The 40,508-nt window shown below is 72.5% G+C and carries 33 protein-coding genes; 7 read left to right on the top strand and 26 right to left on the bottom strand.

The window, feature by feature from the left end:
- Positions 1 to 134: 134 nt before the first annotated feature.
- From serA to ACFWI4_RS36285, 6 genes are all read right to left on the bottom strand, one after another.
- Positions 135 to 1,724 carry a phosphoglycerate dehydrogenase gene (serA, locus tag ACFWI4_RS36310; RefSeq protein ID WP_385405704.1) on the bottom strand — a complete coding sequence of 530 codons (1,590 nt, stop codon included), beginning with the start codon at positions 1,722 to 1,724 and terminating at the stop codon, positions 135 to 137.
- A gap of 308 nt (positions 1,725 to 2,032) precedes the next feature.
- The gene (gene ilvC / locus ACFWI4_RS36305; protein ID WP_387205304.1) at positions 2,033 to 3,034 is read right to left on the bottom strand and encodes a ketol-acid reductoisomerase; all 1,002 of its coding nucleotides are present in this window, start codon (positions 3,032 to 3,034) and stop codon (positions 2,033 to 2,035) included.
- Between the two features lie 133 nt (positions 3,035 to 3,167).
- The gene (ilvN, locus tag ACFWI4_RS36300; protein WP_037622651.1) at positions 3,168 to 3,695 is read right to left on the bottom strand and encodes an acetolactate synthase small subunit; all 528 of its coding nucleotides are present in this window, start codon (positions 3,693 to 3,695) and stop codon (positions 3,168 to 3,170) included.
- A 20-nt stretch (positions 3,696 to 3,715) separates the two neighbouring features.
- Positions 3,716 to 5,572: an acetolactate synthase large subunit gene (locus tag ACFWI4_RS36295; RefSeq protein WP_385405710.1), complete on the bottom strand. Its 1,857-nt coding sequence runs from the start codon at positions 5,570 to 5,572 to the stop codon at positions 3,716 to 3,718.
- Between the two features lie 227 nt (positions 5,573 to 5,799).
- A complete protein-coding gene (locus tag ACFWI4_RS36290; RefSeq protein ID WP_387205301.1) occupies positions 5,800 to 8,970 on the bottom strand; it encodes an EAL domain-containing protein in 3,171 nt (1,056 codons plus the stop codon).
- A 388-nt stretch (positions 8,971 to 9,358) separates the two neighbouring features.
- Positions 9,359 to 10,300, bottom strand: a complete 942-nt coding sequence (locus ACFWI4_RS36285; protein WP_387205299.1) for a 2-hydroxyacid dehydrogenase — start codon at positions 10,298 to 10,300, stop codon at positions 9,359 to 9,361.
- 75 nt (positions 10,301 to 10,375) lie between these two features.
- Here ACFWI4_RS36285 and ACFWI4_RS36280 point away from each other — a divergent pair, with 75 nt between their 5' ends.
- Both ACFWI4_RS36280 and ACFWI4_RS36275 read left to right on the top strand, forming a co-directional pair.
- Positions 10,376 to 11,383 carry an aldo/keto reductase gene (locus ACFWI4_RS36280; protein WP_387205297.1) on the top strand — a complete coding sequence of 336 codons (1,008 nt, stop codon included), beginning with the start codon at positions 10,376 to 10,378 and terminating at the stop codon, positions 11,381 to 11,383.
- 104 nt (positions 11,384 to 11,487) lie between these two features.
- A complete protein-coding gene (locus ACFWI4_RS36275) occupies positions 11,488 to 12,657 on the top strand; it encodes a PQQ-dependent sugar dehydrogenase (RefSeq protein WP_387205295.1) in 1,170 nt (389 codons plus the stop codon).
- Between the two features lie 26 nt (positions 12,658 to 12,683).
- Here ACFWI4_RS36275 and ACFWI4_RS36270 read toward each other — a convergent pair whose 3' ends face one another.
- From ACFWI4_RS36270 to ACFWI4_RS36205, 14 genes are all read right to left on the bottom strand, one after another.
- Positions 12,684 to 15,908, bottom strand: a complete 3,225-nt coding sequence (locus ACFWI4_RS36270; protein WP_387205293.1) for an AAA family ATPase — start codon at positions 15,906 to 15,908, stop codon at positions 12,684 to 12,686.
- Between the two features lie 622 nt (positions 15,909 to 16,530).
- On the bottom strand, positions 16,531 to 17,169 hold the full coding sequence (locus ACFWI4_RS36265) for a hypothetical protein (protein WP_387205291.1): 639 nt from the start codon (positions 17,167 to 17,169) through the stop codon (positions 16,531 to 16,533).
- A gap of 34 nt (positions 17,170 to 17,203) precedes the next feature.
- Positions 17,204 to 17,779, bottom strand: a complete 576-nt coding sequence (locus tag ACFWI4_RS36260) for a GNAT family N-acetyltransferase (protein ID WP_387205289.1) — start codon at positions 17,777 to 17,779, stop codon at positions 17,204 to 17,206.
- A 4-nt stretch (positions 17,780 to 17,783) separates the two neighbouring features.
- Positions 17,784 to 20,144 (bottom strand): MMPL family transporter, encoded by a 2,361-nt coding sequence (locus ACFWI4_RS36255; protein ID WP_387205287.1) that lies wholly within the window; start codon positions 20,142 to 20,144, stop codon positions 17,784 to 17,786.
- A gap of 183 nt (positions 20,145 to 20,327) precedes the next feature.
- A complete protein-coding gene (locus tag ACFWI4_RS36250) occupies positions 20,328 to 20,849 on the bottom strand; it encodes a hypothetical protein (protein ID WP_387205285.1) in 522 nt (173 codons plus the stop codon).
- A gap of 99 nt (positions 20,850 to 20,948) precedes the next feature.
- On the bottom strand, positions 20,949 to 22,463 hold the full coding sequence (gene gatB, locus ACFWI4_RS36245) for an Asp-tRNA(Asn)/Glu-tRNA(Gln) amidotransferase subunit GatB (protein ID WP_385400180.1): 1,515 nt from the start codon (positions 22,461 to 22,463) through the stop codon (positions 20,949 to 20,951).
- Between the two features lie 16 nt (positions 22,464 to 22,479).
- Positions 22,480 to 22,710, bottom strand: coding sequence for a hypothetical protein (locus ACFWI4_RS36240; protein ID WP_385400359.1), 231 nt, complete (start codon positions 22,708 to 22,710; stop codon positions 22,480 to 22,482).
- Between the two features lie 8 nt (positions 22,711 to 22,718).
- The gene (gatA, locus tag ACFWI4_RS36235; protein WP_385400183.1) at positions 22,719 to 24,224 is read right to left on the bottom strand and encodes an Asp-tRNA(Asn)/Glu-tRNA(Gln) amidotransferase subunit GatA; all 1,506 of its coding nucleotides are present in this window, start codon (positions 24,222 to 24,224) and stop codon (positions 22,719 to 22,721) included.
- A gap of 5 nt (positions 24,225 to 24,229) precedes the next feature.
- On the bottom strand, positions 24,230 to 24,526 hold the full coding sequence (gatC, locus tag ACFWI4_RS36230) for an Asp-tRNA(Asn)/Glu-tRNA(Gln) amidotransferase subunit GatC (RefSeq protein ID WP_037622623.1): 297 nt from the start codon (positions 24,524 to 24,526) through the stop codon (positions 24,230 to 24,232).
- Positions 24,527 to 25,175: 649 nt separating this feature from the next.
- Complete coding sequence (locus tag ACFWI4_RS36225; protein WP_387205283.1) at positions 25,176 to 27,413, bottom strand: putative bifunctional diguanylate cyclase/phosphodiesterase; 2,238 nt, start codon at positions 27,411 to 27,413, stop codon at positions 25,176 to 25,178.
- 261 nt (positions 27,414 to 27,674) lie between these two features.
- Positions 27,675 to 29,870 carry an NAD-dependent DNA ligase LigA gene (gene ligA / locus ACFWI4_RS36220; protein ID WP_387205281.1) on the bottom strand — a complete coding sequence of 732 codons (2,196 nt, stop codon included), beginning with the start codon at positions 29,868 to 29,870 and terminating at the stop codon, positions 27,675 to 27,677.
- Between the two features lie 15 nt (positions 29,871 to 29,885).
- On the bottom strand, positions 29,886 to 30,893 hold the full coding sequence (locus ACFWI4_RS36215) for a methionine synthase (protein ID WP_387205279.1): 1,008 nt from the start codon (positions 30,891 to 30,893) through the stop codon (positions 29,886 to 29,888).
- Positions 30,894 to 30,923: 30 nt separating this feature from the next.
- Positions 30,924 to 31,622: an SDR family oxidoreductase gene (locus tag ACFWI4_RS36210; protein WP_387205277.1), complete on the bottom strand. Its 699-nt coding sequence runs from the start codon at positions 31,620 to 31,622 to the stop codon at positions 30,924 to 30,926.
- Between the two features lie 43 nt (positions 31,623 to 31,665).
- Positions 31,666 to 32,205 carry a TIGR00730 family Rossman fold protein gene (locus tag ACFWI4_RS36205; RefSeq protein WP_387205275.1) on the bottom strand — a complete coding sequence of 180 codons (540 nt, stop codon included), beginning with the start codon at positions 32,203 to 32,205 and terminating at the stop codon, positions 31,666 to 31,668.
- 50 nt (positions 32,206 to 32,255) lie between these two features.
- On the opposite strand from ACFWI4_RS36205, the gene ACFWI4_RS36200 reads away from it, so the two are divergent.
- Entirely contained in the window at positions 32,256 to 32,579 is a 324-nt protein-coding gene (locus ACFWI4_RS36200; RefSeq protein ID WP_387205273.1) for a DUF427 domain-containing protein, read from the top strand.
- Between the two features lie 64 nt (positions 32,580 to 32,643).
- Positions 32,644 to 33,429: an alpha/beta fold hydrolase gene (locus ACFWI4_RS36195; protein ID WP_387205271.1), complete on the top strand. Its 786-nt coding sequence runs from the start codon at positions 32,644 to 32,646 to the stop codon at positions 33,427 to 33,429.
- A 37-nt stretch (positions 33,430 to 33,466) separates the two neighbouring features.
- On the opposite strand, the gene mnmA is transcribed toward ACFWI4_RS36195, so the two are convergent.
- Positions 33,467 to 34,588, bottom strand: coding sequence for a tRNA 2-thiouridine(34) synthase MnmA (mnmA, locus tag ACFWI4_RS36190; protein ID WP_387205269.1), 1,122 nt, complete (start codon positions 34,586 to 34,588; stop codon positions 33,467 to 33,469).
- A gap of 60 nt (positions 34,589 to 34,648) precedes the next feature.
- On the opposite strand from mnmA, the gene ACFWI4_RS36185 reads away from it, so the two are divergent.
- Positions 34,649 to 35,353 (top strand): N-acetylmuramoyl-L-alanine amidase, encoded by a 705-nt coding sequence (locus tag ACFWI4_RS36185; RefSeq protein ID WP_385400209.1) that lies wholly within the window; start codon positions 34,649 to 34,651, stop codon positions 35,351 to 35,353.
- Positions 35,354 to 35,425: 72 nt separating this feature from the next.
- On the opposite strand, the gene ACFWI4_RS36180 is transcribed toward ACFWI4_RS36185, so the two are convergent.
- The 3 genes from ACFWI4_RS36180 to ACFWI4_RS36170 all read right to left on the bottom strand — a co-directional run bounded on the left by ACFWI4_RS36180 (position 35,426) and on the right by ACFWI4_RS36170 (position 37,347).
- The gene (locus ACFWI4_RS36180) at positions 35,426 to 36,595 is read right to left on the bottom strand and encodes a cysteine desulfurase family protein (protein ID WP_387205267.1); all 1,170 of its coding nucleotides are present in this window, start codon (positions 36,593 to 36,595) and stop codon (positions 35,426 to 35,428) included.
- 96 nt (positions 36,596 to 36,691) lie between these two features.
- Entirely contained in the window at positions 36,692 to 36,904 is a 213-nt protein-coding gene (locus tag ACFWI4_RS36175; RefSeq protein WP_385400362.1) for a DUF4190 domain-containing protein, read from the bottom strand.
- Positions 36,905 to 37,179: 275 nt separating this feature from the next.
- On the bottom strand, positions 37,180 to 37,347 hold the full coding sequence (locus ACFWI4_RS36170) for a hypothetical protein (protein ID WP_339131743.1): 168 nt from the start codon (positions 37,345 to 37,347) through the stop codon (positions 37,180 to 37,182).
- 185 nt (positions 37,348 to 37,532) lie between these two features.
- Here ACFWI4_RS36170 and ACFWI4_RS36165 point away from each other — a divergent pair, with 185 nt between their 5' ends.
- The gene (locus ACFWI4_RS36165; protein ID WP_387205265.1) at positions 37,533 to 38,159 is read left to right on the top strand and encodes a TetR family transcriptional regulator; all 627 of its coding nucleotides are present in this window, start codon (positions 37,533 to 37,535) and stop codon (positions 38,157 to 38,159) included.
- Positions 38,160 to 38,299: 140 nt separating this feature from the next.
- On the opposite strand, the gene ACFWI4_RS36160 is transcribed toward ACFWI4_RS36165, so the two are convergent.
- Positions 38,300 to 38,653 carry a hypothetical protein gene (locus ACFWI4_RS36160; RefSeq protein WP_387205263.1) on the bottom strand — a complete coding sequence of 118 codons (354 nt, stop codon included), beginning with the start codon at positions 38,651 to 38,653 and terminating at the stop codon, positions 38,300 to 38,302.
- Between the two features lie 135 nt (positions 38,654 to 38,788).
- Entirely contained in the window at positions 38,789 to 39,751 is a 963-nt protein-coding gene (locus tag ACFWI4_RS36155; RefSeq protein WP_387205261.1) for a helix-turn-helix transcriptional regulator, read from the bottom strand.
- Between the two features lie 103 nt (positions 39,752 to 39,854).
- On the opposite strand from ACFWI4_RS36155, the gene ACFWI4_RS36150 reads away from it, so the two are divergent.
- The gene (locus ACFWI4_RS36150) at positions 39,855 to 40,445 is read left to right on the top strand and encodes a TIGR03086 family metal-binding protein (protein ID WP_387205259.1); all 591 of its coding nucleotides are present in this window, start codon (positions 39,855 to 39,857) and stop codon (positions 40,443 to 40,445) included.
- The last annotated feature ends 63 nt before the right edge of the window (positions 40,446 to 40,508 follow it).

Raw genomic sequence — 40,508 nt, 5'->3', positions numbered from 1 at the left:
AACGCCCTCCCGCGGGGTTCTGACCCCCCGCGACACCCCAGCGCGGGGTGGGGGGTGTAAACCGCCCGCGGGGGGGCACCCGGGGGGGGCCCCGCCCCCGCGCCCGTCGTGCGGTGAGCCGTCGTGGACGGTTCTCAGACCAGGTTGACCGACCGCGCCGAGGTCGCGCCGATCTCGGCGGAGAGCTCGGTGATGACGCTCGGCGGCACCGTGTCGTCGACGGTGAGGACCGCGAGGGCCTCGCCGCCGGCGTTGGCGCGGGCGACCTGCATGCCGGCGATGTTGATGCCGGACTCGCCGAGGATGCGGCCGACGGTGCCGACGACACCGGGACGGTCCTCGTAGCGCAGGACGAGCATGTGGTCGGCGAGCGCCAGGTCCACGTCGTACTCGCCGACGGCGACGATCTTCTGGAGGTGCTTCGGGCCGGCCAGCGTGCCGGAGACCGCGACCTCCTGGCCGTCGCTCAGCGTGCCGCGCACGGTGACCACGTTGCGGTGGTCGGGGGACTCCGAGCTCGTGGTCAGCCGGACCTCGACGCCGCGCTCCTGCGCGAACAGCGGGGCGTTGACGTAGCTCACGGTCTCGTCGACGACGTCCTCGAACACGCCCTTGAGCGCGGAGAGTTCGAGCACCTTGACGTCGTGCTGGGTGATCTCGCCGTACACCTCGACGTCGAGGCGGACCGCGACCTCGCCCGCGAGGGCGGTGAAGATGCGGCCGAGCTTCTCGGCGAGCGGCAGACCCGGCTTGACGTCCTCGGCGATCACGCCGCCCTGGACGTTGACCGCGTCGGGGACGAGCTCACCGGCGAGGGCCAGGCGCACGGAGCGGGCGACGGAGATGCCGGCCTTCTCCTGGGCCTCGTCCGTGGAGGCGCCGAGGTGCGGGGTGCAGACGACCTCGTCGAGCTCGAACAGCGGGGAGTCCGTGCAGGGCTCCTTCGCGTACACGTCGAGGCCGGCGCCGGCGACGCGGCCCTCCTTGAGCGCCGAGTACAGCGCCTCCTCGTCGACGATCCCGCCGCGGGCGGCGTTGACGATGCGCACGGTCGGCTTGACCTTGTGCAGGGCCTCGTCGCCGATGAGACCGAGGGTCTCGGGGGTCTTGGGCAGGTGCACGGTGATGAAGTCCGCGACCTCGAGCAGCTCGTCGAGGGTGAGGACCTTCACGCCCATCTGCGCGGCCCGCGCGGGCTGGACGTAGGGGTCGTAGGCGACGACCTTCATGCCGAACGCCGACATGCGCTGCGCGACGAGCGCGCCGATGCGGCCGAGGCCGACGACACCGAGGGTCTTCTCGGCGAGCTCGACACCGGTGTACTTGCTGCGCTTCCACTCGCCGTTCTTCAGGGCCGTGTTGGCCTGCGGGATGTGGCGCGCGGTGGCGAGGAGGAGACCGCAGGCCAGTTCGGCCGCGGTCACGATGTTCGAGGTGGGGGCGTTGACGACCATCACGCCGGCCTTGGTGGCGGCGGAGACGTCGACGTTGTCCAGGCCGACGCCGGCTCGTGCGACGACCTTCAGCTTGCGGGCGGCGGCGACGGCCTCGGCGTCGACCTTGGTGGCCGAGCGGATGAGGATGGCGTCGACGTCGGCGATGGCGGGCAGCAGCTCGGCGCGGTCGGCGCCGTTGCAGTGCCGGATCTCGAAGTCCGGGCCCAGGGCGTCTACGGTCGCGGGCGACAGCTCTTCAGCGATGAGTACGACAGGTTTCGAGCTCACGTGAGTCCTCACAAGTCCAATGCGGACGGCCGTCCCGACGGCCGCAGGCGGTGGAGGGTTTTAGCGGCCCCGGAATGTACCTGCACTTCTGGGGGGGGTCGCTCGAGCCGCGTGGAAGACGCACGACGCTGTGGGCCTGACGCGTTGGTGATGTGGAGCAGTGTAGTGGCGCCGCGGGGGTCGTCCTTCGCCTCTGCGGAAGGATCACCCGTCCGTGGCTGGACGGGATGTCCAACACCGTGGCCAAGGGGGTTACCCAGGGTTCGACGAAGGGCCGGAGCATGCCGCTCCGGCCCTCGTCGTACGGCTTACGCCTCGTCGTCGTTGACCCACGACATGAGCTTGCGCAGCTCCTTGCCGGTGGTCTCCAGGAGGTGGTTCTCGTCCTGGGTCTTGTACTCGTTGTACTTCTTCAGGCCCGAGTGGTACTCGTCCATCCAGTTGCGGGCGAACGTGCCGTCCTGGATCTCGGCGAGGACCTGCTTCATCTCGGCCTTGGTGGCGTCCGTGATGATGCGCGGGCCGGTGATGTAGTCGCCCCACTCGGCGGTCTCGGAGACCGACCAGCGCATCTTCTCCAGGCCGCCCTCGTACATGAGGTCGACGATGAGCTTCAGCTCGTGGAGGCACTCGAAGTACGCGATCTCCGGCTGGTAACCGGCCTCGGTCAGCGTCTCGAAGCCCGCCTTGACCAGAGCGGCGGTACCACCGCAGAGGACGGCCTGCTCACCGAACAGGTCGGTCTCGGTCTCCTCGGTGAAGGTCGTCTTGATGACGCCGGCGCGGGTGCCGCCGATGCCCTTGGCGTACGAGAGGGCGAGCGCCAGGCCGTTGCCCGTCGGGTCCTGCTCGACGGCGACGATGCACGGAACGCCGCGGCCCTCCTCGTACTGGCGGCGGACCAGGTGACCGGGGCCCTTGGGGGCGACCATGCAGACGTCGACGTTGGCCGGCGGCTTGATGAAGTCGAAGCGGATGTTCAGGCCGTGGCCGAAGAACAGCGCGTCGCCGTCCTTGAGGTTGTCCTTGATGGACTCCTCGTAGACCTGGGCCTGGATCGGGTCCGGCACCAGGATCATGATGACGTCGGCCTCGGCGGCGGCCTCCGCCGGGGTCACCACGCGCAGGCCCTGCTCCTCGGCCTTCGCCTTGGACTTGGATCCCTCGTGCAGACCGACGCGGACGTCGACACCCGAGTCGCGCAGGGACAGCGCGTGGGCGTGACCCTGGCTGCCGTAGCCGATGACCGCGACCTTGCGGCCCTGGATGATGGACAGGTCGGCGTCGTCGTCGTAGAACAGCTCGGCCACTGGGGTTCTCCTTGTTATCCGGTATTTCCGGTGTTGCGTCCCACCGTACGGCGGGCGGGGGAAGTGAAGTTCTCGGGTCTCGGCATACGGGCGGGCCGGGTGGGCGGCCCGCCCGTGGACCGGGGCTTGCTGCTTAGGCCGACCGGTCCAGTGCGCGCAGCGACCGGTCGGTGATCGAGCGCGCCCCGCGTCCGATCGCGATCGTGCCGGACTGGACGAGCTCCTTGATGCCGAAGGGCTCCAGCATCTTCAGCATGGCCTCCAGCTTGTCGGCGCCGCCGGTGGCCTCGATGGTGACGGCCTCCGGAGAGACGTCGACGGTCTTGGCACGGAACAGCTGCACGATCTCGACGATCTGGGAGCGTGTCTCGTTGTCGGCGCGCACCTTCACCAGAACGAGTTCCCGCTGAACGGCCGAACCGGGTTCCAGTTCGACGATCTTCAGGACGTTGACGAGCTTGTTGAGCTGCTTGGTGACCTGTTCGAGCGGGAGTTCCTCGATCACGTTCACCACGATGGTGATGCGGGAGATCTCGGGGTGCTCGGTCACACCGACGGCGAGGGAGTCGATGTTGAAGCCGCGCCGGGAGAACAGGGCGGTGATCCGGGCGAGGACACCGGGCTTGTTCTCGACGAGGACGGAGAGGGTGTGCTTGCTCATGGGTCTGACTCGGCTCTCTCTCAGTCGTCTTCGTTGTCGCCGAAGTCGGGGCGGACGTCCCGGGCGAACATGACCTCGTCGTTGGAGGTGCCGGCGGCGACCATCGGCCACACCATCGCGTCCTCGTGGACGATGAAGTCGACCACGACCGGGCGGTCGTTGATCGAGTTCGCCTCCTCGATCACCTTGTCGAGGTCGTCCGGGGACTCGCAGCGGATGGCGTGGCAGCCCATCGCCTCCGACAGCTTGACGAAGTCGGGCACGCGGGTGCCGGCGCTCGGCTGCTTGCCGTCCGCGTCCGGGCCGCTGTGCAGCACGGTGTTGGAGTAGCGCTGGTTGTAGAAGAGGGTCTGCCACTGGCGGACCATCCCGAGGGCGCCGTTGTTGATGATGGCGACCTTGATCGGGATGTTGTTCAGGGCGCAGGTGGTGAGTTCCTGGTTGGTCATCTGGAAGCAGCCGTCGCCGTCGACCGCCCAGACCGTGCGGTCCGGCTGTCCGGCCTTGGCGCCCATCGCGGCCGGGACCGCGTAGCCCATCGTTCCGGCGCCGCCCGAGTTCAGCCAGGTCGAGGGCTGCTCGTACTGGATGTAGTGCGCGGCCCACATCTGGTGCTGGCCGACGCCGGCGGCGAAGATCGTGCCCTCCGGGGCGAGCTGGCCGATGCGCTCGATGACCTGCTGCGGGGACAGCTGGCCGTTGTCGGGCTGCTCGTAGCCGAGCGGGTAGGTCTCGCGCCAGCGGTTGAGGTCGCTCCACCAGGCGGTGTAGTCGCCGGCGTTGCCCTCGCTGTGCTCCTTCTGGACCGCCTGGACCAGGTCGGCGATGACCTCGCGGGCGTCTCCGACGATCGGCACGTCGGCGGCGCGGTTCTTGCCGATCTCGGCCGGGTCGATGTCGGCGTGGACGATCTTGGCGAAGGGGGCGAAGCTGTCCAGCTTGCCGGTGACGCGGTCGTCGAAGCGGGCGCCGAGGGCGACGATCAGGTCGGCCTTCTGGAGCGCGGTGACGGCGGTGACCGAACCGTGCATGCCCGGCATTCCCACGTGCAGCGGGTGGCTGTCGGGGAAGGCGCCCAGTGCCATGAGGGTGGTGGTGACGGGCGCTCCGGTGAGTTCCGCGAGGACCTTCAGCTCGGCGGTGGCGTGTGCCTTGAGGACACCGCCGCCGACGTACAGCACGGGCCGCTTGGCCTGGGACAGCAGCTTGGCGGCCTCGCGGATCTGCTTGGCGTGCGGCTTGGTCACCGGGCGGTAGCCGGGCAGGTCCTGGGTGGGCGGCCACTGGAAGGTGGTCCTGGCCTGGAGGGCGTCCTTGGCGATGTCGACGAGGACCGGGCCCGGGCGGCCGGTGGAGGCGATGTGGAAGGCCTCCGCGATCGTCCGCGGGATGTCCTCCGCCTTGGTGACCAGGAAGTTGTGCTTGGTGACCGGCATCGTGATGCCGACGATGTCCGCCTCCTGGAAGGCGTCCGTGCCGATCGCCTTGGACGCGACCTGCCCGGTGATCGCCACGAGCGGCACCGAGTCCATGTGGGCGTCGGCGATCGGGGTGACCAGGTTGGTCGCGCCGGGGCCGCTGGTCGCCATGCAGACGCCGACCTTGCCGGTGGCCTGCGCGTAGCCGGTGGCCGCGTGGCCGGCGCCCTGCTCGTGGCGCACGAGCACGTGCCGCACCCTGCGGGAGTCCATCAGCGGGTCGTACGCCGGAAGGATCGCACCTCCGGGAATGCCGAATACGGTCTCGGCCCCGACCTCCTCGAGCGAGCGGATGAGGGACTGCGCACCCGTGACGTGCTCGGGGGCGGACTGCTGTCCTCCGGAACGGGGCCGCGGCTGCGGATGGTGGGCCCCGGTGGCCTGCTCGGTCATCGGCATTCTCTTCTCGATGCTGAGGGTTTTTGCGACTTTTGTGCGGTGTACGACTGATGCCTGTGCAACAAAAAACCCCTCGTGCCGTGAGGCAAGCGAGGGGAGCGCGCCGGGTGCGGTCGCCGGGTGTTCCGGATCGTTCCGGTGTCCACCTGGCTTCAGCCGACGCGCTTTCCAAGTACGAGAATTCGGGTGCGCATGGCATTGACCCTCCCCCCGGCACACACCGACTGTCAAGTGGGTGGGACGGGCGTCTCATTATGTGAGCGGAGGGCCGTTCCGCCCGCGAGGACGATGGGCACACCACCCGTATACACCCCCGCGCCGCCTCCGCCCGCGAACGCGGGCTCGGCCGGGCCGTTCGGCACCGGATAGTGGCCGGAAGACAGCGCTCTGCGCAGCCGGTACTCGTCCAGCGGCCCGGAGAACGCCATGCCCTGCCCATGGGTGCAGCCCATCGCGCGCAGGGCGACCACCTGCTCGGGAAGATCCACCCCGTCGGCGACGGACTGCATCCCCAGATCGGCGGCGATCCGCAGCAGCCCGCTGGTGATCTTGTGCAGCCGGGCGGACTCGACGACCCCCTCGACCAGGCTCCGGTCGAGGCGCAGGACGTCGACGGGAAGCCGCCGCAGTGCCGTGATCGCCGCGTAGCCGCTGCCGAAGCCGTCCAGGGCGATCCGGACGCCGAGGCGCCGCAGGGCGTTCAGCCGGCGCTCCAGCTCGTCCAGGGGGACCCTCGGGTCGGTGTCGGACAGCTCGATGATCAGACCGCCGGAGGCGAGCCCGTGCCGGGTGAGCAGGGACTCCACGGAGCCCAGGGGCATCGAGCGGTCCACCAGGCGCCGGGCGGTCATCCGGACCGCGACGGGCACGGCGACCCCCGCGGCGGTGCGCTCGGCGGCCTGCTCGACGGCCTCGTCGAGCATCCAGCGGCCGAGTTCGGCGGTCCGCTCGCTGTCCTCGGCGACCCGCAGGAACTCGGCGGGAGTGAAGAGCACCCCTTGGGACGAACGCCAGCGCGCCTGCGCGGTGACCGACGCGATCCGGCCGTTCTCCAGCGACACCACGGGCTGGTGCAGCAGGGCGAACTCGCCGTCCTGGAGGGCGGAGCGCAGCCGGGTCGCCAGTTCCGCCCGGCGCACGACGTCCTGCTGCATCTGGGGCGCGTACAGCTCGACGCGGCCCTTGCCCGCCGCCTTCGCCCGGTACATGGCGAGGTCGGCGTTGCGCAGCAGCTCACCGGCGCCGAGGCCCGGTTCGGCGAAGCCGACGCCGATGGAGGCGGCGACCCGGACATCGTTGCCGTCGATGCAGTAGGGCTGGGAGAGCCTGATCCGCAGACGGTCGGCGAGTTCCCGTACCTGCTGCTCACGGGCGGTGCGGTCGCGGCCTCCGTCGCCGACGATGAGGGCCGCGAACTCGTCCCCGCCGAGCCGGGCTGCGGTGTCGCCGTGCCGGACGGAGTCCTGGAGCCTGCGGGCGGCCTGGACGAGCAGTTCGTCCCCGGCCTGGTGTCCGATGGTGTCGTTGACGGCCTTGAAGCCGTCGAGGTCGATGAACAGGACGGCGGTGCCCCGGTCGCTGGAGCGGCGCCCGGACAGGGCCTGCTGGACGCGCCGGGTGAACAGCGCGCGGTTGGGCAGGTCGGTGAGCGGGTCGTGCTCGGCGTTGTGCTGCAACTGGGCCTGGAGCCGCACGCGTTCGGTGACGTCCCGGCTGTTGAAGATGAGGCCGCCGTGGTGCCGGTTGACGGTGGACTCCACGTTGAGCCAGCCGCCGTCGCCGGAGCGGAAGCGGCACTCGATCCGGGTGGTGGGTTCCTCGGCGTGGCTGGCGGCCAGGAAGCGCCGTACCTCGTGGACCACGCAGCCGAGGTCCTCGGGATGGATGAGGGAGGCGAGCTCGGAGCCGACGAGTTCCTCGGCGTCCCGGCCGTAGACCCCGGCGGCGGCCGGGCTGACGTATCTCAGGATGCCGTTCGGGGCGGCGATCATGATGACGTCGCTGGAGCCCTGCACCAGGGAGCGGAAGTGGTTCTCCTTCTGGGCCAGTTCCTGGGTGAGGGTGATGTTGTCGAGCAGCATGATGCCCTGGCGCACCACGAGGGCCAGGACGACCAGGCCTGCGGTCACGAGGACCACGCGGTCCACACGGCGGCCGTTCAGGATGTTGTAGAGGATCCCCAGCGTGCAGACGGCGGCGGCCAGATAGGGCGTGAGCGCGGCCAGTGATCCGGTGATCGGCCGGGCGGCCGGGGGGCGGCCGGATCCGGGTTCCGGGGAGTCCTCGTGCGACGGTCCGTCCCGCCGCGGTCCGCGGGGGGCGTCGGGCTCCGCCTGCCGCCCCGGCGCTTCGTGGGACCCGGGGCCCTGCCGCGGCGCACCGTCCGCGTACGGGGGACGGGTCTCCCGGGGGCCGGGCACGGCGTGGCTTCCGGGCGGGCCGTGCTGGCCCTCCCGGCGCTGTCCGGGGATGCCCTCGTGCGCCAGGCGCGCGTGCTCCTCCGAGGCCGGCCCGTCCGGTACGCGCGGGTCGGGTGCGTGCGGTGCGGGGCCGTACGCCTCGATGCCGTACTCCCCGGTGCCGTGCTCCTCGCTCTCGCCGCCGTGCCGGGTGACGACCCAGGGGGCGTACGCGAGGAGCAGCGAGCCGGCGAACCAGCCCGCGTCCAGGAGCTGGCCCGAGTGATAGCTGTTGTGCAGGAGGGGCGAGGTGAACAGCGCGTCGCACATCACGGTCAGGGCGAGCGCCCCGATCGCGGTGTTCACCGCCGACCTGTTCACCGACGAGCGCCTGAAGTGCAGCGCGAGCACCATGCTGACCAGCGCGATGTCCAGCAGGGGGTACGCGAGCGACAGCGCGGTGTGCGCGACGCTCGGCCCGTCGAACCTGGCCGCCTGGGCCAGCGCCAGACTCCAGGACAGGGTGAGCAGCGATCCGCCGATCAGCCAGGCGTCGAGCGCGAGACACACCCAGCCCGCCTTGGTGACGGGCCGCTTGGCGAGCACCAGCAGTCCCACGATGGCGGGCGGGGCGAAGCAGAGGAAGAAGAGGTCGGCGTAACTCGGTGTGGGCACCGGGCGGTCGAGGACCACCTCGTACCACCCCCAGACCAGGTTTCCGAGCGAGGCCATCGCCGAGGAGAGCGCGAACAGCAGCCACGCGGGCCGAAAGCGGCTGCGGCGGCCACGGGCGTAGAGGAGGCAGGAGACCGCCGCGGTGGCCGCGGCGACGCTCAGCCCGAAGTCGCCCATGACCAGCGCGAGACTCGTGGAACCCCAGCCGAGCGCGGAACCGACGGCGTAGGCCGCGCACACCAGGGCCAGCACGAGTTGCGAGAACAGGCCCGTCCCGCCGTCGAAGACCGTCCGACGGGTCAGCAGCACCCCTGGGGAGCTCACCGGGCCCACCCGGTCCGCGCCCCGGGATCCCGCTGGTCCCGGCTCGCCGGATGCCCGTGCCTGCGGCGGCCCGGATGCCTGCGCTGGTGATGGCCGGCGTGACCGCGGCTGTGCGTGGCCGCGCGCCAGGGTCGTCGGCGGCGGCCCCGCCGCGTCGGATCGTTGGTCCATAGGCCGTGCATCGCCCGTCGCCCCCCTCGCAGTCTCATGTCCGTCCCCGGCGCCGAACGGTGCGCGGCGCAGCCCCTGTCGGGACGATACACCAGTCTCGTCACTCAGGGACATAGTTCCTCTACGCTCCGTGACGACCAGGGACTATGCCGGCACTGCCCGCATCCGGGGAACTGCGGAGGGTGTCCGAGGGCGGACGCGGGCGGACGGCGGTCGCTCAGGTGCCGGTGGTAAGGACCACGTTGCGCAGGGGCTCCCGGTTCACGAAACGGGTGAGCTGATCCGCGAGGAGCCGCTTGGCGCGCGGCCAGAACGCCGAGGTCGGCCCGCCGACGTGGGGGCTGAGGAGCAGCCCGGGCGCGTGCCACAACGGGTGGCCCGTGGGCAGCGGTTCGGGGTCGGTGACGTCGAGGGCCGCGGTGATGCGCCCGCTCGTCAGCTCCCGGAGCAGCGCGTCCGTGTCGACCACGGGACCGCGGGCCACGTTCACCAGGAGCGCCCCGTCCTTCATCCGCGACAGGAACCCGGCGTCGACCAGGCCGTGGGTGGCGTCCGTGAGCGGCACGGACAGGATGACCACGTCGAACTCGGGCAGCAGGGACGGCAGTTCGGCCAGGGGGCGCACGGGACCGCGCGCCGTGACACGGGCGGAGCGCGCGACCCGCTCGAGCCGCGCGAGCTCGAACGGCGCGAGCCTGTCCTCGATGGCGGACCCGATCGACCCGTAGCCCACGATCAGCACGGACTTGTCGGCGAGCGAGGGGCGGAAGCCCGAGCGCCACTCCTGCCGGTCCTGGCCCCGGACGAAGTCGGGGATCCCGCGCAGCGAGGCGAGGACCAGGGCGAGGGTGAGTTCCGCGGTGCTGGCCTCGTGCACCCCGCGGGCGTTGCACAACACCACTCCGGACGGAAGGGACTTGAGCGCCGGCAGGACGTGGTCGACGCCGGCGGACAGCGTCTGCACGGTCCGCAGCGACGTCATTTCGGCCAGCGGCCGCTGCGAGACGGCGGAGGGCTTCATGTACGGCACGACGTAGAACGCGCAGTCGGCGGGATCCGCGGGGAACTCCTGCCCGCCGTCCCAGAAACGGTAGTCGGGGCCCTCGGGCAGGCCGTCGATCTCGTCCGCGTGGAAGGGGAGCCAGACATCGGAAGTCATGGTCAGGAGGTTATGCCAGGAGCCCATGCGCGCAGAGGTTAGGTTGGGGGCCGGCAGAAGGAGGATCACGGCCAGGTGGAGCGCAGAACGATCGGGGCCGCGGCGCTCGATGTGGGGGCGGTCGGACTCGGATGCATGCCGATGAGCTGGGCCTACACCGGGTCTCAACAGCGGGGCGAGGAGTCGCTGCGCGCGGTGAACGCGGCACTGGACCGGGGCTCGACCCTGCTCGACACGGCCGACATGTACGGGCCCTTCACCAATGAGCTGCTCCTCGGACGCGTACTGAAGGAGCGGCGCTCCGAGGCGTTCGTGTCGACCAAGGTCGGGCTGCTGGTGGGTGATCAGCATCTGGTGGCCAACGGCCGCCCCGCCTACGTGAGACGGGCCTGCGACGCGTCGCTGCGCCGGCTCCAGACGGATGTGATCGACCTCTACCAGCTGCACCGGGCCGATCCGGAAGTGCCGGTCGAGGAGACCTGGGGCGCGATGGCCGAGCTCGTCGCGGCCGGAAAGGTCCGCTCGCTCGGGCTGTGCGCGGTGGGCGCGGGGCCGGGCCGCCGGGCCGGGGCGCGGCCGCACGACGGAACGATCCGCCTGCTGGAGCGGGTGCAGCAGGTCTTCCCGGTGAGCACGGTGCAGGCCGAGCTGTCGGTGTGGTCGGCGGAGGCGCTGGACGCGCTGCTGCCGTGGTGCGCGGCGCGCGGTGTCGGGTTCCTGGCCGCGATGCCGCTCGGCAACGGCTTCCTGACCGGCACCCTGACCCCGGGCGAGGGCTTCGAGCCCGACGACCCGCGGGCCCGCCATCCCCGTTTCACCGCCGAGATGATGGCGGCGAACCAGCCCATCGTCGTGGGTCTGCGGCGGATCGCGCGGCGGCACGGGGGCGACGGCCCGCCCGTCACGCCCGCGCAGGTGGCGCTGGCCTGGGTGCTGGCGCAGGGGCCGCACGTCGTCCCGGTGCCGGGAGCCAAGCGGGAGCGGTGGGTCACCGAGAACGCGGGGGCGGCCGGACTGCGGCTGACGGCCGAGGACCTCTCCGAGGTGGCGCGGCTGCCGGGGGCCCTGGGATCCTGGGACTGAACAGCCCTTTCCGGTTCCCGGCGCGGATCGCGTGCCCGGGACCGGGAACCCGTGGAACGCGAGCGGTGTATGAACAGGAGGACCGCCGCGTCGAAGGGACACTGATGGTGCAAGTCCGAACAGCGACAGTCGTGTTGGCCGCGAGCGCGCTTCTGCTGACGGCCGGATGCTCCTCCGGCGGGACGGGCCCGGCGGGCCCGGGCGCGTCCGCCGCCACCGCGAGCGTCTCGTCGCCCGCGGCGTCCGCCGGGAGCGCGTCCCCGCGGGAGACACCGCCGGCCAAGGGCTCGGTGAAGGTCCTGCGCACCGTCACCGAGGACCTCGACACCCCCTGGGGCCTGGCGCCGCTGCCCGGCGGCGGTCTGCTGGTGTCCTCACGGGACAAGGGGACGATCACCCGGATCGACGAGGGGACCGGGCGCAAGACGCTGCTGGGCGACGTTCCCGGGGTGGCCGCCGCGGGCGAGGGCGGCCTCCTGGGCATCGCCCTGTCGCCGGACTACGCCTCCGACCACATGATCTACGCGTATCTCACGACGGCCTCCGACAACCGCATCGTGCGCATGCTGTACGACGAGCGGAAGCCGGCCGGGGAGCAGCTGGGCGCGCCGGACACGATCCTCAGGGGCATCCCCAAGGGCGTGATCCACAACGGCGGCCGGATCGCCTTCGGGCCCGACCGGATGCTGTACGCGGGCACGGGCGAGACGGGCGACCGTGGTCTGGCCCAGGACCGCGGGTCCCTCGGCGGGAAGATCCTGCGGATGACCCCGGACGGCGAGCCCGCGCCGGGCAATCCGTTCCCCGACTCGGTCGTGTACTCGTACGGGCACCGCAACGTCCAGGGGCTGGCCTGGGACGACCGGCAGCGGCTGTGGGCCTCGGAGTTCGGCCAGGACACCTGGGACGAGCTGAACCAGATCAAGCCGGGCGACAACTACGGCTGGCCCGTGGTGGAGGGCATCGGCCACAACCCCGAGTACCACGACCCCGTGGTCCAGTGGCACACCGACGAGGCCTCCCCGAGCGGGATCGCCTACGCCGGGGGGTCCATCTGGATGGCGGCGCTCAAGGGGCAGCGCCTGTGGCGGATCCCGCTCGACGGCACCAAGGCGTCCGCGTCGCCCGAGGCCTTCCTGACGGACAAGTACGGCCGGCTCCGCACGGTCGTCTCCGCGGGCGGCGACAGGCTCTGGCTGACCACGAGCAACACCGACGGCCGCGGCAACCCGGTGAAGGGCGACGACCGGATCCTCGAGCTCGAAGTGACCTAGGGCAGGCCTGTCCGACGCGGCCGTTCTCAGCCGGCCGCGCGGGCGGGCGGGCTTCCGGGGGTCTCCGAGGCGTCCGGGGCGGTGGCGGCGACCGGGTCGACCGGCGTGACCTGGGCGTCCGGGGCTTCCGGGCCCTCCGGGCCTTCCGGGCCTTCCGGCGGGAAGAGCCGGAGCCGGTGGGCCAGGGCCGCCGCCTCCCCCCGTCCCGAGACGTCCAGCTTGGCCAGGATGTTCGAGACGTGGACGCTGGCCGTCTTCGGGGAGATGAACAGTTCCTCGGCGATCCCGCGGTTGCTGCGGCCCGCGGCGACCAGACGCAGGACGTCGCGCTCGCGGCTGGTGAGCCCGAACGCGTCCGCCGGGCCGGCGGGCGCGGTACGGGAACGGGCCGGGGCCCGCTCCAGGGTGAGGCGGGCGCGCTGGGCGAGCAGGGCGACGGCCCCGGCGAGCGGGCGGGCGCCGAGGTGGTCGGCGACGGCACCGGCGAGGCGCAGGAGTTCCGCGGCGCGGGCGCGCTCGTCGTCGTCCGCGCCGGTGAGCAGCAGGGCCTCGGCCAGCCGGAGCCGGACCCGGGCGAGGTCGTGGGGGCGCTCCAGCGGTTCGACGGCCTCGACCACCTCGGACCACTGTTCCGGGCTGCTCGCGCCGTCGGCCCGCCGGAGTTCGGCGCGCAGCCATTCGGCGTGGGCGAGCCAGACGGGCGCTCCGGTGGCCAGGTTCCGCGCGGCCGCGCGGATGCGTGCCAGGGTCGGGGCGCGGCCGGGTCCGGCGACGGGCAGCCCGCGGGCGTCGGCCTCGGCGGTGACGGCGGCCAGCAGCAGGGGCCAGGCGTAGCGCTGGGTGCCGGGCGGGAAGCCGGCGGCGAGCGCCTCCTCCAGGGCCGTACGGGCGTCGAGGAAGCGTCCCTCCCCCGCGGCGATGCCGATGGTGGTGCACAGCAGCGGCAGGGAGTGCTGGGGCATCGGGTCGTGGGTGCCGAAGTGGCCGCGGGCGGCGGCCAGTTGGCGTCCGGCCTCGGCGAGGTCGCCGCGGGCCAGGGCGATCGGCGCGAGACGGGAGGCGCCCACGCCCGAGGCCTTGCCGCCGAGTCCGATGGCCAGGGCGCCGCGCGCGGCCTCTTCGGCCTCGTCCCAGCGGCCGAGCGCGTACAGCGATTCGGAGAGATTGCCGCAGACCCAGGCCTGGGTGTCCAACAGCCCTTTCCTGCGGGCCAGTTCGATGCCCTCGCCCAGGATGGCGACGGCCTCGCGGGAGCGGCCGACGGACTCCAGGTGGGAGGGCAGGTTGATGTGCAGCCGTCCCACGACGTACGCGGCACCCTGGCGGTTGGCCGATTCCCTGACCCGGTACATCTCCGCGAGCCCGGCCTCGACCTGCCCCGCGTCGACCATCAGACCGCCGAGGGTGAGCCGGGCGTTCAGCTCGGTGTCGCGGGCACCCACCATGCGCGCGTACTCCACGGCGCGTTCGGCCGCGGACAGGGCGCCGTGACCCGGCTGGTGCACCATGCACCAGGCGGCGACCATGGACAGGACCTCGGCGTGCACCTCGGAGGGCGGCAGACCGCGCACCAGGTCCTGGGCGATGGCGAGTTCCTTCCAGCCGTCGCCGCGGACCTGTGCCTGGACGAGCCGGGAGCGCTGGACCCAGAACCAGGCGGCGCGCAGCGGATCGCCCTCGTCCTCCAGGAGGTGCAGCGCGCGCCGGGTCGTCCTCAGGGCGCGTTCGCGTTCCCCGCACAGCCGGCCGGCGACGGCGGCCTCGGCCATGAGGTCGAGGTAACGCAGCGGCTGGGCCGGTGAGTCGTGGCCGGCGTCCGCACCGCGTTCCCGCGACGGCGCGGGCGGGGCCGGGGGCGGGGGCGGATAGGCCTCCACGTAGTCGATGGGGCGCAGTCCGGCCCGTACGGTGTCGGGGACCGCCTCCCAGAGTTCCATCGCCCTTTCCAGGAGCCGCAGTTGCTCGGCGTGGGCGTGCCGGCGGCGGGCCTCGACCGAGGCGTCGAGGACGGCGGGCAGGGCCTTGGCGGCGTCGTGGGCGTGGTACCAGTAGCTGGCCAGCCGGGTGACGCGCTCGTCGGCCGGCACGAGCGCCGGGTCGGCCTCCAGGGCCTCGGCGTAGCGGCGGTTGAAGCGGGAGCGCTCGCCGGGCAGCAGGTCGTCGCTGACGGCCTCGCGGACCAGGGAGTGGCGGAAGCGGTAGCCGTCGCCGTCGGGCGTGGCGGTCAGGATGTTGGCGCCGACGCAGGCGCGCAGGGCCTCGATGAGGTCGTCCTCGGCGAGCCGTGCCACGGCGGCGAGCAGGGAGTACTCGACGGTGCTGCCGCCCTCGGCGACGGTCCTGGCGACCCGCTGGGCGCTCTCGGGCAGCCCTTCGACGCGGACGAGGAGCAGGTCGCGCAGGGTGTCCGTGAGTCCGGTGGGGCAGCCCTCGCGGGCGGCGACGGCCAGTTCCTCGACGAAGAAGGCGTTGCCGTCGGAGCGGGCGAAGATCTCGTCGGCGTGGGCGGTGTCGGGTTCGCGGGCGAGGATCCCGGCGATCTGCCGGCCGACCTCGGCGCGGTTGAGGCGGCCCAGTTCGATGCGGCGGACCGTGCGGAGGCGGTCGAGTTCGGCGAGCAGGGGGCGCAGCGGGTGGCGGCGGTGGATGTCGTCGGCGCGGTAGGTGGCGATCACGACGAGTCGGCCGCCGCGCAGCGTGCGGAAGAGGTAGGCGAGGAGGTGGCGGGTCGAGGCGTCGGCCCAGTGCAGGTCCTCCAGCACGACGACGACCGTGCGGTCGGCCGCGATCCGTTCCAGCAGACGGGCGGTGAGCTCGAAGAGGCGGGCCGTGCCGTCCTCCTCGTACTGCCGTCCCCTGCTGGTCTGCGCGAGTTCGGGGAGCAGCCGGGCGAGTTCCTCCTCCTGTCCGGCGGCCGCGGCGGCGAACTCCTCGGGCAGGGTGCGGCGCAGGGCGCGCAGGGCGGTGGAGAAGGGGGCGAAGGGCAGGCCGTCGGCGCCGATCTCGACGCAGCCGCCGCAGGCGACCACGGCGCCCTCGCGGGTGGCGGAGGCGGCGAACTCCTCCAGGAAGCGGGTCTTGCCGACACCGGCCTCGCCGCCGAGCAGGAACGCCTGGGGCCCTCCCCCGGTGCCGGTCGCCTCGGGGCCGCTCCCGGCGGCGCGGGCGAGCGCGTCGTTCAACACCTCCAGTTCGTCGGCGCGACCGACGAACACCGGGCTGACGGACCTGGTCTCCACGGGCCCGAGCATGGCACAGGGGTCCGGCGGGACGGCAGCGGTTATCGGGACGACGGGCGGCGCCCCTGCGGCGGCCGGAGCGCCGACGCGGCGGTCCCCGCCCTTCGGCACGCCGGCACGGCGGCCTCCGGCCGTCGGGTCGCTCGTGCGGATCCCGGCGGGCGGGAGGCGGGCGGTCGCCCGGGGGCCGCCGTCCCGCACGCCCGGTGGGGGGCCGGACGGTGTCCGGCCCCCCACCGGCGCCCCGGCGCTCACGCGGTTCGGGCGAACCGGTGCCGGCGGGGGCGGTCGCTATGGGCTCGTTCCTCCGTGTCCGCCTGTGCGGCCCCGCGGGCTGCGGCGCGGCGGGCGGCCCGTCGGCCGGAAGCGGCCTCCCTGGCGAGCCGGTGGGTCTGGGCCTCCCGGATCAGTTCCGCGGACCGGATGCGGTGGAGCTCGTACTCGAACATCTCGTACCCCTTGGTGAAGAGTCGGTCTCGGTCTCGCTGTTCGCGATGCCTCAACCCTCGTCTCCCAGGGGGGTGCGCCACATCGGGAGAGTGCCGCATCTTGGGAACGCGAAGGGCCTTAGGACGGCGGCCGGTTTCCCGTGCCGGCCCTAAGGCCCCTCAGAGTGGTCCCGGTTCTCCGGGGGTCAGCCGGCGGACGGCAGTCCGAGGATGACGTCCGCGTACTTGGCGACCGCGAGCACCAGTCCCACGACGCCGAGCGACACGCCCGCCCAGGCGACCGACTTGATCCAGGCGGCCTGCGGCTTGCCGGGGGCTCCGAACGCGGGCCTGGCCAGCACGACCACGCCGACGATCAGCGCGGCCAGTGCGAAGAGGCCGCCGATCAGCGCGGTGGTCGCCCAGGCGTCGCCGTAGACCGCCTTGACCTGCGTGGCGACGCTCGCGGTCGAGGAGGTCCTGAGCTGGCCGATCAGGGTCTCGCGGGCGGCGGCCACGGTGGCGACCCAGCTGCCGGTCAGCGACACCACACCGAGTCCGGCGGACACGACGGCCGCGGCACCCTGGCCGACACCGGTGTCCCCGCCCGCGGCGGCGGTGTCGTCGCCCGCGGGCTCCTCGTCCGCCTCGTCGTCCTCGTCGAGGTCCGTGCCGTCCGCGGTCTCGTCCGCGGTCTGGTGCGGCTCCTCGGCGGCGGCCGCCGCCTTGGCCTGCTCGTCGGTGGTGGTCGCGGCCGCGGCCTCGGTGACGTCCACGGTCTGCTCGTCGCGCTGCGCCTCGGTACCGGTCTCGGCGCCGGTCTCGTCAGCTGTCTTGGTTCCCATGCGCGCACCGTACGGACGCTGTCTGAGAGGTTCCTTAATGATCCTCGGGGGCGGTGTCCCCGCGTGCGGCCCGCCACTCGTGGGCGAGCAGGGACCACACCTCCAGGTCGTGCCGCACGCCCTGGTGGAGATGCTTGCCGCGGAGCACGCCGTCCCGGCTCATGCCGAGCCGCCGGGCCACGTTCAGGCTCGGGACGTTGCCCGCCGCGGCGACCCACTCCACGCGCTGGATCCCGCGTTCCCCGACCGCCCAGTCGATGAGGATCCGCATCGCGCGGGTCACCAGACCGCGCCCGGAGGCGGCGGGTTCCAGCCAGCAGCCGACCTCGCAGGTGCCCTGGTCGGCGTCGAAGTTCAGGAAGAGCACACCGCCCACGAGCTTCCCGTCGAGCCACAGGCCGTGCAGGGAGCCGGTGCCGGCGGCACGCATGTCGGCGTACCGCTGGAGCTGTGCCCGCGCGGACGGCACGTCCGTGGACCGGGCCCCGAAGGGGATGAACCGCCCGATGAACTCGCGTCCGCGGTCCAGGTGGGCGAGGAACTCCTCGGCGTGCCAGGGCTCCAGGGGCCGCAGCTCCGCTCCGTCGTCGCCCAGGGATATGGCGTACATCCCGTCACCGCTCCTTCGTCGTCACATCCGTCGCCCCGGCGTCGGTCGTCCCGAGGTCCGGCGTCCCGAGATCCGGCGTCCCGGCGTCCGGCGCCTTGCGGCCGCCCGGTACGACCGTCGCTCCGGCCTCCGTCACCGCGCGGGCCAGTACGTCGGCCGCCTCGGCGTCCGTGGCCTCGGCCAGCCTCTCATGCGCCGCCCGGCACTCGGGCGGCTCGATGCTGATGCGCGGAAGCCTCTTGTCCAGGGCGCGGGGCAGCCACCAGTTGGCGTCGCCGAGCAGGTGCATCAGGGCCGGGACGAGGAGCGTGCGCAGGACGAAGGCGTCCAGGGCGACGGCCGAGGCGAGGGCGATGCCGAACATCGCGATGACGCGGTCGCCGCTGAGCACGAAGGCCAGGAAGACCGAGATCATGATGACGGCGGCGGAGTTGATCACCCGGCTGGTCTCGGCGAGCCCGACGCGTACGGCCCGACGGTTGTCGCCGGTCTCCAGCCACTCCTCGTACATCCTGCTGACCAGGAAGACCTGGTAGTCCATGGAGAGCCCGAAGAGCACCGACACCATGATCACGGGCAGGAACGGCTCGATCGGGCCGGCGCGGCCGAGGCCGAGCAGCTCGCTGCCCCAGCCCCACTGGAAGATCGCGACGACGACTCCGAAGGCGGCGGCGACGGCGGCGATGTTCATGGCCGCCGCCTTGAGCGGGATGCCGATCGAACGGAAGGCGAGCAGCAGCAGGACACAGCCGAGGCTGATCACCACGCCCACGAAGAGCGGGAGCTTGCCGATGATGACGCCCGCGAAGTCGTCGTAGCTCGCCGTCACACCGCCGACCTGGACGTCGAGCGAGGTGCCCGACTCGGCGCGCGGCAGGACGTCGGTGCGCAGCCGGTCGACGAGGTCGCTGGTCTTCTGGGACTGCGGGGCGGAGGCCGGGACGACGGTGAGGAAGGCGGTGTCACCAGCGCCGTTGTACGTCACCGGGGTCGCCGAGGCGACACCCTGGGTGGCCCTCAGCGTGGTGTCCAGGTTGTCCAGGGCGAGCCGGTCCTCGGCGCCGCCGACCTTGGTGACGAGGGTCAGGGGACCGTTCAGGCCGGGGCCGAAGCCCTCCGAGATCCGGTCGTAGGCCTGCCGGGTGGTCGTGCTCTTCGGGTCGTTGCCCTGGTCGGAGGTGCCCAGGTGGAGGGAGAACGTGGGCAGGGCGAGCACGGCCATCACGACGACGGCCACGACACCGAGCAGCTTGGGGTGGCGCTCGACGAAGGCGGACCAGCGGGCGGCGAAGCCGGTGGCCATCTCGGGCTCGGGCCCGACCTCCTCCAGCCGCCTGCGCTCACGGCGGCTGAGCGCGCGCGGCCCGATGAAGGACAGCAGCGCGGGCAGCAGGGTCACGGAGGCCGCGACGGTGAGGACGACGGTCAGGGAGGCGGCGATCGCCACACCGTTGAGGAAGCTGAGCCGGAGGATGAGCATGCCCAGCAGGGCGATGCAGACGGTGGCTCCGGCGAAGACGACCGCGCGGCCGGTGGTGGCCACGGCGTTCTGCGCCGCCTCGGCCACCGACAGCCCGCGTTTGAGGCCGCGCCGGTGTCTGGTCACGATGAACAGCGCGTAGTCGATGCCGACGCCGAGGCCGACCAGCATGCCGAGCATGGGGGCGAAGTCCGCGACGGTCATGGCGTGTCCGAGGAGCACGATGCCGAAGTACGCCGTGCCGACGCCGACCAGGGCGGTGGCGATGGGCAGCATGGAGGCGGCGAGCGAGCCGAAGGCGAGGAAGAGGACCACGGCGGCAACGGCCACGCCCACGATCTCGGCCGTGTGCCCGCCGGAGGGCTTGGTCAGCGCGATGGCCGTACCGCCGAGCTCGACGTCCAGCCCCTTGGTCTCGGCCGCCTTCGCGGTGCTGACGACGGCCTGGACCTCGCCCTTGTCGAGGTTCTCGGCCCGGTCGGCGAAGGTGATGGTCGCGTAGGCCGTCCTGCCGTCCCGGCTGATCCGGCCGGCCGAGTCGGCCCCGCCCGCTCCCTGGTGGGTGTACGGGCTGTCGACCGAGGCCACTCCGGGAAGCTTCTCGATCTTGTCGAGGGTCCCGTTCATGGTCTGTTCGACGTCGGCCGAACGCACGGTGCCCGGGTCGGTGTGCCAGACGATCGTGTCGCTGTCACCGCCGAAGCCGGGGAATCCCTTGTTCAGGAGCTGCGTCGCGTGGCCCGACTCGGTCCCGGGGACCTCGTAGTCGTTGGAGTACGCGGAGCCCGTCACCGCGGCGGCCGCGGTCACACCGCCGAACGCCAGAAGCCAGAGCAGAACGGCGACTAGGCGATGCTGAACACACCACCGTGCAAGGGCTGCCACGAGCGAGCTCCCTGGGGGATTTGTGGATCTTTATCGGGAACTGCCCGCAAAGAACACATGACTAATGCGTCATCACTCTTGCAGCCTGTACTGATCCTTTGTCGCATTCGTGGCCTTACTCACAGGACTGCGACCGAGGTCACAGTGGGTTCGCGTGGCCCCTGTCACCCCTTCGGCCCCACCTCAGTCCAGCTGGTCACCCACGGCCATGACCATCACACCGGCGATCATCAGCCACAGCGCCCGCCGGGTACGGCCCCTGGCCCCGAGTGCCGACGCTCCGGCGCACAGGACGGCGCCCGAGGCGTAGGACAGGGGTATCAGCGCGGTTCCGGACACGGAGGTGCGCAGCACCGAGGCGGCGAGTCCGGCGAGGGTCAGCAGCGCGCCCGTCCCGACGGCGGTCCAGCGCGCCCGGCGCGCCTCCGGATCCTGATCGTCGTCGTCCGGGTCCTCGGCGTCCGGGTCCTGGTCGCCCGTTCCCTCGTCGTCCGAGGCGTCCGAGGTGTCCGAGTCGCCCGAGGCGTCCGAGTCGTCGGTGTCGGGGGCCGTGGCCCGATCCGCCGGGCTCGGGTCCCCGGCCCCGGAATCGGCCGGGTCCGGCGTTCCGGCGTCGGGGTCCGCCGGGTCCCGGACCTCGCTGTCGCGGGTCTCACGGTCCGGCGTCGTACGGTCGTGCGTCTCGGAGTCGGTGCTTCCACTCATGCCGCGGGAGCGTATCGCGTTGACCTGAGCACGCCGACACAGACCCCGGGGGGCGCACCGCTCGCGGCGCACCCCCCGGGGTGTGGGAAAACTCGGACCTCAGCCCTCGGAGACGCCCAGCTTCTCCAGGATGAGCTCCTTGACGCGGGCCGCGTCGGCCTGGCCACGGGTGGCCTTCATGACCGCGCCGACGAGCGCGCCGACGGCCTGGACCTTGCCGCCGCGGATCTTGTCGGCGATGCCGGCGTTCCCCGCGATGGCCTCGTCGACGGCGGCGGTGAGCGCGCCCTCGTCCGAGACGACCTTCAGACCGCGCTTGTCGACGACCTCGTCCGGGGTGCCCTCGCCGGCGAGGACGCCCTCGATGACCTGACGGGCCAGCTTGTCGTTCAGGTCACCGGCGGTGACCAGCTCGGACACCCGGGCGACCTGGGCCGGGGTGATCGGCAGGTCCTCCAGGGCCTTGCCCGACTCGTTGGCGCTGCGGGCCAGCTCGCCCATCCACCACTTGCGGGCGGAGGCCGAGTCGGCACCGGCCTCGATCGTCGCGACGATCGAGTCGATCGCGCCGGCGTTGAGCATCGACTGCATGTCGTGGGCGTTGACGTCCCACTCCTCGCGCAGCCGGTTGCGGCGGGCCAGCGGCTGCTCGGGCAGTCCGGCGCGCAGCTCCTCGACCCACTCGCGGGACGGGGCGACGGGCACCAGGTCGGGCTCCGGGAAGTACCGGTAGTCCTCCGCCTCCTCCTTCACGCGGCCCGAGGTCGTCGACCCGGTGTCCTCGTGGAAGTGGCGGGTCTCCTGGATGATCGTGCCGCCGGAGTTCAGCACCGCGGCGTGGCGCATGATCTCGAAGCGGGCGGCACGCTCGACGGAACGCAGCGAGTTGACGTTCTTCGTCTCGGAGCGCGTACCGAACTTCTCCCGCCCGTGCGGGCGCAGCGAGAGGTTCACGTCGCAGCGCATCTGGCCCTGCTCCATACGGGCCTCGGAGACACCGAGCGCCTTGATGAGCTCGCGCAGTTCGGCGACGTACGCCTTGGCGACCTCGGGGGCCCGCTCGCCCGCGCCCTCGATCGGCTTGGTGACGATCTCGATGAGCGGGATGCCCGCGCGGTTGTAGTCGAGCAGGGAGTGCGAGGCGCCGTGGATGCGGCCGGTGGCACCGCCGACGTGCAGCGACTTGCCGGTGTCCTCCTCCATGTGGGCGCGCTCGATCTGCACGCGGAAGACCTCGCCGTCCTCAAGCTGGACGTCCAGATAGCCGTTGAAGGCGATCGGCTCGTCGTACTGGGAGGTCTGGAAGTTCTTCGGCATGTCCGGATAGAAGTAGTTCTTCCGGGCGAAGCGGCACCACTCGGCGATCTCGCAGTGCAGCGCGAGGCCGATCTTGATGGCGGACTCGACGCCGGTCGCGTTGACGACCGGGAGGGCGCCGGGCATGCCGAGGCAGGTCGGGCAGGTCTGCGAGTTGGGCTCGGCGCCCAGCTCGGTCGAACAGCCGCAGAACATCTTCGTCGCGGTGCCGAGTTCGACGTGGACCTCGAGGCCCATGACGGGGTCGTACGACGCCAGCGCGTCCTCGTACGAGACCAGGTCGGTCGTGGTGGTCACGGTGAAAACTTCCCTCTCAGCCCATCAGGACGTCGTCGTCGCCCAGGCGCTTGAGCTCCCGGTAGAGGATGGCGAGGCCTGTGACGATGGCGGCGGCGGACACGGCCGCGTCGATGAGGCGCAGCGTGTCGTGTTCTTTGCGGGCCTTCTTGACCTGCTTGGCGACACCGAAGGCGCCGAAGGCCGTGCCGGCGATGGACAGATACGTGCCCGACTTCGACTTCTTGAAGCCCTTGGCCTTGGACATTGCCTTGCTCACAGCGACGGAGCCTCCTCAAGCAGCGGGTGCCCCCACTTTTCCACGAAGGCGGCCTCGACGGCGGCTCCGACCTTGTACAGACGGTCGTCCTTCAGCGCCGGGGCGATGATCTGGAGTCCGACCGGGAGGTTGTCCTCCGGGGCGAGACCGCAGGGCAGCGACATGGCGGAGTTGCCGGCCAGGTTGGTCGGGATGGTGCACAGGTCCGCGAGGTACATCGCCATCGGGTCGTCGGCGCGCTCGCCGATCGGGAAGGCGGTGGTGGGCGTGGTCGGGGAGACGATCACGTCGACCTGCTCGAACGCCTTGTCGAAGTCGCGCGAGATGAGCGTACGGACCTTCTGGGCGCTGCCGTAGTACGCGTCGTAGTAGCCGGAGCTGAGCGCGTACGTGCCGAGCATGACGCGGCGCTTGACCTCGGGGCCGAAGCCGGCCTCACGGGTGAGGGCGGTGACGTCCTCGGCGGAGCGCGTGCCGTCGTCGCCCGTCCGCAGGCCGTAGCGCAGGCCGTCGAAGCGGGCGAGGTTGGAGGAGCACTCGGACGGGGCGATCAGGTAGTACGCGGAGAGCGCCAGGTCGAAGGACGGGCAGTCCAGCTCGACGATCTCGGCGCCCAGTTCCTTCAGCAGTTCGACGGACTCGTCGAAGCGCTGGATGACACCGGCCTGGTAGCCCTCGCCGCGGAACTGCTTGACGACACCGACGCGCATCCCCGCGACGCTGCCGTTGCGGGCGGCCTCGACGACCGGCGGGACCGGGGCGTCGATGGAGGTGGAGTCGAGCGGGTCGTGCCCGGCGATGACCTCGTGCAGGAGGGCGGCGTCGAGGACCGTACGGGCGCAGGGGCCGCCCTGGTCGAGGGAGCTGGAGAACGCCACCATGCCGTAGCGGGAGACCGCGCCGTACGTCGGCTTGACGCCGACCGTGCCGGTGACGGCGGCCGGCTGGCGGATGGAGCCGCCGGTGTCGGTGCCGATGGCGAGGGGCGCCTGGTACGAGGCGAGGGCCGCGGAGGAGCCGCCGCCGGAGCCGCCGGGGATCCGGGTGAGGTCCCAGGGGTTGCCGGTCGGGCCGTACGCGCTGTTCTCGGTGGAGGACCCCATGGCGAACTCGTCCATGTTGGTCTTGCCGAGGATGACGACGTCGGCGGCCTTGAGCCGCTTGGTGAGGGTCGCGTCGTACGGCGGGATCCAGCCTTCGAGGATCTTCGAGCCGACGGTGGTCGGGATGCCCTCGGTGGTGAAGATGTCCTTGAGCGCGAGGGGCACGCCGGCGAGCGGGCCGAGCTTCTCGCCGGCCTCCCGCTTGGCGTCCACGGCGCGTGCCTGGGCGAGGGCGCCCTCGCGGTCGACGTGCAGGAAGGCGTGCACCTTCTCGTCGACGGCCTCGATCCGCGCGAGGTGGGCCTCGGTGACCTCGACCGCGGTCAGCTCGCCCGCGGCGATCTTCGCCGCGGTCTCGGCGGCGGTGAGCTTGATGATGTTGACGTTGGTGTCCGTCATGGTGATTAGTCCTCCCCCAGGATCTGCGGCACCTTGAAACGCTGCTGCTCCTGGGCCGGGGCGCCGGAGAGCGCCTGCTCGGGGGTGAGCGACGGACGGACCTCGTCCACGCGCATGACGTTCGTCAGCGGCAGCGGATGAGAGGTCGGCGGTACGTCTTGGTCGGCGACCTCGCTGACGCGGGCGACCGCGCCGATGATGTCGTCCAGCTGGCCTGCGAAGTGGTCGAGCTCTTCGCCCTTCAGCTCCAGACGCGCCAGCCGTGCGAGGTGGGCGACCTCCTCGCGCGTGATGCCAGGCATGCAGCGATCCTCTGGGGTGAGTGCGGTGTGTTTTGGCCCAATCCTATGGGGCCCGGCCCCATGCCCGCGCCCGGGTTTGCCCCCGCCCACCGCCGACCCGCCCAAACCGACCCGAGGCACCGCCGGTCGCCCCGGCCTCCGGCCGGAAGTCTCCCACCCACGCACCACCCATGACCGCCAACAACCAGCCGAACTCTCCCCCGGGGCCCCACCACCATCGGCGACCACCGGACCCGTGACACGACCCCACCCACCACCGACCCCGAGACGCCCGAACGGACGACGCCGACGGGCGAGAGACACCCGGCCGCAGGCCGGAAAAACCGGTCACCGCCGACGGCGAGACGGCCGGACGGGCGAGGCCAACTTCTCGGCGGACGGCGAACGGGCGGTGCGCGGGCGGGAGACACCCGGCCGCAGGCCGGAAAAACCGGTCGCCGCCGACGGCGGGACGGCCGGACGGGCGAGGCCGACTTCTCGGCGGACGGTGAACGGGTGGTGCGTGGGTGGGAGACGGACGGCCGCAGGCCGGAAAGACCGGTCGCCGCCGACGGCGGGACGGCCGGATGGGGGAGGTCAACTTCTCGGCGGACGGTGAACGGGTGGTGCGTGGGTGGGAGACGGGCGGCCGCAGGCCGGGTAGGCGGGGTTACTCTGCGGCCGGGAGCGCGGCGCGTGGGCGCTGCCAGCCGCGGGCCCCCCGCGCGAGCAGCCACGCCGTGGCCTCCTCCGGCGGCATCGCCGCGGCGACCAGCCACCCCTGCACGGCGTCACAGCCGAGATCCCGCAGCCGCTCCCACGTCTCGTCGTCCTCGACACCCTCCGCCACGACGAGAAGCCCCAGCGAATGGGCGAGATCGAGGGTGCACCGCACGATCTCGGCGTCCTCGGCGTCCACGGCGAGCCGTGCGACGAACGACCGGTCGATCTTCAGTTCGCTGACCGGGAGCCGGCGCAGATGGACGAGGGAGGAGTACCCGGTGCCGAAGTCGTCCAGCGACATCTTCACGCCGTGCCCGGTGAGCGCCGCGAGGGTGTCGGCGGCCCGCTGCGGGTCCTCCAGGAGCACGTGCTCCGTTATCTCCAGTTGGAGCGCTCCCGCGGGAACCCCGTGCCGGGCGAGACGCGCGGCGACGGCACCGGCGAACCCGGGCGTGTGGACGTCACGCGGCGACACGTTCACCGCGACCGGCACGTACAGCCCCTGCGCACGCCAGCGCGCGACCTGTCCGAGGGCCGTCTCCAGGACGTACTCGGTCAGGTGGGGCATCAGCCCGGACGACTCGGCGATGGCGATGAACTCGTCCGGCGGGACCTTGCCGCGCTCCGGGTGCACCCAGCGCACCAGGGCCTCAAGACCGGCCACCTGCCCGTCGAAGCGGACCTTGGGCTGGTAGTGGAGTTCGACGTCACCGGTGTCCAGGGCGCGGCGCAGATCGCCGAGCAGACCCAGCCGGTCGGGAGTGTTGGAGTCCCGCTTGGACTCGTACACCTCGACGCCCGTACGGTCCCGCTTCGCCTGGTACATCGCGATGTCGGCGAGACGCAGCAGCCCCTCCGCGTCGAGCGCGTGATCGGGGAAGACGGCGAGCCCGGCGCTGGCCTCCAGGACGAGGGTGAGTCCGTCCAGGTCGAGCGGCGAGCCGAGGGTGGCGACCAGATTGCGGGCGACCCGGGTGGCCGAAGTGGTGGAGTCGACGACCGGCAGTAACACGGCGAACTCGTCACCTCCGAGCCGCGCGGCCTCCGCCCCGCGCGGCAGCGCCAGCCGCAGCCGCTCGGCTATCTGGAGGAGCAGCCGGTCACCGGCGAGGTGCCCCAGCGTGTCGTTGACCGAACGGAAGCGGTCCAGGTCGATGAGCATCAGGGCGGAGCGGGCGCCGATGCGCTCGGCGTCGTCCAGCGCGGTCCAGGTGCGCTCCAGCAGCCACTGACGGTTCGGCAGTCCGGTCAGGGGGTCGCGCAGTTGTTCCTCGGCCCGCGCGCGGGCTATCCACAGGGTGGAGTCGAGGGCGATCAGCGGGATCGAGAACAGCGGCAGCAGCATCGGCTGGGCCATCGCGACGACGCACACGAGCGGGGCGATGCCGAGCAGTGCGACGGCGACGAGACCGTGCCTGACCAGGGCCGTACGGGCGACGGTCGGCAGGCCGCCGCCGGGGGTGTTGATGTACCACAGCAGGACGCGGGTGACGGCGAGATAGGCGCCGGCGACCAGCACCAGCTGGGGAGCGGCGTAGAGCGTCCAGGTGGCGGGGGCCCAGGGTGCCTCGACGCTCGGGAACCGTCCGAACGAGGCGAGGACCAGGGCTCCGGCGCCGATGCCGAGGATGTCGACGGCGCCGTGCAGGACGCCCTGGCGCCAGCGGTCCCGGCGGGCCGTGCCCACCAGGACCACGACGGTGAGGCTGACCATTCCGGCCGGGACCCAGCCGTACAGCAGCAGGACCGCGAGGGTCAGCGCGGCGCCGGAACCGGTGCCGCCCCACCAGCGGGCCCGGCCGAGCGCGACCAGGTGACCGACGATGACCCCGGTCAGCAGGGCCAGCGCCCAGCCGACGGTGCCGCACGGGAAGAGCGCGTGATGTCCGCTGAACGCGCGGTAGAAGCCCGCGCCCAGGACGAACGCGGCGGTGGCCACGACCGCCGACGGCAGCGTGGGCCAGGACAGATGTCGTTCGGGGTCCTGGCCCGGCAGGCCGGTGCCGCGTTCGGCGGTCAGGGCGCCGGCGCCGGGGCCGCCGGGAGGGGTGGGCGGGGCGCCGCCGGGCCCGCTGCGGGCACGACGTTCCGAAGGCCGTCCCGTCCGCAGGCCGGTCAGCCACGCGCCGGTCGTCCGGCGCAGGCGCAGCCGTGGGTCGGGAGCGGCGCTCTCGGTCGGTTCCATTCCCGTCCCTCTCACTGCCGGCGGTGCCCACGCGACACGATCCGTTGCCGACGACAACTGCCAACGGTGCCGCGTCGGAAAACCCTTTCCCCCGGCTCGCGCGGAGCGGAGGATGCGCCGACCGCGGCCGGGCACGGCGGGCGCACACGTCAACAGTAGGCCGCGGAAGGCTTCCACGGGCAGCGGTCGTCGACGGTTGCCCGAATGCGACCTGGTCACCCGAATGTCGCCGATTTGCGCCGAACGGGTGGACTTCGGCCCCTATTCCTCGATCGGAAGCGCGACTTCCGCCGCCGCGTCCGGCCCCTGCCCCAACAGGACGGCGAAGCCCTCCTCGTTCAGGACCGGAACCTTCAACTGCATCGCCTTGTCATACTTCGATCCGGGATTGTCGCCCACCACAACGAAAGATGTCTTCTTCGAAACAGAACCGGTGACCTTTGCTCCGCGGCTCTGGAGTTCCTCCTTCGCCCCGTCCCGTGTGTGGTGTTCGAGCGTGCCCGTGACGACGACGGTGAGCCCTTCGAGCGGACGGGGTCCCGCGTCCTCGCCCGCGCCCTCGTCCTCCATGCGGACACCGGCCGCCTTCCACTTGCGGATGATCTCGCGGTGCCAGTCCTCGGCGAACCATTCCTTGACCGAGGCCGCGATGATCCCGCCGACCCCGTCGACCGCGGCGAGTTCCTCCTCGGTGGCCTGCTCGATGCGGTCGATGGAACGGAACTCGCGGGCCAGCGCCTCGGCGGCCACGGGGCCCACGTGCCGGATGGAGAGCCCGTTGACGAACCGGGCGAGCGGACGGGTCCGCGCCTCGGCGATCCTCTCCAGCAGGGCAAGCGTGTTCTTCTTCGGCTCGCCCTGCTGGTTGGCGAAGACCGTGACGACCTTCTCCTCACCGGTCTTCGGATCCAGCTTGGGCAGACCGCTGTCCGGGTCGAGGACGTACGCCCTGATCGGGAGCAGCTGCTCGACGGTGAGGTCGAAGAGGTCTCCCTCGTCGACGAGCGGCGGGGCCACGGGCTCCAGGGGCCGGGTCAGCGCCGCGGCGGCCACGTCGCCGAAGTGATCGATGTCCAGGCACTGCCTGCCCGCGAGGTAGGCGACGCGCTCTCTCAACTGGGCCGGGCAGGAACGGCCGTTGGGACAGCGCAGATCGATGTCGCCCTCCTTCATGGCGCGCAGCGGCGTACCGCACTCGGGGCAGTCGGCCGGCATCACGAACTCCCGCTCGCTGCCGTCGCGCAGGTCGGCCACCGGTCCGAGGATCTCGGGGATGACGTCGCCGGCCTTGCGCAGCACCACCGTGTCGCCGATGAGGACGCCCTTGGCCTTCACCACCTCCTGGTTGTGCAGGGTGGCGAACTCGACCTCGGAGCCCGCGACCGTCACCGGCTCGACCTGCGCGTACGGGGTGACCCGGCCCGTACGGCCCACGCCCACGCGGATGTTGACCAGCTTGGTGTTGACCTCCTCGGGCGCGTACTTCCAGGCGATCGCCCAGCGGGGTGCGCGCGCGGTGGAGCCGAGCCGGCCCTGGAGGGGGATCTCGTCGAGCTTGACGACCACCCCGTCGATCTCGTGCTCCACGGAGTGCCGGTTCTCGCCGTAGAACGCGATGAACTCCCGTACGCCGTCGAGGTCGTCGACCACCTTGGCGTACCGGGTGGTCGGCAGTCCCCAGGAGTGCAGCAGGCCGTAGGCCTCGGAGAGCCGGCCCAGGCCCTCGAATCCCTCCAGGGCGCCGATGCCGTGGACGACCATGTGGAGCGGGCGGGTCGCGGTGACGCGGGGGTCCTTCTGCCGCAGTGAACCGGCCGCCGCGTTGCGGGGGTTGGCGAAGGGCTTGTCGCCCGCCGCCACGAGACGGGCGTTGAGCTCCTCGAACCGCTCCATCGGCAGGTAGACCTCGCCGCGGATCTCCACGAGAGCGGGGACGTGGTCGCCGGTCAGCCGGTCCGGGATCTCCGCGATCGTACGGACGTTGGGCGTGATGTCGTCGCCGGTGCGGCCGTCGCCGCGGGTGGCCGCCCGGGTGAGACGGCCGTGCTCGTACGTCAGGTTGACGGCGAGTCCGTCGACCTTCAGCTCGCACAGGAAGTGGTGCTCGGAGGTGCCCACGTCCCTGGCCACGCGCTCGGCCCACGCGGCCAGTTCGAGGTCGGTGAAGGCGTTGTCGAGCGACAGCATGCGCTGCCGGTGCTGCACGGAGGCGAAGTCCGTGGCGTACGAACCCGCGACCTTCTGGGTCGGCGAGTCCGGCGTCCGCAGCTCGGAGAACTCCTCCTCCAGCGCCTCCAGGGAACGCAGCAGGGTGTCGAACTCCGCGTCGCTGACGACCGGAGCGTCGTTCACGTAGTAACGGAAGCGGTGCTCCTCGACCTCTTCGGCGAGCCGCGCGTGCCGCTCCCGTGCCTCGGCGGGTACCGATGTGGGCTCTGCGTGCTCTTCGCCGGCCACCGTTGTGTCCTCCCGTTACTCTGGGTTGTCCGCGAGGGATCTCGCCGCCCGGACGCAGTGGGCCAGCGCCCTGCGCGCGAAGTCGGGGGAGGCCCCCGCGAGTCCGCACGACGGGGTGAGCGTGACCGCCTCCGCGAGCAGACCCGGCCGCAGCCCCAGCCTGCGCCACAGCGTCCTGACACCCATGACGCTACCGGCAGGGTCGGACAATGGGACGTCCGTGCCGGGGACGACACCGGCGAACAGCCGGGTACCGCCCTCGACCGCCTCCCCGATCGCCTCGTCGTCACGCTCGGTGAGGAGGGAGAAGTCGAACGACACCGCCGCCGCGCCCGCCCGGCGCAGCAGGGCGAAGGGCACGTCGGGGGCGCAGCTGTGGACGACGACCGGACCGCCCCCGTTCACGCCGATGACGTCCCGGAGGGTGGCCTCGGCGATCTGGCGGTCCACCGCGCGGTGGGTGCGGTAGCCGCTGGCGGTGGGCACGGCGCCGCGGAGCACGGCGACCAGGGAGGGCTCGTCGAGCTGAAGGACGACCCTGGCGCCGGGGATCCGCCGGCGCACCTCGTCGAGGTGGAGGCGCAGGCCCTCGGCGAGCGATCCGGCGAGGTCGCGGCAGGCTCCGGGGTCGGAGAGGGCGGACTCGCCGTTCCTCAGCTCCAGCGCGGCGGCCAGCGTCCAGGGGCCGACGGCCTGCACCTTGAGCGGCCCCTCGTACCCCTGGGTGAACTCCTCCAGGGCGTCGAGGTCCTCCCCCAGCCACGACCGGGCCCGCTTGGTGTCCCGGCCCGGCCGGTCCCCGAAGCGCCAGCCGCTGGGCTCCACGCGCGCGTACAGCTCGACGAGCATCCCCGCGGTCCGGCCGATCATGTCCGCCCCGGGCCCGCGCGCGGGCAGTTCGGGGAGGAAGGGGAAGTCCTCGAAGGAGCCCGTGACGGTCTTGGCGGCCTCCCGCGCGTCACCGCCCGGCATGGACCCGACCCCGGTGGCGGCACCGAACCTGAACTCGCTGTTTTCGCTCACCCCGGAAGCCTACGGAATCGCGCGGGCCGGTCAGCCTCCCGGGCGCACCGTCAGATCGTTGACCTCGGCGTCGCGGGGCAGGTCGAGCGCCATCAGGATCGTCGTGGCCACCGACTCGGGGTCGATCCACCGCGAGGCGTCGTACTCCTTGCCCTCCTGCTGGTGGACCTTGGCCTGCATGGGGCTCGCGGTGCGGCCCGGGTAGACCGAGGTCACCCGGACCCCGGCCGGGTGCTCCTCGTGGCGCAGGGAGTCCGCGAGGGCCTTCAGCCCGTGCTTGGAGGCGGCGTAGGCGGACCAGTCGGCGTGGGCGCTCAGACCGGCACCGGAGTTGACGAAGATCACGTGCCCCTGGGAGACGCGCAGCTGGGGCAGGAAGTGGCGGGTCAGCTCGGCGGGGGCGATCAGGTTGACGTTGAGCTGGTGGCGCCAGGACTTCGGGGTGAGTTCGCCGACCGGGCCGAGGTCGACCACGCCCGCGATGTGCAGCAGGGAGTCGACCCGGCCGGGGAGCGTCTGGTGCGAGAACGCCCAGGAGAGCTTGTCGGGGTCCGCCAGGTCGCCGACGAGGGTCTTCGCCCCGGGGAAGGCGGCGGCCAGTTCCTTGGCGCGGCCGGCGTCGCGCGCGTGGAGCACGAGTTCGTCCCCGCGCGCGTGCAGACGGCGGGCGACGGCCGCGCCGATGCCGGAACCGGCCCCGGTGATCACATGTGTAGCCATGGACGCCATGCTCGCATCACCGGCGGCCGGCCACCGAACGGGTGCCGGTGCCTCAGACGGTGCCGAGGCGCTCCTCCAGGTGGGCCAGCGCCCCCACCGGCTCCTCGGCGAAGAACACCAGGTCGGTGAGCGGGACCGGCAGGAAGCCCTCGGCGTCCATCCGCAGGAACTGCTCCCTGAGCCCGTCGTAGAAGCCGGCCGTGTTGAGCAGGACCACCGGCTTGTCGGTCTTCCCGTGCTTCTTCAGCTCCAGGATCTCGGTCGCCTCGTCGAGGGTGCCGGTGCCGCCGACCATGACGACCACCGCGTCGGCCTTCGCCAGGAGCAGCGCCTTGCGCTCGGCCAGGTCCCGGGCGACGACCATCTCGTCGGCGCCGGGGCGCGCCTTGGCGGCGAGGAACTCCACGGAGACGCCCACCAGCCGTCCGCCCGCCTCCTGCACGCCGTCGGCCACGACCTTCATCAGCCCGGAGTCGGAGCCGCCCCACACGAGGGTGTGGCCGCCCTTGCCCAGGAGTTCGGCGAACTCCCGCGCGGGGCGTGTGTAGCGGTCGTCGAGGTCGGCGGCGGAGAGGAAGACACAGATGTTCATGGCTTCACCGTACGCGGGAACGAATCGGGGCCCGCGAGCGCTTTCCGTACATGGCTGAAGGACACACGATCACCATCGAACAGGGCACCCGGAACGTACGCGTCGTGCACGGCGGCCAGGTCCTGGCGGAGAGCGACCGCCCCCTGGTGCTGCGCGAGACGGGCTGTCCGGTGCGCTACTACCTCCCGCCCGAGGACGTCCGGCTGGATCTGCTGACGCCCTCCGACACCCACACGTACTGCCCGTTCAAGGGCACCGCGTCCTACTGGTCGCGCCCCGGCGCCGCCGACCTGGTGTGGGCCTATCCCGATCCCGAGCCCGAGGTCGCAGAGATCAGGGACCACCTCTGCTTCTACGAGGCGGACGTGTCCTGAGTTCCGGCCGCGCGCGGGCGTGGTGCCGCGATGAGTTCCCGCCGGCCCGGCAGTCTCTTCGGACATGGACAAGAAGACGATCTCGCGCGACGGGACCCCGATCGCGTACGAACGGCACGGTGACGGCCCCGCGGTCGTCCTGGTCGGCGGCGCCATGTGCACGGGCGCCACGCTCGCGCCGCTCGCGGAGGCCCTCTCGGACCGCTTCGGCGCCGTCACCTACGACCGGCGGGGCCGCGGCGGCAGCGGCGACACCGCGCCCTTCGCGGTGGCCAGGGAGGTCGAGGACATCGCGGCGCTGATCGAGGTCTGCGGGGGCGAAGCGGCGCTGTACGGCATCTCCTCGGGCGGGGCGCTGGCCCTGGAGGCGGCGGCGAGCGGGCTGCCCGTCCGCGAAGTGGCGGTCTACGAGACGCCGTTCGCGGTCGACGAGGCGGCGGGCAGACAGCGGACCGAGTACACCCGGCGGCTGACCGAGCTGCTCGGGCAGGACCGGCGGGGCGACGCGGTCGAACTGTTCCTGACCCTCGTGGGCACGCCCCCGGAGATGATCGCCGGGGTACGGATGTCGCACGCCTGGCCCGGGATGGAGGCCCTCGCGCCGACCCTGGCGTACGACGACGCGGCGATGGGCGGGAACCGGGTGCCCCGGGAGCGACTGGCACTGCTCTCCGTGCCGCTGCTGTCGGTCGCCGGTGACGCGAGCCCCGCGTGGATGCGCGAGGCGGCCAGGACCGTCGCGGAGGCGGCGCCCGAGGGGTCGTACCGCACGCTGGAGGGGCAGACGCACATGGTCGATCCCCAGGTGCTCGCCCCGGTCCTGGCGGAGTTCTTCGGCACGGAGGCCTAGGCCGGCCCCGCCGGTCCGGCCCGGGGCGGGTCCGGCTCTAGACGTCCGCCGTCGCGCGCGTGGTCGTCGCGATCGTCGCCGAGCCGACCACGCGGGTGCCGTCGTACAGGACGATCGCCTGGCCGGGGGCGACGCCGCGGACCGGCTCGGTGAAGGTGACCCGCAGCTCGCCGTCCACCAGCTCGGCGTCCGCCTCGGTCTCGCCGCCGTGGGCGCGGAGCTGGGCGGTGTAGGTGCCGGGGCCGGTGGGGGCCGCGCCGCACCAGCGCGGCTTGATCGCGGTCAGCGCGGACACGTCCAGGGAGGCGGCCGGGCCGACCGTGACCGTGTTGTTCACGGGCGAGATGTCGAGGACGTAGCGGGGCTTGCCGTCGGCGGCGGGGGTGCCGATGCGCAGTCCCTTGCGCTGGCCGATCGTGAAGCCGTACGCACCCTCGTGGGTGCCGATCGTGGCGCCGCTCTCGTCGACGATGTCGCCCTCGGCCTTGCCGAGCCGGCCCGCGAGGAAGCCCTGGGTGTCGCCGTCGGCGATGAAGCAGATGTCGTGCGAGTCCGGCTTCTTGGCGACGGCCAGGCCCCGCCGCTCGGCCTCGGCGCGGATCTCGTCCTTGGTGGTGACCGTGTCGCCGAGCGGGAACAGCGCGTGGGCGAGCTGGCGGTCGTCCAGGACACCGAGGACGTACGACTGGTCCTTGGCCATGTCGGAGGCGCGGTGCAGCTCGCGCGTGCCGTCCTCGCGGACGATCACCTGGGCGTAGTGGCCGGTGCAGACCGCGTCGAAGCCGAGCGCGAGCGCCTTGTCCAGGAGGGCCGCGAACTTGATCTTCTCGTTGCAGCGCAGGCACGGGTTCGGGGTGCGCCCGGCCTCGTACTCGGCGATGAAGTCCTCGACGACGTCCTCGCGGAAGCGCTCGGCGAGGTCCCAGACGTAGAACGGGATGCCGATGACGTCGGCGGCCCGGCGGGCGTCGCGCGAGTCCTCGATGGTGCAGCAGCCGCGCGCGCCGGTCCGGAACGACTGCGGGTTCGCGGAGAGGGCGAGGTGCACGCCCGTCACGTCGTGCCCGGCCTCGGCGGCACGGGCGGCGGCTACGGCGGAGTCCACGCCGCCGGACATGGCGGCGAGGACGCGGAGGGGGCGCTGCGAGGTGTCAGTCATAACCCCTCCAGGGTACGGGGCCGCGGGAACCGGGACCCGCGAGTATCCGTTGAAGATCGCATGGGGGCGAAAAAGGGGAAGCCGGGACCGTCACGGAGCGGTGGGGCCGGGGCGGGCGGCAAGGACGCGGACCGGCCGGTGGGACGCCGGGTGCTGCTGGTCGGCGGGCTGGCGGCCGCCGTGAGCGCGGCGGGGCTCGCCCGGCGGGAGCTGTCGCGCCTGTGGTGGCGGCTGCCCGGCGTGGAGAAGGCGCGCGTCGCGGGGGCGGTGGACTTCCGGGGCGCGCAGTGGGTGGCGGCCTCGGCGGCGAACTGGCGGCGGGCCGACCGTCCCGACGACTACGTGATCGACCGCGTCGTCGTCCATGTCACCCAGGGCGGTTTCGCGAGCGCGGTGCGGGCGTTCCAGGATCCCCGGCACGGGGCGGCCGCCCACTACGTCGTGCGCAGGGACGGTCATGTCACCCAGATGATCCGCGAGCTGGACGTGGCCTTCCATGCGGGCAACCGCTCGTACAACGAACGCAGCGTCGGCATCGAGCACGAGGGCTTCGTCGACCGCCCCTCGTCGTTCACGGACGCGATGTACGAGGCCTCGGCGCGGCTGACGGCCGGGATATGCGGCCGGTACGGCATCCCCGTGGACCGCGCGCACATCATCGGGCACGTCGAGGTGCCGGGCACGGACCACACGGACCCCGGACGGTACTGGGACTGGGACCGGTACATACGGCTGGTGCGGCGGGCCCGGTCCACGGCGGCCTGACGAGGACCGCCCTCGACCCGAACCCGCCTGCTCCGGCCCCGCCTGTTCCGGCCCCACGGCCCGAACCTGCGGTCAGGTGAGGCCCGCCATGCGGGCGCGTTCCACCGCCGGGCCGATCGCGCGGGCCACCGCGGCGACGTCGGCGCGGGTGGAGGTGTGGCCGAGGGAGAAGCGCAGGGTGCCCCGGGCGAGGTCCGGGTCGGTGCCTGTGGCGAGGAGGACATGGCTCGGCTGGGCCACGCCCGCGGTGCAGGCCGAGCCGGTGGAGCACTCGATGCCCTGCGCGTCGAGCAGCAGGAGCAGCGAGTCGCCCTCGCAGCCGGGGAACGTGAAGTGCGCGTTGGCCGGCAGCCGGCCCCCCGGTGCCGGGTCGCCGCCGAGGATCGCGTCGGGCACGGCCTTGACGACGGCGTCGGCGAGGTCGTCGCGCAGGGCGCCGATCTCGGTGGCGAACCACTCCCGGCGTTCGGCGGCCAGCCGCCCGGCGACGGCGAAGGACGCGACGGCGGGCACGTCGAGCGTGCCGGAGCGGACGTGGCGCTCCTGGCCGCCCCCGTGGAGCACGGGCACCGGGCTGTACTCGCGGCCCAGCAGGAGCGCGCCGATGCCGTAGGGGCCGCCGATCTTGTGGCCGGACACCGTCATCGCGGCGAGGCCCGAGGCCGCGAAGTCGACGGGGACCTGCCCGAAGGCCTGGACCGCGTCGGCGTGCAGCGGAACCCCGAACTCGGCTGCCACGTCCGCCAGTTCACGGACCGGCATCAGGGTGCCGATCTCGTTGTTGGCCCACATGACGGTGGCGAGGGCGACGTCGTCGGGGTTGCGGGCGATGGCCTCGCGCAGGGCGCCGGGGTGGACCCGCCCGTAGGCGTCGACGGGCAGGTACTCGACGGTGGCGCCCTCGTGCTCGCCGAGCCAGTGGACGGCGTCGAGGACGGCGTGGTGCTCGACGGGGCTCGCCAGCACGCGGGTACGGGCCGGGTCGGCGTCTCTGCGGGACCAGTACAGGCCCTTCACGGCGAGGTTGTCCGCCTCGGTGCCGCCGGAGGTGAAGACCACCTCGCTGGGCCGGGCCCCGAGGGCGTCCGCCAGGGTCTCGCGGGCCTCCTCGACCGCGCGCCGCGCGGTGCGGCCGGCGGCGTGGAGGGAGGAGGCGTTGCCCGTGACGCTCAGCCGGGCGGTCAGGGCCTCTACTGCCTCGGGAAGCATGGGCGTGGTCGCGGCGTGGTCGAGGTAAGCCATGGTGGGCTCGATTCTACGGGCCCTCTCCCCCTCGTCCCCGGCCCCCCGCGGCAGAACGGCCGGTCCTCGTCGGGAGCCCTGGCCGGCGCCGCCCTCTCAGAAGCTCCAGGACACCGTGTTGTCGATCTGCATGAAGGCGACCAGGACGGCCAGGTCGGCGATTCCGAGGCCGAGGCCGAGGAGGGCGCGGCCCCGGCGGGCCGTTCCGCGCCACAGGGCGACGGAGGCGAGGGCGATGGCGACGGGGCCCAGGAAGACGTTCAGCACGAGCAGGCCGAGCAGGCCGAGGACGAAGGAGGCGACGGCCATGCCGTCCGCGTCCTTCACGCCGGTCCGGCGCGCGGCGGGCGCGGCCTCGGCGGCGCGGGACGCCTGCGTGGCGCGGAGCGCGTCGGTGGCGCGGGACACGTCGATCGTGCGGCTCGCGGCGGGGATGCCGGTGGTGCGGGTCGTCCCGGTGGTGCGCGCGGTGAGTTCCATGAGGTGGTTCAGCTCCCAACGGTCGGTCGGTGCGGGGATGGACCAACGGTCAGCCGGTGCGGGGTGGGACCGACGGCCGGTCGGCAAAGGTGCGGTACCAGCGGTCAGTTGGCGGAGGAGTGGCGCCGGCGGGCCCCGCGCTCACGCAGCGCGAAGACGATCAGCCAGACGCCGATGACGGCCGCGGCGGCGAGGCTGACGGTCAGCGGCGCGTGCGCCACGGAACCCATCACAACGCCGAGCAGCAGGAGTGCGGCGACGAGGAACAGCATGAGATGCCTCTCGAAGAAGTCTCGAAGTCCGGTCCTGGAACCTCCGGGACCTCAACGGTGAGGGCCCGATGTTTCCGGGACTTGACGACTCAGTGAACGGTTGTAGTAACACTTGTTCACTGACTCTTGAGTCTAGCGCGCTCCACGGCTTTAAAATTCCAGAGAACAGTTGTTAACTGCATGGCATGAGTCACACTCTCGGCATCCGCCAGGCGCAGAAGCAGAAGACCCGGCAGGCGCTGCTGGACGCGGCGTTGGGGCTTCTGGAGGACCAGAGCCTGAGCAGCCTGGGGCTGCGCGAGGTCACCCGCGCCGTCGGAGTCGCCCCGACCGCCTTCTACCGCCACTTCCGCTCGACGGCGGATCTCGGCGCGGCGCTGGTCGAGGAGGCGCTCGGCAGCCTGCACCCGATGATCGAGGACATCGTGTCCACGGCCGGCGACAGTGACGAACGCATCGGCCGTGCCGTGGAGTTGATCGCCCACCACGTCGCGGCCCACCCGGCGCACGTCCGCTTCATCGCGCGTGAGCGGCACGGCGGGGTCCAGCCGGTGCGGGACGCGATCCGCGAGCAGCTGGCCCGGTTCGCCGAGGAGGTCCGCGACGCGCTGGCCGACCACCCCGAGTCGGAGGGATGGAGCGAGGACGATCTCCTGATGCTGGCCGGGCTGTACGTCGACCACATGCTGATGGCCGCCTCGGCGTTCCTGGAGGCGCTGGACGGCTCCGAGGCGGACCGCGAGCGGGTGGCCGGGGTCGCGAGCCGGCAGATGCGGCTGATCAGCATCGGCCGCCACCACTGGCTCGGCTGACCGCCCGCAGGAAGGGGCACCGCCTCCGGCTCGGCCCCGGCCGCCCGGTGGGCACCTGCGAGGACCGGGCCGACCGCCCCGACTCGCGCGGCCACCCACCGCGAACCCGCCCCCCGTAGGGCTGCGGAGGCGGGGCCGTGTCAGCCCTGTTGCGCCGGTCCGCCCTGGCCCGCCTGGCCCCCGCAGCCGCCCCGGCCGCCGCCCTGCCCGCCGCCGGGACCGCCGCTGGGCATGCCGGAGGGGAAACCGCTCGGCATCCCCGAGGGGAAACCGCTCGGCATGCCCGACGGGGTGCCGGAGAACGAGGGCATGCCCGACGGGGCGCCGCTCGGACGGCCGGAGGCGCCGCCCGGCATCCCGGAGGGGCGCGTGCAGTTCCCCCCGCCGGAGGTCGTGCCGTCCGAGGAGGACGCGTCACCGGAGCCGCAGGCCGCCACCAGGGGCGAGAGCGCGAGGAGGGCGACGAGGGGAACGAGTCGTGCACGACGGTTCATGGGGCAACTCCCGGTCAGGTCACATGGGTCGGGCCGCGAAGGCCGGACGAGCGGGAGCCAGAGCACCAGATCCAGGTAGGGCCACGCTGTGCCGCGGCTGTGCCTTCCTGTGCGGCACGGTCCCGGCGCCGGTCCTCAACCCCCCTCGTACACCGCGCTGATGGCCGCGGCCGTCGCCGCGAGCTCCTGCCGGGCCTCCGCCGGCGCGAGGACCTCCAGCGCGTCCCCGAAGGCCAGCAGCGTGCGGCTCTCGCGCACCGAGCCGAGGGAGAGGCGCGCGGTCACCCACGCGCCGTCGCCGTCGTCCTCGGGCAGCTCCACGAGGGAGGCCGCGTGCAGGCGTACGAACATGTCGAGGCGGGAACGCCGTACCCGAACCGTGACGTCGACGCCCCCCGGCCGCTCCTCGACCTGGCGCCGCAGCACCTCCCAGGCGTCGGCGAGTTCGACCCCGGGACGGCGCCGGACCGGGTCGGGCAGCAGGTCCGCCGAACGGACCCGGTCGGCGCGGAACAGCCGTGGTGCGCCCCGCCGGTCGGCGACCAGGTACCAGACACCGGCCTTGGAGACGAGGCCGTAGGGGTCGACGGTGTACGTGCGCGGTTCGGCGTCGCCGCCGTGGCGGTAGCGCAGCCGCAGCCGGCGATCGGAGAAGACGGCGTCCTGCAGCGCCTCCAGGTCCACGGCCCGCCGGGGACCGCCCTTCCAGCGGGTGGCGTCGACGAGGACGCGCCGGCCGGTGGCCTCGGCGGCGGGCCTGAAGGGCGCGGGCAGGGCCGCCATCACCTTGCGCAGCGCCGAGGCGAGCGCCGCGTCCAGGCCGAGGGCGGCGTGGGCGCCCTGCGCGGCCAGGACGAACAGCGAGCGGGACTCGTCCGCGGTCAGTCCCGTGACGTCCGTACGGAATCCGGCGAGCAGCTCGATCCCGCCGTGCCGGCCGCGTTCGGCGTAGACCGGGACGCCGGAGGCGGACAGTGCCTCGACATCGCGGTAGATGGTGCGCACCGACACCTCCAGCCGGTCGGCGAGTTCGTGCGCCGGGACCCGGCCGCGGGTCTGGAGCAGCAGCAGGATCGAGAGCAGGCGGTCGGACTTCACGCGCCCAGGATCGCGCCCTCGGGAGGGCCTCCGCAAATGCTGACGGAAACTGTCAGGTTATGCGTCGAGGGTGGGGGCACACCGAGACACGGAAGAGGTAGTCATGAACGCCATGGACCCCCGTCCCCTGTACGCCCGCGCCGCCGCCCAGATCGCCTCGCTCGTCGCGACCGTCCGGCCGGAGCAGCTGGACGGCCCCACCCCGTGCGCCGAGTTCGACGTACGGCTGCTGCTGTCGCACATGGTCGGCGGGACCCGGCGGATCGCCGTGATCGGGGCGGGCGGCGACGGGCTCGCGGTGCGGCCGTTCGCCGACGGCGTGCCGGACGACGGCTGGGAGGCCGCCTACGACGCGGTCAGGACGCAGGTCCGGGAGAGCTGGGCGGACGACGCCCGGCTGGACGCGCCGGTGACGGTGCCCTGGGGCGAGGCGACCGGGCGTATCGCGCTGGCCGGGTACGTCATGGAGGCGGTCACGCACACCTGGGACCTCTGGGAGGCGCTCGGCCGGCCGCTCGGACTCGACCCGGAACTGGCCGAGTTCGCGCTCATGATCGCCGAGAGGGTGCTGCCCGACGAGGGACGCGAGGACCCCGAGCTGCCGTTCGGCGCGGTGGCGCCGGTCGCCGAGGGCGCCGACGCCTACGGACGGCTGGCGGCCTGGACGGGCCGCCGCCCGCTGGTGACCGCCTGACCCCCTCGAAGCCCGCCCCGGCCCTGCCCGCAGGGCCGGGGCGGACGGGCCTGTGGGCAGGGC

Origin of the sequence: Streptomyces sp. NPDC127038 (genome assembly GCF_042725875.1) — a bacterium.
Lineage (GTDB): Bacteria > Actinomycetota > Actinomycetes > Streptomycetales > Streptomycetaceae > Streptomyces.
This window is presented reverse-complemented; position numbering and strand designations above follow the sequence as displayed.

Bases quoted from the DNA above. Each gene is read 5' to 3' on its own strand.
- ilvN (WP_037622651.1), bottom strand. From the start codon at position 3,695: ATGAGCAAGCACACCCTCTCCGTCCTCGTCGAGAACAAGCCCGGTGTC.
- ACFWI4_RS36295 (WP_385405710.1), bottom strand. From the start codon at position 5,572: ATGCCGATGACCGAGCAGGCCACCGGGGCCCACCATCCGCAGCCGCGG.
- ACFWI4_RS36285 (WP_387205299.1), bottom strand. From the start codon at position 10,300: ATGACTTCCGATGTCTGGCTCCCCTTCCACGCGGACGAGATCGACGGC.
- ACFWI4_RS36275 (WP_387205295.1), top strand. From the start codon at position 11,488: ATGGTGCAAGTCCGAACAGCGACAGTCGTGTTGGCCGCGAGCGCGCTT.
- ACFWI4_RS36270 (WP_387205293.1), bottom strand. From the start codon at position 15,908: ATGCTCGGGCCCGTGGAGACCAGGTCCGTCAGCCCGGTGTTCGTCGGT.
- ACFWI4_RS36265 (WP_387205291.1), bottom strand. From the start codon at position 17,169: ATGGGAACCAAGACAGCTGACGAGACCGGCGCCGAGACCGGTACCGAG.
- ACFWI4_RS36260 (WP_387205289.1), bottom strand. From the start codon at position 17,779: ATGTACGCCATATCCCTGGGCGACGACGGAGCGGAGCTGCGGCCCCTG.
- ACFWI4_RS36250 (WP_387205285.1), bottom strand. From the start codon at position 20,849: ATGAGTGGAAGCACCGACTCCGAGACGCACGACCGTACGACGCCGGAC.
- ACFWI4_RS36240 (WP_385400359.1), bottom strand. From the start codon at position 22,710: ATGTCCAAGGCCAAGGGCTTCAAGAAGTCGAAGTCGGGCACGTATCTG.
- gatA (WP_385400183.1), bottom strand. From the start codon at position 24,224: ATGACGGACACCAACGTCAACATCATCAAGCTCACCGCCGCCGAGACC.
- gatC (WP_037622623.1), bottom strand. From the start codon at position 24,526: ATGCCTGGCATCACGCGCGAGGAGGTCGCCCACCTCGCACGGCTGGCG.
- ACFWI4_RS36225 (WP_387205283.1), bottom strand. From the start codon at position 27,413: ATGGAACCGACCGAGAGCGCCGCTCCCGACCCACGGCTGCGCCTGCGC.
- ACFWI4_RS36210 (WP_387205277.1), bottom strand. From the start codon at position 31,622: ATGGCGTCCATGGCTACACATGTGATCACCGGGGCCGGTTCCGGCATC.
- ACFWI4_RS36205 (WP_387205275.1), bottom strand. From the start codon at position 32,205: ATGAACATCTGTGTCTTCCTCTCCGCCGCCGACCTCGACGACCGCTAC.
- ACFWI4_RS36200 (WP_387205273.1), top strand. From the start codon at position 32,256: ATGGCTGAAGGACACACGATCACCATCGAACAGGGCACCCGGAACGTA.
- ACFWI4_RS36195 (WP_387205271.1), top strand. From the start codon at position 32,644: ATGGACAAGAAGACGATCTCGCGCGACGGGACCCCGATCGCGTACGAA.
- mnmA (WP_387205269.1), bottom strand. From the start codon at position 34,588: ATGACTGACACCTCGCAGCGCCCCCTCCGCGTCCTCGCCGCCATGTCC.
- ACFWI4_RS36185 (WP_385400209.1), top strand. From the start codon at position 34,649: ATGGGGGCGAAAAAGGGGAAGCCGGGACCGTCACGGAGCGGTGGGGCC.
- ACFWI4_RS36180 (WP_387205267.1), bottom strand. From the start codon at position 36,595: ATGGCTTACCTCGACCACGCCGCGACCACGCCCATGCTTCCCGAGGCA.
- ACFWI4_RS36175 (WP_385400362.1), bottom strand. From the start codon at position 36,904: ATGGCCGTCGCCTCCTTCGTCCTCGGCCTGCTCGGCCTGCTCGTGCTG.
- ACFWI4_RS36170 (WP_339131743.1), bottom strand. From the start codon at position 37,347: ATGCTGTTCCTCGTCGCCGCACTCCTGCTGCTCGGCGTTGTGATGGGT.
- ACFWI4_RS36165 (WP_387205265.1), top strand. From the start codon at position 37,533: ATGAGTCACACTCTCGGCATCCGCCAGGCGCAGAAGCAGAAGACCCGG.
- ACFWI4_RS36160 (WP_387205263.1), bottom strand. From the start codon at position 38,653: ATGAACCGTCGTGCACGACTCGTTCCCCTCGTCGCCCTCCTCGCGCTC.
- ACFWI4_RS36150 (WP_387205259.1), top strand. From the start codon at position 39,855: ATGAACGCCATGGACCCCCGTCCCCTGTACGCCCGCGCCGCCGCCCAG.